Annotated in this window: 43 protein-coding genes (2 of these 43 cut by a window edge); 37 read left to right on the top strand and 6 right to left on the bottom strand. The window is 64.5% G+C overall.

Annotated features, from left to right (window positions below):
* From G1H10_RS13535 to G1H10_RS33965, 5 genes are all read left to right on the top strand, one after another.
* Window positions 1-439 carry the 3' portion of a hypothetical protein gene (locus G1H10_RS13535; RefSeq protein ID WP_163738333.1) on the top strand. The gene continues 65 nt to the left of window position 1, outside the view, so the window shows 439 of its 504 coding nt (coding positions 66-504); its start codon lies off the left edge, out of view; the stop codon is at window positions 437-439.
* A gap of 83 nt (window positions 440-522) precedes the next feature.
* A complete protein-coding gene (locus G1H10_RS13530; RefSeq protein ID WP_216853236.1) occupies window positions 523-1,467 on the top strand; it encodes a bifunctional DNA primase/polymerase in 945 nt (314 codons plus the stop codon).
* A 107-nt stretch (window positions 1,468-1,574) separates the two neighbouring features.
* The gene (locus G1H10_RS13525) at window positions 1,575-7,205 is read left to right on the top strand and encodes a helicase-like domain-containing protein (RefSeq protein WP_163738330.1); all 5,631 of its coding nucleotides are present in this window, start codon (window positions 1,575-1,577) and stop codon (window positions 7,203-7,205) included.
* A gap of 486 nt (window positions 7,206-7,691) precedes the next feature.
* Window positions 7,692-8,243 carry a hypothetical protein gene (locus tag G1H10_RS13520; RefSeq protein ID WP_163738327.1) on the top strand — a complete coding sequence of 184 codons (552 nt, stop codon included), beginning with the start codon at window positions 7,692-7,694 and terminating at the stop codon, window positions 8,241-8,243.
* Window positions 8,233-8,823, top strand: a complete 591-nt coding sequence (locus G1H10_RS33965; protein ID WP_163738324.1) for a phytanoyl-CoA dioxygenase family protein — start codon at window positions 8,233-8,235, stop codon at window positions 8,821-8,823. Before G1H10_RS13520 ends, G1H10_RS33965 begins: the two co-directional genes overlap by 11 nt.
* Before the next feature lie 389 nt (window positions 8,824-9,212).
* Here the strand turns inward: G1H10_RS33965 and G1H10_RS13510 are convergent, their stop codons facing one another.
* From G1H10_RS13510 to G1H10_RS13495, 4 genes are all read right to left on the bottom strand, one after another.
* On the bottom strand, window positions 9,213-9,497 hold the full coding sequence (locus G1H10_RS13510; protein WP_163738321.1) for a hypothetical protein: 285 nt from the start codon (window positions 9,495-9,497) through the stop codon (window positions 9,213-9,215).
* Between the two features lie 273 nt (window positions 9,498-9,770).
* The gene (locus G1H10_RS13505) at window positions 9,771-10,721 is read right to left on the bottom strand and encodes an ATP-grasp domain-containing protein (RefSeq protein ID WP_163738318.1); all 951 of its coding nucleotides are present in this window, start codon (window positions 10,719-10,721) and stop codon (window positions 9,771-9,773) included.
* Window positions 10,722-10,847: 126 nt separating this feature from the next.
* Window positions 10,848-11,192, bottom strand: coding sequence for a hypothetical protein (locus G1H10_RS35275; RefSeq protein ID WP_216853235.1), 345 nt, complete (start codon window positions 11,190-11,192; stop codon window positions 10,848-10,850).
* A 159-nt stretch (window positions 11,193-11,351) separates the two neighbouring features.
* The gene (locus G1H10_RS13495) at window positions 11,352-12,077 is read right to left on the bottom strand and encodes an 8-oxoguanine DNA glycosylase OGG fold protein (RefSeq protein ID WP_163738312.1); all 726 of its coding nucleotides are present in this window, start codon (window positions 12,075-12,077) and stop codon (window positions 11,352-11,354) included.
* A gap of 669 nt (window positions 12,078-12,746) precedes the next feature.
* On the opposite strand from G1H10_RS13495, the gene G1H10_RS13490 reads away from it, so the two are divergent.
* Complete coding sequence (locus G1H10_RS13490) at window positions 12,747-16,343, top strand: NACHT domain-containing protein (RefSeq protein ID WP_163738309.1); 3,597 nt, start codon at window positions 12,747-12,749, stop codon at window positions 16,341-16,343.
* 303 nt (window positions 16,344-16,646) lie between these two features.
* Here G1H10_RS13490 and mobF read toward each other — a convergent pair whose 3' ends face one another.
* Together mobF and G1H10_RS13480 are read right to left on the bottom strand one after the other, a co-directional pair.
* The gene (gene mobF, locus G1H10_RS13485) at window positions 16,647-20,300 is read right to left on the bottom strand and encodes a MobF family relaxase (RefSeq protein WP_216853234.1); all 3,654 of its coding nucleotides are present in this window, start codon (window positions 20,298-20,300) and stop codon (window positions 16,647-16,649) included.
* A gap of 430 nt (window positions 20,301-20,730) precedes the next feature.
* Window positions 20,731-20,883: a hypothetical protein gene (locus G1H10_RS13480; RefSeq protein ID WP_163738304.1), complete on the bottom strand. Its 153-nt coding sequence runs from the start codon at window positions 20,881-20,883 to the stop codon at window positions 20,731-20,733.
* 574 nt (window positions 20,884-21,457) lie between these two features.
* On the opposite strand from G1H10_RS13480, the gene G1H10_RS13475 reads away from it, so the two are divergent.
* The 31 genes from G1H10_RS13475 to G1H10_RS34535 form a co-directional block, all read left to right on the top strand.
* Window positions 21,458-22,201 carry a DUF2637 domain-containing protein gene (locus G1H10_RS13475; protein WP_163738301.1) on the top strand — a complete coding sequence of 248 codons (744 nt, stop codon included), beginning with the start codon at window positions 21,458-21,460 and terminating at the stop codon, window positions 22,199-22,201.
* A gap of 406 nt (window positions 22,202-22,607) precedes the next feature.
* Complete coding sequence (locus tag G1H10_RS13470) at window positions 22,608-23,213, top strand: SAF domain-containing protein (protein ID WP_163738298.1); 606 nt, start codon at window positions 22,608-22,610, stop codon at window positions 23,211-23,213.
* Between the two features lie 11 nt (window positions 23,214-23,224).
* Window positions 23,225-24,028, top strand: coding sequence for a hypothetical protein (locus G1H10_RS13465; RefSeq protein WP_163738296.1), 804 nt, complete (start codon window positions 23,225-23,227; stop codon window positions 24,026-24,028).
* Window positions 24,029-24,234: 206 nt separating this feature from the next.
* The gene (locus G1H10_RS13460) at window positions 24,235-25,536 is read left to right on the top strand and encodes a TadA family conjugal transfer-associated ATPase (RefSeq protein ID WP_163738292.1); all 1,302 of its coding nucleotides are present in this window, start codon (window positions 24,235-24,237) and stop codon (window positions 25,534-25,536) included.
* A complete protein-coding gene (locus G1H10_RS13455; protein WP_216853233.1) occupies window positions 25,533-26,432 on the top strand; it encodes a type II secretion system F family protein in 900 nt (299 codons plus the stop codon). Before G1H10_RS13460 ends, G1H10_RS13455 begins: the two co-directional genes overlap by 4 nt.
* The gene (locus G1H10_RS13450; protein ID WP_163738290.1) at window positions 26,426-27,307 is read left to right on the top strand and encodes a type II secretion system F family protein; all 882 of its coding nucleotides are present in this window, start codon (window positions 26,426-26,428) and stop codon (window positions 27,305-27,307) included. Before G1H10_RS13455 ends, G1H10_RS13450 begins: the two co-directional genes overlap by 7 nt.
* Before the next feature lie 336 nt (window positions 27,308-27,643).
* Window positions 27,644-28,015 (top strand): TadE/TadG family type IV pilus assembly protein, encoded by a 372-nt coding sequence (locus G1H10_RS13445; protein ID WP_281354228.1) that lies wholly within the window; start codon window positions 27,644-27,646, stop codon window positions 28,013-28,015.
* A complete protein-coding gene (locus G1H10_RS13440) occupies window positions 28,012-28,473 on the top strand; it encodes a TadE/TadG family type IV pilus assembly protein (RefSeq protein ID WP_163738285.1) in 462 nt (153 codons plus the stop codon). The genes G1H10_RS13445 and G1H10_RS13440 overlap by 4 nt, the downstream gene beginning before the upstream one ends.
* Window positions 28,473-28,880: a pilus assembly protein TadG-related protein gene (locus G1H10_RS13435; protein WP_216853232.1), complete on the top strand. Its 408-nt coding sequence runs from the start codon at window positions 28,473-28,475 to the stop codon at window positions 28,878-28,880. Before G1H10_RS13440 ends, G1H10_RS13435 begins: the two co-directional genes overlap by 1 nt.
* Before the next feature lie 19 nt (window positions 28,881-28,899).
* Window positions 28,900-29,526: a hypothetical protein gene (locus tag G1H10_RS13430; RefSeq protein WP_163738278.1), complete on the top strand. Its 627-nt coding sequence runs from the start codon at window positions 28,900-28,902 to the stop codon at window positions 29,524-29,526.
* Window positions 29,514-30,440: a hypothetical protein gene (locus G1H10_RS13425; RefSeq protein WP_163738275.1), complete on the top strand. Its 927-nt coding sequence runs from the start codon at window positions 29,514-29,516 to the stop codon at window positions 30,438-30,440. Before G1H10_RS13430 ends, G1H10_RS13425 begins: the two co-directional genes overlap by 13 nt.
* 95 nt (window positions 30,441-30,535) lie before the next feature.
* On the top strand, window positions 30,536-33,517 hold the full coding sequence (locus G1H10_RS13420; RefSeq protein WP_163738272.1) for an AfsR/SARP family transcriptional regulator: 2,982 nt from the start codon (window positions 30,536-30,538) through the stop codon (window positions 33,515-33,517).
* Between the two features lie 82 nt (window positions 33,518-33,599).
* Window positions 33,600-34,019 carry a hypothetical protein gene (locus G1H10_RS13415; RefSeq protein ID WP_216853231.1) on the top strand — a complete coding sequence of 140 codons (420 nt, stop codon included), beginning with the start codon at window positions 33,600-33,602 and terminating at the stop codon, window positions 34,017-34,019.
* Window positions 34,016-34,351: a DUF5615 family PIN-like protein gene (locus tag G1H10_RS13410; RefSeq protein WP_163738270.1), complete on the top strand. Its 336-nt coding sequence runs from the start codon at window positions 34,016-34,018 to the stop codon at window positions 34,349-34,351. Before G1H10_RS13415 ends, G1H10_RS13410 begins: the two co-directional genes overlap by 4 nt.
* A gap of 310 nt (window positions 34,352-34,661) precedes the next feature.
* Window positions 34,662-34,889, top strand: coding sequence for a helix-turn-helix domain-containing protein (locus G1H10_RS13405; protein ID WP_163738266.1), 228 nt, complete (start codon window positions 34,662-34,664; stop codon window positions 34,887-34,889).
* Between the two features lie 779 nt (window positions 34,890-35,668).
* Window positions 35,669-36,337: a hypothetical protein gene (locus G1H10_RS13400; RefSeq protein ID WP_163738263.1), complete on the top strand. Its 669-nt coding sequence runs from the start codon at window positions 35,669-35,671 to the stop codon at window positions 36,335-36,337.
* Window positions 36,334-36,693 carry a GntR family transcriptional regulator gene (locus tag G1H10_RS13395; RefSeq protein ID WP_163738261.1) on the top strand — a complete coding sequence of 120 codons (360 nt, stop codon included), beginning with the start codon at window positions 36,334-36,336 and terminating at the stop codon, window positions 36,691-36,693. The genes G1H10_RS13400 and G1H10_RS13395 overlap by 4 nt, the downstream gene beginning before the upstream one ends.
* 4 nt (window positions 36,694-36,697) lie before the next feature.
* Window positions 36,698-36,994, top strand: a complete 297-nt coding sequence (locus G1H10_RS13390; protein ID WP_163738258.1) for a helix-turn-helix domain-containing protein — start codon at window positions 36,698-36,700, stop codon at window positions 36,992-36,994.
* Window positions 36,995-37,074: 80 nt separating this feature from the next.
* The gene (locus tag G1H10_RS13385) at window positions 37,075-37,425 is read left to right on the top strand and encodes a hypothetical protein (protein ID WP_163738255.1); all 351 of its coding nucleotides are present in this window, start codon (window positions 37,075-37,077) and stop codon (window positions 37,423-37,425) included.
* Window positions 37,422-38,252, top strand: coding sequence for a hypothetical protein (locus G1H10_RS13380; RefSeq protein ID WP_163738253.1), 831 nt, complete (start codon window positions 37,422-37,424; stop codon window positions 38,250-38,252). The genes G1H10_RS13385 and G1H10_RS13380 overlap by 4 nt, the downstream gene beginning before the upstream one ends.
* A gap of 81 nt (window positions 38,253-38,333) precedes the next feature.
* A complete protein-coding gene (locus G1H10_RS13375; RefSeq protein ID WP_163738250.1) occupies window positions 38,334-39,023 on the top strand; it encodes a hypothetical protein in 690 nt (229 codons plus the stop codon).
* 37 nt (window positions 39,024-39,060) lie between these two features.
* Window positions 39,061-39,357 carry a hypothetical protein gene (locus G1H10_RS13370; protein WP_163738247.1) on the top strand — a complete coding sequence of 99 codons (297 nt, stop codon included), beginning with the start codon at window positions 39,061-39,063 and terminating at the stop codon, window positions 39,355-39,357.
* Complete coding sequence (locus G1H10_RS13365; protein ID WP_246219487.1) at window positions 39,320-40,105, top strand: DUF4926 domain-containing protein; 786 nt, start codon at window positions 39,320-39,322, stop codon at window positions 40,103-40,105. Before G1H10_RS13370 ends, G1H10_RS13365 begins: the two co-directional genes overlap by 38 nt.
* 81 nt (window positions 40,106-40,186) lie before the next feature.
* On the top strand, window positions 40,187-40,912 hold the full coding sequence (locus tag G1H10_RS13360) for an SOS response-associated peptidase (RefSeq protein ID WP_163738244.1): 726 nt from the start codon (window positions 40,187-40,189) through the stop codon (window positions 40,910-40,912).
* 107 nt (window positions 40,913-41,019) lie between these two features.
* Entirely contained in the window at window positions 41,020-41,250 is a 231-nt protein-coding gene (locus G1H10_RS13355; RefSeq protein WP_163738241.1) for a DUF2188 domain-containing protein, read from the top strand.
* Between the two features lie 429 nt (window positions 41,251-41,679).
* On the top strand, window positions 41,680-42,504 hold the full coding sequence (locus G1H10_RS35020; protein WP_163738238.1) for an ATP-dependent DNA ligase: 825 nt from the start codon (window positions 41,680-41,682) through the stop codon (window positions 42,502-42,504).
* Between the two features lie 75 nt (window positions 42,505-42,579).
* A complete protein-coding gene (locus G1H10_RS13345; protein ID WP_163738236.1) occupies window positions 42,580-42,846 on the top strand; it encodes a hypothetical protein in 267 nt (88 codons plus the stop codon).
* 540 nt (window positions 42,847-43,386) lie between these two features.
* On the top strand, window positions 43,387-48,543 hold the full coding sequence (locus G1H10_RS13340) for a DEAD/DEAH box helicase family protein (RefSeq protein ID WP_163738233.1): 5,157 nt from the start codon (window positions 43,387-43,389) through the stop codon (window positions 48,541-48,543).
* Complete coding sequence (locus G1H10_RS13335; RefSeq protein ID WP_163738230.1) at window positions 48,540-51,398, top strand: DUF8741 domain-containing protein; 2,859 nt, start codon at window positions 48,540-48,542, stop codon at window positions 51,396-51,398. The genes G1H10_RS13340 and G1H10_RS13335 overlap by 4 nt, the downstream gene beginning before the upstream one ends.
* A complete protein-coding gene (locus G1H10_RS13330) occupies window positions 51,395-55,477 on the top strand; it encodes an Eco57I restriction-modification methylase domain-containing protein (RefSeq protein WP_163738227.1) in 4,083 nt (1,360 codons plus the stop codon). Before G1H10_RS13335 ends, G1H10_RS13330 begins: the two co-directional genes overlap by 4 nt.
* A protein-coding gene (locus G1H10_RS34535; protein ID WP_216853230.1) for an McrB family protein crosses the window boundary here: on the top strand, window positions 55,474-57,671 show its 5' portion. It continues 82 nt past the right edge of the window; only the first 2,198 of its 2,280 coding nucleotides appear in the window; it begins with the start codon at window positions 55,474-55,476; its stop codon lies beyond the right edge, outside the window. The genes G1H10_RS13330 and G1H10_RS34535 overlap by 4 nt, the downstream gene beginning before the upstream one ends.

The raw sequence follows: 57,671 nt of genomic DNA, 5'->3' as shown, positions 1-57,671 counted from the left end.
GGGCGCTCCTGCTGCGCGCCCTGTGCGCTGGGCGTACCTGTACGCGGATGATGCCGAGCACATGCTGACGGATCTGGCTCAATGGGTCTGCTGGCTTGTTGCGCGGTATCAGCTTGATGGCCGAGAACTCCCCTCGTGCTGGTGGCGTCACGGCGCGCTCATAGAGGAGCTCACGGGGCTGTGGGGAGCATGGCGGGTCGCGTACGAGGGCCAGGCAGCGGCGGCGATGGCGGAGTGGCATCGGATCTTCGCTGAGACGCGGGAGCGTATCCGGGAGTGGGCCGCACGCACCGGGTGTTCGGCGCTGGAACACCGCGCCGGGACACCACAGCCATGGGTGGCCGATGAACATGACGAATGGTGGCAGGCCTTCACCACCGGCGTTCGCGAAGCTCAGATCGCTGAGCCTGCCCGGTCGGTCAGCGAGGGCGACACGTGAACACATACAACGCGGATGCATCCGCTGTGGCTGTGCGTCGGACGCGGCCGGACAACGGCACAACACAGCGGAATCCTTACCTTGTGGCGGCAACCGAGGCGGCGCAGCACGGCTGGTGCGTGTTCCCAGTCGCACCTGGCGGCAAGACACCGATGATCAAGGGATGGCAGGAACGCGCCAGCAATGACGTGGAGCAGATCCGCCGGTGGTGGCCGGATACCGGACGGCGGAACGTGGGAATCGCCACGGGACCGTCTGGCCTGGTTGTTCTCGATTTGGATCGACGCGGTGAAGGTGTGCCGCCACAACGGTTCGCCGGTGCCCGTGATGGCGGGGATGCGCTGGCGATGCTGGCCGCAGAGGCAGGCGCCGAGCCACCGACAGACACCTACACTGTGGCCACACCAAGCGGTCTCCACCTGTACTTTCGTGCTCCGTTCGGGGTGCAGCTGCGCAACACTGCCGGGTCGGTCGGGTGGCGGATCGACACACGCGCTCATGGCGGTTTCGTTGTCGGCGCCGGATCGACCCGACCCGATGGATCGTATCGGGTCGTGCGCGACACGACTGTCGCCGAGCTGCCGGCTTGGCTGCTGCACGCACTGACTCCGCCGCCTGCACCGGTGCCTGGACCGCCGATGCGGCTGCCGAGCGACCGGGCGGGCGCGTACGTGCAGGCCATCGTGACCAACGAAGCGAAGGAAGTCGCAGCCGCGCAGGTCGGAGATCGGCATTGGACATTGCTGCGAGCCGCTCGGACTCTTGGGCGCCTCGTCGGCGGCGGCGAACTCACGGCAGACGCCGCTTGGCAGGTGTTGCACGAAGCAGCGTCGCGGCACATCGGTGTGGCCGGTTGCACGGCTAGTGAGGTGCACACGACTATCCGCGACGGTCTGGCCTACGGCCAGCGGCTACCACGACGGATTAGCGACGACCGTCCGCGGACCGCACGATCTGCGGGCGCGTTGGGTCCGGCGAACCGAAGGCCGCGCGAAGCCCACACAATAGCGCGTCCGGGGTTGTCATGATCGGCAAGATTGTCGAGATCAACCGTCCGTGCAGCCGCATGATGAACGACCGAAAGAAGTGGCTGCTGCGCACGGCGACACGGGCCGGTTGTGTTGGGTGACGTGCGATGACGCAGCAGAGCCTATTCACCCTCGATGTTGTCGAAGAAGATGGAGGACGTGATGGAGACGCTAGAGGAAATTCGCGCCGAGGTAGCCATGACCTACCGGAGCCATCTGCCGGAGAGGCTGGCGGACCTCCCGGCTCAGGAGCAGGAGACGATGTTCGACCGGATCGCGGAATCGATCCTGGACGAGGCCGACCAGCTGGCCCCGCAGATGCGGGCCGCTGGGATTCGCGAGGAGACCGTACGCACCGGGCGGCATCCGGACTACCCGACGACGGTCGCGATCGGGCGCACCGCGAAGATGCAGGCGATCCGCACGGTGATGGACGAACAGCTCTACAGCCTGATCACCTGACTCGCCGTCAGACAACCCAAGGGTCCAGAACCTCATCCGCGCAGCCGTCGCTGTTCGACGACCTGCCTGATCTCACACCACGATCCACCACGGCGGAACCCGCCCCAGATAATCGACGACGACGCGGGCAGCGCCGCACGCGAAAGCAGGCGCCACAGGCGGAATCCGGCCAGCTGAGTCTCATGGATTTCGATCAGCCCACACCGATCGAGGCGGTCGACCCCGGCGGTGCACCACTTCCCGAGCGTCCAAAACCGAACGACTCGGACACCCAACCGCCCGCTAACGTCGACTTCGACCCGCCCGCCGAGGTGACCGTGCCGTCCGGGCCGGTAGCGCGGGCCGAGGCTAACTTGGCAGCGCTGGAGACGCTGCGCCGCATCGAGGCCGAGGACCGGCCGGCGACCAGCGCCGAGCAACAGATTCTGGCTGGGTGGTCGTCCTGGGGTGCGCTACCGGGGGTGTTCGAGAACGACGCCGCCTGGGCCAGCGTGCGGGACCGGTTGCGCGAGGTGTTGAGCGAGGAGGAACTGGCGGCGGCACGCCGGACCGTGCTGAATGCGCACTACACCGACCCCGCGGTCATTCGTCACGTGTGGCGAACGGTTAGCGAGCTGGGCTTCACCGGCGGCCGGGTGCTGGAGCCCGGCTGCGGCTCCGGGAACTTCATCGGCCACGCTCCCGCCTCGGCCGACATGGTCGGCGTGGAACTCGACCCGATCACCGCGCGCATCGCCGAGCGTCTGTACCCGTCGGCGACCATTCGCACGGAGGGGTTCGAGGACACCCGGCTCCCGGAGGGCTCGTTCATGGCCGCGGTGGGGAACGTGCCGTTCGGCGGTTTCTCGGTGTTCGACCCCGTCTACAACGCGGCCGGGCATAACATCCACGATCACTTCATCATCAAGTCTCTGCGGATGACCGTCCCCGGTGGCCTGGTGGCCGTGCTCACCTCGGCTGGAACCATGGACAAGCTCAAGCCGGCCGCCCGCCGGGACATGCATGCTCACGGCGATCTGGTCGGGGCGGTGCGGCTGCCCTCCGGGGCGATGTCGCGGGTTGCCGGGACTGACGTCGTCGTCGACCTGCTGGTGCTGCGCCGACGCCGCGACGACGAAGCTCCGACAGTGTTCTCCGACGCGTGGGAACACTCGGTGCAGGCCGCGGTCGATGGCGGCACTGTCCGCATCAACCAGTGGTTCGTCGATCACCCGGATCTGGTGCTGGGCACGCTACAGGTCGGGCGTGGGCTGTACCGAGCGGACGAGATGCGCGTCGCACCCGGCAGCCGCGACCTGGACACGGCACTGGGCGAGGCGATCGACACCCTGGTGGCCGACGCCCGAACCCGAGGCCTAACCTTCACCGCGAAACCGGGCGACGAACGCAGCACCGAGCAGACATCCAGCATCGAGTTGGTCGAGCGGGACCGCCCGCCCAAACCAGGCACGATCGCGGCCACACCGTCGGGTGGATTCGCCCGCTACACCGTAGACCGCGGCTGGATCGAGCACGAAGTTCCGACCACCCAGGCCGCCGAGCTCCGCGAACTGCTGGCGCTGCGCGACGAGACACTCGCGCTGATCGACGCACAGGCTACCTGGGCCGACCCGGGCGAAGTGATGGCCCGCCGGGCGCGTCTCAACCGCCTCTACGACAGTTATGTCGAACGGCACGGGCCGATCAACCGGTACAAGCTCGTCCAGCCGAAACGCGACGGGGCAGCACGCCAGAAACGGCGACCGCCGTTCGGTGGGATGCGCAAACACGATCCGGACTTCCAAGCGATCGCCGCGCTGGAGCTGTTCGACGAAGACACCGGCGAATGCCGCAAAGCTCCCGTCTTCACTGTCGACGTCATCCACCCGCGCGAACCTGCCCGCGGCGCCGACACCCCGGCGGACGCGGTCGCGATCAGCCTCGACGAGACCGGCCGTATCGATGTCGACCGGATTGCCGAGTTGCTCGGCCTGGAGCCCGTCCAGGCGTGGGACGCCGTCCAGGCCGAAGGCTTGGCGTTCATCGACCCCGCTTCGGGACAGGCGCAGCCAGCAGCCCGGTACCTGTCGGGAAACGTACGTGAGAAGCTGCGCATCGCCCGCGAGCACGCCGCCGACCCGGACGGTAAGCGGTGGCAGCCCAACATTGACGCACTTGAACGCGTCCAACCGCCGGACCTGGTGCCGGGCGAGATCAGCGTGAAACCCGGCGTCACCTGGATCCCAGCCTCCGACTACGAAGCGTTCGTGACCGAGGTGTTCGAGATCCCCGCGTCTCGTGTGGACATCAGCTATGAACCCGAGCTGGGCAAATGGCTCTTGGATGTGCCTCGTTGGTCACGCACGGCACCGAGTGTGACCACCACTTGGGGCACGAACCGGCGCGACGCCGTCGCGTTGCTGGACGCCAGCATGAACAACACCCCGGTCGAGATCCGATTCCCGTACGACGAAGGCGGCGGCCGTGACGTGCAGGCCACGCTGGCGGCGCAGGAGAAGAAGGATGCGATCGACCGACGCTTCGCCGAATGGGTCTTCGCCGACCCCGTACGGGCCACCCGTTTGTGTGAGGAGTACAACCGCAGATTCAACTCGATCGTTCCACCGGCATACGACGGTTCCGCCCTCACCCTCCCAGGCCTAGGTGAGGCATTCTGTCCGCGCAAGCACCAGCGCGACGCCGTCGCTCGCGTCATCGCTGAATCGAGCGTGCTGCTCGACCATGTCGTCGGAGCGGGCAAGACCGGCACGATGATCATGGCCGGGATGGAACTACGCCGCCTCGGGCTCGCCCGCCAGCCCTGGTACGTGGTCCCGAATCACCTCGTCGAGCAGTTCTCCCGCGAGTTCACCCAGTGGTACCCCACGGCCGACCTGCTTGTCGGTTCCTCCGGGATGACACCCGCCGAGCGTCGTGAGTTCGTCGCCGTCTCCGCTACCTCCGAGTGGGACGCGGTGATCGTGCCGCAGTCCGTGTTCAAACAGATTCCCGTCTCACCGGACACGGAGGCGACCTACCTGGAAGCGGAACTCGCCCGGATCGAAGAGGCCAAGCATGCGGCCTCGACCGCCAGCAGTAGCCGTGTGAGGGCCAAGGAGCTGGAAAAGGCCCTCGCGAAAGGCAAAACCCGACTAGCAAACCTGCGGGCCGGCGCCGGCCGCGATACTGGCATCAATTTCGAACGCACCGGCTGCGACTACCTGTTCATCGATGAGGCGCACCACTTCAAGAACAAACGAATCGCCTCGGGCGTACGCGAGTTCGACAACACCACCAACCCGTCTCAGCAGGCCGAAGACCTCGCAGTGAAACTCCAAGTCCTCCGGGCCCGTAACTCCGCCAAGGTCGCCACTTTCGCCACCGCCACACCAGTGGCCAACAGCCTGCGCGAGATGTATGTCATGCAGGCCTACCTCGCCCCCGATCAGCTCGAGGCCGCCGGTGTCGCGACATTCGACACCTGGGCAGCGAACTTCACCCGCGCCGTCGCCGCGCTGGAGACCGACGTAACCGGCTCCGGATTCCGGATGCACACCCGCATCGCAACGTTCGTCAACACCCCCGAACTGCTGGAGATGTTCCGCCAGTTCGCCGACGTGGTCGCCCGCGACGACCTCGACCTGCCCCTCCCAGCCCTGGTCGGTGGGTCCCGCCGCCCGGTCATCACCGCACCCTCGGACGAGGTCGCTGTCTACCAGAGCGACTTGGAGAAACGGGCCGACCGGGTGCGCTCGCGCGCGGTGCAGCCGGACGAGGACAACATGCTTAAAGTCGTCAACGACGGCCGCAAGGCAGCCCTGGACCCACGACTCGTTGACCTGCCCGCCGACCCTGACGGCGGCCGCGTCACCGCCGTCGCTACCGAGATCATGCGCATCCACTGCGACCACGCCAACGACGTGTTCACCGACCCGGCCGGCCAGCCGTATCCGCGCACCGGCGCATTGCAGATCGTGTTCTGCGACCGCTCCACGCCCACCGGCAACGGGTGGAACTTCTACACCGAACTACGAGACCAGCTCACCCACGCCGGGCTCGATCCGGCTGCCGTGCGATTCATCCACGAAGCCCGTAACGACGCCGAACGAGGCGAGCTGTTCGAGGCCTGCCGCGACGGGCGTGTCAGCGTGCTGATCGGCTCGACCGAGAAGATGGGCACCGGCGTCAACGTGCAGGCCCGTGCCATCGCCTTGCACCACGTCGACTGTCCATGGCGCCCCGCCGACCTCGAACAGCGCGAAGGACGCGTCATCCGGCAAGGCAACCAGAACTGCGAAGTGGAAATCCTCGGCTACGCCACCGAAGGGTCTCTCGACGTATACATGTGGCAAACCGTGGAACGCAAGCAGAAGTTCATCGCTCAACTCCGCGCGGGAGGGCAGGTCAGCCGCACCGTCGACGACATCGGTGACGCCGACGCCATCTCCTACGCTGAGTTCAAGGCTGCATCCTCGGGCAACCCGCTCATCCTCGAACGCGAAGAACTCGTTGCCACCATCTCTCGTCTGGCAGCCCTGGAACGAGCCCATCACGACGAGCAACGGCGGCTGCAGTTCGACGCTCGCCAAGCCCAACGAGCAATCGAATCCGCAACCACGGACATCGCCACCCTGCGAGCAGCGCTCACCATGCGCCAACCCACCGACGGCGACCAATTCGCGATGACCATCAGCGGCCGCCGCTACACAGCCCGTGCCGATGCTGGCCGGGCCTTGTTCCATCTCATTGCTAAGGCTCAACACGAGGCCGATCGATTCCGCGAGACCGACGCCGCCGTCGGAGAACTCGGCGGCTTCCACATTCGCGTCGAACCCAACGACGGATTGAAGAATGTGACCGTCAGCGTAGACGGCATCCCGAACGCGTCAACGAACGTCAGTGCCGACGAGATCGGCGGCGAGAACCCCGGCTACGGCCTCGTACGGCGACTTGAGGGCCACATCATCCGGATCGATGACGCCCTCGACGAGCGAACCGAAGCCTGGCGAAAACAGCGCACTCGCGCGGAACAGATCACTGCATTGCTCGGGACCCCGTTCTACCGTGCCTACGAACTCAATGAGGCCAAAGAACGCCTCGCCGACGTGGAGAAAGAACTCGCCGTACTCGACCACCCACCACCTGGGGCAGGCGAACCTGCCGCCCAGTCAGTCGTACAACCGGAGGGTGACATGTACCCGCTTAGTCGATCTAGCGACCTTCGTCCGATGGAAGCAACCGTCCGCGAATCGAGTGGCATTCCCCATTCGGCGGCAACTCATCCGCCCCAGATGTAGAGCATTGGCGCCGCTGGGGTGAAAGGGGAGTGCTAGTGCGCATAACCCCCGGAGCGCAGCGGTCGGTCCTTCGCTCGTCCAAGAGTCAGAATTCGGTGTCAGAGGCGATGAAGACGATGGTGATTACGACCTGCCGAGCGGGAGGCAATCGAGGCGCGAAAGCAAGGCCTGCAGGTCTGCGCGACGCCTGACGCCGTGACCTCCCCAGGCTGAGATCAACCCCCGGGTCGCGTCAGAGGTCCAGACGCGAGTATCGGAGGTTCAATCTGATCAGCGGTGCCGAAGGTGCGTCAGCCAGCACCATCTGGGATCTGCCCGACGGCACAGGGCTGAACTGTTGGCGATGGCATGTGTGCGAGACGTACTGTCGAGACTGCGCAAGCAAGTGTTTCAGAATGTGATGCGGTATCCTAGCGCGCGCCCTTGTCTTGTCGCCGACTCTGGGGTTGGGTTGAGCGCAGAAGATCCCACCGGGAGTGTGAACAGGTGCAGACCGACGTGAAGCCATACTGGTGGGGCCCAGCGCTCGGTGGGGCTCCAACGCTGGATCTCGCCGCCGAAGTGGTCCAACTCCGCGAAGATTCGCCTTCTGCGCGCGAGGACGGCTCTGTCATTGGTGCTGCACGGATGACCACCACACGCGTCGCTTCGGTGATCCCACACTCCGCCGCTGATCTTCAGCAGCAGACAGGATTGGCTCTGAACCTCCAAAGCATGTGGCTAAACACCTACACCGAGGGCGACTTTGCCGCACTACACGTCGATCGACCAGATGCCGTCCTTACGGGCTTGCTCGCGGTCGGCCACGTGACCGAGCCCTTGGTCGTGTGCCCTGAATTGATTGCACTGAACTCCGCAGATCTGCTGGAACTGGCGGCACTAGAGCCGTTTCCGAGGGGCGAATCATTGACCTTGTCGGCAGATAGATTCTTGTTTCTACGGGGCGCTGCTGTGCCACACCATCGTCCGCCAGTCAACGTAACCTCGCAAGTGCTGACTGTGACCTTCGCACCGAAGGTGGCTCGTGGTGGGCAGTGAACTCCTGCTCGACGGCATTGCCGTAATGCGACGAGTGATTCAACCTCCGTCCATGAACGTCACCGAACTCCTTCGGCGCAACGCTCTCGAGCGAGGTGGTTGGAAATCCACAAAGAAGTTGCACATCGAGGATCTCAGCCCATTCGAGGAAGAGTTGTGCAAGATCCTCTTCAGTCGAAGGCTACGCGAAGTGGCCGACGATGCCCTCGCAGGCGAAGCAACCTACCTGGGCGCGCGCTATCGCGCGCCACTACCCGGGTACGGCGAGCAAACGATGCATCCCGACGATGCAGACGTTACGCGCTCGGTGGTGCGACTTGTCACGGCAATCATCCCGCTTGTCGCATTCACACCCTTGTCCGGCACGACGCGCTTCCTGCCCCAATCTCATCTCCAACGCCCTCGGCATGTTCCAGAGGATCCGGCGGTCGTGTGCCCAGGTCAGTTGCTCGTGGAGGCTGAACCCGGGGACGCGATCATGTTCACTGGCGGCCTCTGGCACTCGGGCACGAGGAACCAGACAGCCACGCCAAGAGATGCGATCTCGATCTCATTTATCAGACAGGATCAGTGGCAGTGACGGTCGACGACGCAATTCCCCTCAGGATCGGTACGGTCGATTTGTTGCCGGGTAACACCGCTACGATCGACGTATGGCGAAGTCTGGCAAGGCAGTTCGATGTGGTTCACGTACGTGAACCACGGATGGTTGCGGCCCTGACAAAGCGTGGCATCACGCTAGTGGTGAAGAACGAAGGCACCTATTCTGCTGCGCCCTCGGCCGATCACTCAGGCTTCCTTCTGACGAGTGACGGGCATGCACACAAAGTGCAGCGTCAAGCTTTCTATGCCGCGTTTGGTTCGCGCCTCCTTGAGTCCGCACGTATGACGTCAACTCCCGACTCACCATGTCGCGGCACTCTGCGCACGCGGACCTACGACCTCTGGCGTTCGATATTCGACGTCGAGCTAGCGAACGAGTTTATCGTTGACTTGCATACCGCAATCCTTGACGGCCGATCCATCCAAAATAACGTTGCCGAGTTGATTGCGCAGAGTCAACCCTGTCGCGATCTGTTCGAGCGCTGTACGGCAGATACTGGCGATAGCCCGTCGGCGCAAAGACAGGTCATGTTCTTGGTTGCAGCGATCACGATCGCGGTCCTTGAAACGTTGGCGGGCGCGGCTGTCTGGATTTCTGCCTGTGCAGAACACGCGAGCGGCAAAGGTGGTATAGAAACTTGTCTCGCCCACTCGACGCCCCTCCTTGGGCTGTTTCGGTTTGACACGCGGACGGATCCTCGGGTGCCGGTCCAACTCTGCTTCGTGGCGGCGGCATCGGTCGCGCTTCCCGGTGCGGCTCATACCACCTTCGGAGTCGGTCCACACCGTTGCCCTGCTCGAAGGCTGAGTCTCTCTTGGCTAGAGACGGTTGTTCCGTCACTGAGTTCCGTGCCCCGAACTATCGATGAAAATACCCTTCCACACGTTCGCATGCCGTCGCGTCGAGAGGTTGACGAGGCTTGATCACCCAGAAAGGAAATCGGTGAGCGCGTGCGTGACACTGCCAGCATGGATGTCGTCGATCCACCACCACGCACCGCAGGTGTTCAACTCCAGGAAACTCCACGCGCCGTCATCCGATTCGATCAGATCTGCCGAGCAGTAGTTCAACTTGAACCGCCGCATGAGTTCGATAAGTTGATCTTTGACGGTCGGCTCGATTAGAGATTTCGAGTACTGCCGGAGACTATCGGGAGCAAGGCGAACATCGACATGTCCGTGTCGTTTGTCGATCGGAATCGCGGCTGAGAACACCTGGTCACAGACTACGACAACTCGATGCTCGCGTAGCGGCCGTACTTCATGTTGAAGAATAACGGGTACGGCAGCGAGGGCATGCTCGCCAATGTTGCCGAGGTCGGTGCGCTTAGTGACGAATGAAACCGTGCGTTCGGTGTTCCAAACTTGATGTGGCGAGGTCAGATTCTTGGCAACCACGGGCAGACCACGAAGCCAGCGTTGGGCGGGCGACAGTAGGTTCCCTACCACCGTGGTGGGGACTGGTAGTCCAACCTCAACGGCTGCTAGCAATTGTCTTAGCTTGTTCGAACCCTCGGCAACGCTGCGCGCGTCGTTCAACCAGACAACTGGGGCCATCTCAAGAACGGCCTCCCAGCCGTTGCTAAACGAAGTCAACACGGCCTGCTCGCCTGATGCGCCTTTGCATGCGGAGATCTGCTTGGGTTCAACGAGCGCGGGTTGGTGATACCAGCCGTGGGTGAATTCATCTATGGCGAACTGACCACCGTCGGTCGAGAGCGTCACCTTGGCTCTCCCATTGGACAGCTGTGCTGAGAAGGCCCCCTCCCCAGGCGCCATGTTCACCCGGCAGAAGCGAATTTTCCGAGCATTCAGTTCGTCGATCACTCGATCGATCTCGGTGGCCCGTCGATGCGTTGCCAGTAGAACAGTCACGTGATCCACTTCCGCTGACTGGACAGTGCCCACCCACTTGACCAAGGAGTCGAGAATCGTCGTCGCGAAACGATCGGGCGCGAGGCGGCTTAGGTGGCCGCCTCGCGCCTTTCAGACGGATACGACTCACTGCTCCTGGTGATGCTTCTGTGGGGACATCTTCGGAGTATTGCGGTGCGACCATGTCTGGGTAGTCGCGTCGTACTCGCCCAACGGCTCAGAAAGTTCGACGGGTTCGAGCAGTTGATCCAGCACAGAAGGATTGGATGCGGCGTTGTCCATGCGCACTCCTTGCCTAGTTGGTTGTCCAAGTTTGTCGGAGAGAGGCGGGAAGCACAAGGGATCGTCCTCATTGGATTCTGTTCCAGACACCTCTGTCCCCTCGGGTGGCGCTGATGGGAAGGCGAAACGAAAGTGCCTGCATGCAACTGCGGCGGCAGCGATATCATGCGAGTAAGCCTGGTACACCATGATGGTGCGCTGGTCATACGACGCGGTGATCTGCCGGCTCGGCGTCGACGGACTCAGTTCGCGGGCCAGGTGGCCAGTGCACGGATGAACGATTCCCGGCTTTAGTTGGAAGCGCAGACGACCGCGCCGTCGCCGATTTCTGGGGCGATGTGTCATTGCTCAGGGGCGGTGCTCTGTCCTTGGGCCTGTGTGTGCAAATGCCCATCGTTCGACTTCGTCGCCGGCGACGGAAAGTTCGGCTGCCCAGGTCTCGAGCACGGTAAGGGCCGCGATGTAGGCATCGACGCGGTACCCGAAGTCCGGTTTTAGCAGCGCGTGCTGCCCTCCGGTGCAGGTGTGGAGCGTGCGTTGAACGCGAGAGTCGACGATCAGGCACGGGTGGCGGGGGTCTCCGCCGCCGGCGAAGTAGAGGAACTTCGTGAAGAACGCTGGTCCGAAACCCTTCACAGTCGCTCGGCGCCGCCGAAGGAGGCGGAAGGCCTCAGCCGGATCGGTGCGGGCCGTGGCAGCCGCGGAGTGCAGGAGCCGACCCATGCCGGCGGGGTCCACTCTGATTGAGTCAATGCGTCGGCGGTTGCCACGGTTGGAGTTCCCCGTTCCCCACAGAAGCGTATGCCAGAGAAGACGTAGCGCCGCTTCGCCGGTGTCGTCGGTGACGGCCTCCTCTCCTAGGCCAAACAGATATCTACGGGATATCGGCCCGCGGTCTAGCGAGTCATCGGCACTCTTTACGGGGCCACCCGGCAGGCCGATGATTCGCGCGTTCCACCACGCCACGTTGAGGTCGAAGCTCTGGTCCAACACCGCGTCCTGGCGTGACCATGACCGCAGCCAGCTGATCAGCTCGGGCGGTGCTGGACCGACCCCAGAAAGCACGCTCGGCATGGAAGGAAGATAGCAGTAAGCTTGGAGCTATACGATACGACTTCGTGAAGCTGGCTCCCCTGTCAGTACTGGGCCGACCAACATGCACATCGGGCACCCGCCCTGGTGCGTCGGTCCTGTGGAGCGGTGTTAGCCGCCCACAGATTCGCGTCCTATTCTCGAGTACTTCCGGGTGAGTCGCTTGCGGTGACACGCCTAGATCGGCGCCGGTCTCGCGCCACGTCCCTGTGCCCGATTCCACTCCTTCCCCATTTTCCATGCTCATGGCACTGTCTGTCGCTGCCCTGATGTCAGCAAGTGCTCTCGGGGGGACTCTTCCTCTGTGCGCAGTGAACGACGTACAGAACAGCGGTCCGGGCTTGGTCGAGCCACTTGCAGCCGACGCCTAGCCCGGATCCCTCGTGAGATGGCGAGTCTCTGTACGGATAGGTGACATCTGATTTTGGCTTGCCCGTAAAGGCGGTCTGGAAGGATGTCAACCTATGCGCGTTGATCAGCCTCGGCAGCAATCCAGCCGGGCCGGATGCGGCGCCCTCAACGCCAGCTTGTACACCAGCACCGCTGTCCGATGACGTTGTGACGCGAAACCCGGAGCGGGGCAAGCCGTTTCAGGTCGACAAGATCCTCGTGGCCACAGACAACGGGACGACTCTCTTCTAGACTTTGTTCGTGATCGGCAACTCAACAGCGAGAACTGGCCCTATTGCTGGGGCTTCGGGCGATGCGGGAGTTGAGTACCGCCGCGGGGTTGCCGCGTATGTAGTTGCATGTGGGTTCGCTGGCGAGGCTCTGTCGGGGACTGGTGTTCCTCCCGCCTACGCAAAGGTGGCAGCCGTCTCGCTGGAGACGGACGATCCAGTTGATGACATCAGGATCGATTTCGAGTCGGGGTGGCGCGCCCTCGTACAGGCGAAGCTGAGTCTTGATGCTGGAAGGCCTCTCGAGAAGGCGGTGACCCAATGGGTAGAAGCGGCCAAGGTCGGCCTCGATCCGGGCAAGGATCGACTTGTGATTGTTGCCGGCACCCTGAGCGGGAGAATGAGAGCGCTCCAGCGAGCGCTTGATCGCGGACGGACAGATCTACCGGGCTCCCCGACGCGCGTCGAGGCGGAGGCCTTGAAGAAGGTGCGAGGGTTGCTCGGCGACTTGGATGATGCGCAACGTGAGCTCGTCCTGAGATGCGCGGCGATCTGGGAACTGCAGGTTGAGAGGATCGAGGAGCCGGGGTCACAGCTCGCGATGAGCCACCTGCGTCAGGTCGTCCCCGATCGTGGCTACGACACAGCCAAAGATGCTTGGACTGCCCTGCTGCGGATCTCGGGTCGCACCGCTCGGCTCCGCGGCGGGTACACGCTCTCCGGCTGGCTGGATGCTTTGTGCGGCGAGGGCATTGAGGTCGGCTGCGTTGGGAGCTTGCCGGCGGCTGTACTTGAGTCGCGGCGGCAGGTTTTGGAACGGTACAGGGATCGCTCGGAGCGCGAGGGCTCAGAGATCGACCTACGTGCGTTAGGTGCCGAGTTGCCTAGCCTTCCGCTGAAGGATGCAGATGCGGTCGTACACGTCGGTACTCACCCTGACGATGACCGTAGCGACAGCGAGCTGATCTGGGCCCTCCTCCGGCGCGGCCGTATCGTCCTAACAGGCCCGCCTGGCGGTGGGAAGTCGACGGCGCTGAAGCGCCTCGCTGCCCAACTCGTCTTTGATTCGACGCTGCCCCTTCCTGTGCGGGCATCGCTACGCGATATCAATAACTCACGTTCCTCCACGAGCTTTCGGGACCGCCTCATCGAGGTTGCAGTGCGCGAGGCTAGGCCAACTGACCGGGATGAGCTGACCAGGGAGATCAATGAACGCCTCGACCACGGCGACCGCGTAGCCCTTCTTCTCGACTCGCTCGACGAGACCTATGACGCCCGAGCAGACGTGGTAAGTGAGATAGCTAGCTTCGTTGCGGACCTGCCGGAAGGGGTTTGTGTGGTGGTCGCCACCCGGGATGTCGCCTACGGCCATGCGGCAACTCTCGGATGGCCGAGCCTACGGCTAGGCCCTCCGTCGAACACGGATAGCACGGTGACCGCAGTCCTGAGGGCCTCCGCGATCCAACTCGCTGTCCCGGAAAACGCGAGCTGGGTATCAGAACGCGAGATATGGGTGCGTTCGGCGCTAAACCAGGACAGCCTTCTCCGCGAAACACCACTCATGCCTATCGTGCTGGCCCTACTTGCCGCTCGGCGTTCGACTCCAGAACTTCCGACGCGACGCGCCAAGATTCTCAAGGCCGTCATAGAAGATGTCATTGCCCGCCGTGAGATACGACGCGGTGATGATCGCACCTTCGGATCCTTGTCGGGCACAGCGTTGAAAGAGGCGAGCATGCACGCATTCACGAGTGAGGCCGCTGCAATACTGAACAGTCAGGGGCACGCGACCGTCGAGGCTGTGGTCGAGGCGGTCGCGACCGACCTGCGCGAACCATGGGGCCTCGCACCTGCTCACGCAATGACTGCGGCCCGGGACGCGATACGGTTCTTCGACGAGAGCGGCATCTTCGTGATGTGTGCCGAGGAGTCCGTCGTCCCCCGGATCGCGTTGTTCGCCGAGATCGGCGACGCCATTCGGATTGTCTCGCACAAGGACGAAATCGCGGCATGGGTCGAGACGCGGGTGGTCGCGCGGCAACATGAGCCACTCCTGCTGGCGTGCACGCTTGAGGCTAGGGTCGTAGAGGCCGCTGTCCACGCACTAAAAGCGCACCCCGAGGACGCCGAGCTTGCGAAGGTGCTCGTTCAGGCCGTCAAGGAAGGAGTCAAGCTCGACAGCGCCGCGTACCAGCAAATCGCCGAGACCTTGATCTCACACGTGTCCACCGGAACGGAAGAAGGCTGGCAGAGTTGGCAGGACCTACTCGACTTGCCGATCCCTGTCGAACTCCGTGCATCTGCTGAGGCGGCCGCCGCGAAGCACAGTGTCGAACACACTCGCGTTGCGCATGCATCGCTCGAGCTTCGGTACCACGCGGAGTCGGCCGGCGCGGAGCACACGGCGCTACTAAAGGACGTGCTCGCCCTGAAATCACTACCGAAACGACCATCGTCGAGCGGCAATGAGATTTCTGACTGGTACGTAGATGGCAGCCTGATCAAAACACAAGCGAAGGCCGCTGAAGCGCTGCTGGATCAGGTAACTGGTGCTGCGACGTCGGTGGTCGATCGAGCAATAGGTGCTCCACTGAAGCTTCAACGCGAACTTCTGCAGTTGCTCGCCGATCGGGGGTTCGACGATGAGGTTAGAGCCATTCGGGACACGAGCGCATCGAAGCGAACCGGATTTGACCTTCCACAATGGTTTGAAGACTGGGACGATTCCTTGTTCGGGCACTTCCTGCAACTCGTATCCGACAACACTAAGAAGAGCGAGCTCACAACGAAGCAAGCGGTCGCGCTGGACGATCTTGCCGATTTCATGGAGACGATCGAGATGAATGACGGTGCAGTGATGCACCTCCATAGGGAGCCCGATGACGTGCTTCGTGAGCTCATCGGACTAACTGCTTCCTTGTACGGATTCGAGAACGAGCTACTAGCAGCCCAGGCCAATCTTGCACGCGCACGCATGGAGCGTTGGGAAAGCATCGATCCGTACTTTGCGCTCTTCGACAATGCCCATAAGCGCGTCGATCCGGACTGGACCGCAGTCCCGGACCACGAGAAGGCTGTGCGAATACTGATGCACATGTTCACGCTGGGCCGCGGCCAGGCGCGTTTCGCGTCCAGATCCCTATGGGGAGCGGCAACGGTAGCTGAACACGCACTACCTATGCTGCGTGACCTTCTGCCCGACCTGATCTCGAGCACGGACCATGAACGACTCGGCGCTGCCACTCTGGCATCTTTTGCGAACGGCCCCGAACCCCAGTGCTGGATCGACAGCGAAGACCCCGTGCTGCGGGCTGTAGCTGCGCACATGACTGAGCCGATGGACGGTGACGAGTTAAGTCAAGACTACCGAAAGCTCCTCGATGATCCCGACGGTTACGTCCAAGAGGCTGCGATGAGGCGCATCGTCCGCGCCAGGCCGCCGGATATGATTGTGATTCTGAAGGAAATCGCGTGTCGAGCTGCGCCTGGATGGATGTGCCTAAGCTGCCGAACTATGAACCCTCCGCCCGGCTCCATAGCATGCTCTAAGGATGACTGCTTTAGTGTCGGGGCCAGGCCGGCAAAACTCGCAACGGAATTTCTGCAGAAAGCTCGTTACGCAGACTGAGCTCGACGATGAGCCCCCTCGCTTTCGCCGGGCTCGATGAGATGATCGCCTAGGCTTGGTCTTTGTCAGGCAAACACCGACGGTCACCGGTCGTGTGTGCGGGCAGTTGCGCTAAACTGCTGCCCAAGGGCTTGCCATCGCCCGGACTGAGAGGGACATCAACGCAGGCCAGTTTCGGTCAGGCGTGAGGAAATATCCAACCCTCGTAGGGCGGTGTTCTCGAGCTGTTGGGCAGATGTGGGCGAGGCCCTGCAGGTGTTGTTGGTGGCTTCCGGTGCCGGGATGTGCGTACCGCGGGCATCGTCACAATGAAGTCGTGTTGTTGGGCCGCGCTCGGTGTCGCTGCCTCCGCGAAGCTCTTAGCGAGTCGGGTGTGTCGCTGATGTGACGAGCAGCTTCGATCGCGTGTCGGGCGCGGCGGCGGTCTGCGCGGTATGACCAGCTTTGGTTGTGCTCGTCGCCGAGTGCGTCGTCGCCTCGGAGGCCGTGGCGGGCGCGGTAGACGGCGACGGTGGTGAGGTGTTGTAGCCATTGCTCGCGCAGCCGCCTATCGGAGGGTGTTGGGCCAAGTTCGGTTAGCCATGGTGGCTGCTGGGCGAGCACTTCGCGGGTGAGCGTGGCGGCGCGATTTTCGAGCAGTGTTTCGCGGTCGCGTAGTGCGCGCTCCATGTCGGGATCGCTGACGTGCGTGGCGGTTGGGATGAGCTCGGCTATGAGGCGGTGCCGCGTTCGGTCTGGCCGGGTGGCTGCCGCGTGATCGGTGACCTGTGCGATCCTGCGGCTGAGCACATCGAGTGGATCATCGGCCGCTCGGAGGTCGTCGGTAGTGGCGAGACGAGGGACCAGATGGTTGGCCTCGAGTCCGGCGGCTTCAGCGTGGCGAACGGCAGCGACGAACGCGGGGTAGGACGGCGAGTGTGTCGGATCGGCGGCCGTACGCGAGAACAGAGGGGCTGCGAGTAATCCGGTCCAGTAGCTGGTGGCGGCTTCGCGAGCAAGAGTCTCGTACTCGGCTGCGAGTTTCGCGATGCTGACGGCTTGGTCTTGTTCGGCGGCGATGGTTTCGTGGGCGGAGAGTTCGGCGCCGCTGCGCTGCATGACGCGGATGAGGATGTCGCGGGCGAGGTGTGTCTCGTCGTCGCAGATCTCTTCGTCGAGTTGGTCGGTGACGACGTGAGCGGTGTTGGTGAGGCGGCCGCGGGTCATGGCGACGTAGAGGGTCTCGCGGGTCATGTCGGTTTCGGTGACGACGGCGTGGCATGTATCAACTGTCGATCCTTGCGCCCTGTACACGGTGGAGGCGTAGGCAAGTTCGACATGCTCGGCCACGTAGGCGGCGGGCAGCTTGATTATGGCGCCGCCGTGTGCGCGCTTGACGGTGAGTGCCCCGTCGCAGTGTTGGCGTGTGACGGTCCATTGGTCGCCGTTCTTCACCCACGAGTGAGGTCCGCTGGCGAGGCTGCGGTCGTTGTGGCGGGTGACGACGCGGTCGCCTCGCCCTGCATGCGTGCCGTCGTGCAGAATCGCCCCAGATCGTGTGACGGCGCCGTTGGCGATGCGGTCGGCGCGGGCGCGTAGGTTGAGCTCGCGCACGGTGGCGGCATCGGCGGCGACGAGCAGAGACCGCTGTCCGGCGTTTTCGTCGGCGAGCCAGGCTTGGTAGACGGATTTGAGGATCTGTTCGGTGTCGCCGTCGCGAATGCGGTCGTGCGCGAGGTAGGTCTTGATGACGTCGGTGTCACCGGTGCGGAGTTGGATGCTGGCGGCGCGTTCCCAGTCGTGGGCGAAGCGCCGTGCACCGGTCAGCTCGGGGACACGGTCGCCGCGGGCGCGCACGAGCATGCCGAATGCGCCTCCTGCCTCCACGGACGACAGCTGTGCCCAGTCGCCGACCAGCAGCAGCTTGGCTCCGGCATGTTCGGCTTGGGCTCGTAGCGCGTCGAGGGTGAGGGTGCCGGCGAGCGTGGCTTCGTCGACGATCACCAGTTGTCCGGGTTGGAATGACCACTGGCGCTGGTCATGGGCGATGGCGGCGAGCGCGGTATCGAGCCGATCGGCCGCGTGTGCGGGGAGGGCGGCGCGGCGAGCGAGTAAGTCTTGGTATCGCTCGCGGCGACGATGTGCCGCGAGGCCGGTGGATTCGTGTAGCCATTTCGCGGTGTTCTCCGTGGTCACGGCCAGGCTGTGCCGTAGGACTTCGGCCGCTGCGGCGGAGGGCGCTAGCCCGATCACGCTGCCGGGTCCGTGCTGTGCCTCCCATGCTGCGCGCAATGATGCAAGGGCGGTGGTCTTGCCGCTTCCCGCCGGCCCGACCAGTACGTCGACGACGCGCTGGCTGGTCGTGATCTGGGCGACGGCAGCGGCCTGGTCGTCAGACAACACCGTCGCGCCTGGCGGTGTTGAACCGGTCGCGTGGGTGACCACGTCGAGATCGACGACGGGAGCCGTCAGGGAGTCGGCAGCGGCGAGTAGTCGGTCTTCGGCGGCGAGGATCTCGGTGGTGGTGAATACGTCGTCGTGGTCGCGCGTGAACGCCGAGCTGCCGTCAGCTCGGCGGAATACCGTCGGCGTGGTGGTGAGCTCGGGTGGGGTGATGCATACCGAGAGCTCGGCCACCCGCTGCGTGATGGCGTCGATCAGCGCGTGTCGTTCGTCGGCGCTCGCTATGCGATGGGGCATCGATGCCCGAGCAGCGGCCGCGCGGACGTTCCAGGTGCGCCAGGTTGATCGTTGCTCGCTGAGTTCGGCGAGCGCTGCATGCGCGAACTCCTCGACCAGGCGTTGCGCGTCCTCCGGCGGCGCGGGCGACGTGCGGCTGTGGGCGACCACGGAGGTTGCCCACTGCGCGGAGTCGCGCTTGAGTACACGGCTGGCGCGGGTGCGCCAGCCGGCGATCATCTGCTGTAGGGAGCGCAGCGTCTTGTCCGGCCGTGTGGTGTAGGTGGCCTGCTGGCGCAGCCGGACGATGGTGGCGTCGTCCGGGTCGTGATCGTGCGCCTCCCGGTATGCCTGGATCAGGTCGTCTTTGACGGCTTCGATGCTTGCCGCACGCTGGGAGAACTCGGTGATCAGCTCGTCCGGCACTCCGATGATCTCCCAGGTCTGGTTCTTCGGCTTGACCGGTGTGCCGCGGCGTTCCCACCCGAGGCCAAGGTCGGCGGTGAGCCGGTCTGCAATCAGCGTGTCATACAACTCGCTCATTGCCACGGCCGCAGGGAACAGCGAGCCGCGCGAGTCTAGGGTGCGCCACTTGCCGTCGGGTCCTTGCACCCGATTGGCGATCACCACGTGCGTGTGCAGCTGCGGGTCCCCCGCGCGGGAGTCATAGTGATCGAAAGCGGTGGCGACAACCCCGCGGGTCTGAACCTGGGCGACGCCGTCGGTGCCGATTCGGGTCCGTGCGACGTCGCGTTCCATCACGCGCAGCACCTGATCGACGGCGTCATGGTGCGCGCGAGCGATCTGAACGCGCGTCTGGTGATCGGTGAGCGCCCACAGCACGCTCACCGATTTCGGCGGAGAGAACACGCAGTCGAACCCGGCCACCGGCCGACGGGTCGGGCGGCGGCGTTCCTCGTCCTCGATCTGGCAGGTGCGCGCGGCGCGCTCATCGGCTGTGAGCGTGGCGGGAAGGGCGCGGATACGCGCGTCGGCGCGTTCACGCCACGATCTCGGATGCGCATAGCGCTGACCCAGCGCTACCGCCGTGACCGGATCGGTGCCGTCCTTGAACAGCCGTTCCATCTGCTGCTCATTGACCATGGATCCGGCGGGAACGCCGTCTCCGTTGGCGAGTCCAACCAGCCCAGTGCCCATCCAGCGGCCGGGTGGATGGCCGGACTCGGCGTAGTAGCGCGTCATCGGGGAGATCACCCCGGGCATGCCTTCGCCGTCGGCCACGCCGCGCAGGAGGTAGGTGTAGCCGTCGCCGGCGTGTAGCTTCTTAATCGACATCATTGGACGGCTCACCTGCCGCCCGCCGAGCGCGCTGCTCGGAATGCGCGTGCGCGACATGCCGACGAGCAGAACGTGGCATCGGTGCGTCGCCCGGCCAGGCTGGCGCCGCAAGCTGCGCATGCACCCCTACGGGCCACGCGCGTGCGCATCCGCCATGCCCGCGCGCGGCATGCCGGCGAGCAGAACCGCGCATCCGCACGGTGCCCGCTCAGTGTGCGCGTACAGCACTCGCACGTGCGCGCGGCGGGCTCGTCGGATTGCGCTCGACATGCGCACGCGCGGCAGGCAGGTGAGCAGTACCGCTGCGTGATCACCGTAGCGACGAACCAGCGCCCGCATGACTCGAGCCGGCAGCGCTTCTGCCGGCCGGCGATTGCGACCGCGCCCGGCAAGCTGAAGTCGTGGTGGCTGTAGCCGATGTTTGGATGCGTCATCGCGGCCGGGTGGTGACGTAGCCGCACTGGCGACACACGAGGATGGCCCGGTCGACGACGCGTCGGCCGGTGTCGCCTACCAACTCGTCGTGCGGGTGTACGCCCTGGCACAGTCCGCACCGGAGGACTTGGGTGAACGTGACGGTCATGAGTTGCTCCCTGTCCGTGCTGCCAGCGACGTCGTCGCGCTTTGCGTCGTATAGGGATAGGGAGCCCTCTGGGGCCGCACATGCGAACGGCTGTGCGAACGGAACTGAGCTGAGGATGCCAGACGTGTATGGGATTGAGGTGCCGAGCGCCCGGGCAGGACGTGATATCAAGATCGGCTGCCGGCGATATCGTGGCAGGGCGGGGCCGAGAGGGCACATGCGACGACTGTGGCTGATTCGGGGCGGTCAGGCGGCGCGATACGGAATGGTTGACGGGCCGCGTCGGGCGGACAATCGACCGGACGCGGGGCTTCGCTCGGGACGACCGCACATACGTCGCACGCCACGTGGCTCGACGCTGTGGACATGGTTGCGCCGTCGGCCAGCATGATTCGATGCGGCGTCGGCGTCTTGGGCCGTGTTCCACGCGATGTGCGCGGTCGAGGGGCTCCCTAAAGGTGTGGAGACTTCTAGCTCTGTCGAGCCAGGGCAGACCCCCGCGGACGTTCGCGACGGTGCGGTTCAGCCGCGTGAAGGATTGCCGGGTGCGACGCCGGAAGGACGACGAGTCCTGATGGTGCTGACGGCAGCGGTGGCTGTGCTCGGGCTTTCGGCGTTCACGTTGTCCTTCGATGCGCTGCGCTACTTGGCGGTGGCAGCCGGGGTGAATGGGCGGCTTGCGTGGCTGTGGCCGTTGATCGTGGATGGGTTCATCTGCGTGGCCACGGTCGCGGCCGTCCTGCTGCGACCGCGGGGTTGGCGTATCGCCTGGTATCCGTGGGCCACGTTGACGGCGGCCGCGTTCGTGAGTGTGTCGGGCAACGCGTTGCATGCGCGCACGCACGCTGACCTCACCGTGGTGAGTCTGTCGACGGCGGCTCTGGTCAGCGCGGTCCCGGCGATCGCGCTGCTGCTGGCTTCGCACATGTTGGTCGTCCTGCTGGCGCCGCCGTCCCAGCGATCAGTGAGCGCGTCGGCGCATCGTGTCGCGCCAGTGTCGACACTGCAGTCGTCACGTTCAGGGGTGGACTCCCGGCCAGGCGGCGGAGCCGGATCGCAACGGCCGACGGCGGAGGAGCTGCGCGCGTGGATCGAAGCCGTGACCACGTCCGGCTCGGCGGTGACGGGCGCGATGGTGGCCGAGCACTTCGGCGTGTCCTCGGCGACGGGGCGGCGGTGGTTGCAGGCCGTGCGACGTACCGAGGGCGCGACCCTGAGCCCGGCCTCAGCAGTCAGCGGCGTGCGCGAATATGTCCCCGACGGCTCCGTCGTGAACGCGGCTTCCAACGGTGCCCACCGAGCCGAGGCGCCGCCGTAGCCGGCCTGACACGCGCGATCGAGCACGGCACGGAACGGGGAGAATCCGCGGGTTCGCGACGGTCGGACGATCTTTGATTTCGGTGTGGCCCCTTGTGCTGTCAAAGAAGACGGGCCACCATACTTTATGTGGGTTGACTATCTGAAATGAAGCAATGTTCGGAAATGTCATCTCGACGGTGACACACGTTTCTGCCGGATGTTGCGTTGGATGGCCTGTGGCGGAGGGTGTCGATGAGCAAGGGGAGACGGAAGCGACAGACGGACTCGTATACAGCGGCGGGCCGCGGTAGCAACAGGCCAGGGCCGCGCGTATGAGCACGACTATTGATGAGAAGTCCGCGAATAGGCGAGCGAAGCTACGCGTCGGTAGGCCGTCTACGCAGCGCGTTTTGCATGAGCCACGGGTGCGTTACACGCGACGCAAAGGTGTGATCGGGCTGGCGTTGGGGCTACTTGCACTGGGCGGCGGTGGTGCGTATCAGTTGGCGCAGTCGCTGGGCGACACGGTGGACGTGATTGCACTCGCCGCCGACGTGCCACGTGGCGAAGCGATCCAGGCATCGGACCTCACCATCGCCTCGGTCAACCCGGACGCAGCTCTGACACCGATCCCGGCTGGCGAGGCCGCCGAGGTCGCCGGTCAGCGGGCGGCCGCGGATCTCAGTGCGGGCAGCATTCTCACCCCTGCTGCGGTAACCGCTGCGGTCGTTCCCGCGGTCGGCGATTCTGTGGTCGGCGTCGCGGTGACGCCGCAGCAGCTTCCGACCGAGCCTCTGATTCCGGGTGACCGGGTCCGGGTGGTGAGCACCCCGAATCCGGGTGATGACCCACCCGAGGCAGCACCGGAGGCGATCGAGGCGACCGTGCTCAGCGTCGAGCCGATCGACACCGGCTTCGTGATGGTGAACGTGATCGTCGATGCCGCGACCGGGGCGGAGTTGGCCGCGCGGGTGGCGACGGGCCGGGTCGGGATCGTGTTGGACTCGCGCGAGCACGGGCCAGGCCAATGACGATGCTCGTCTTGACTTCTACCCGCGGCGCGCCTGGCGTCACCACGTCCGCGCTGGCGTTGACGTTAATGTGGCCCAGGTCCGCGATTTTGGTCGAGGCGGATGTGTCCGGGTCGAGCAGCATCAAGGCCGGACATTTCCGCGGACAGCTGGGCGCGCGGCCCAACATCGGTCAGCTGGTCGTGGCCCATCGCGGCGGCAACCTGGACATCGACACGCTGCTCGAGGCGGGAATCGTATTCCCGCTGAATCCGGACCGCCGCTTCGTTCCAGGTATGGCCACCGCGGCCCAGCGCGAGGATCTCACGACCGGGTTCTGGATGGGCTTGGCCCAGGCGCTGACGGCGATGACGCGCCGCGACGGTGTCGACGTGATCATCGACGCAGGTCGGCTCGGCATGACCAACGCGCCGACCCCGCTTCTCGACGCGGCCGACCTGATCGCCGTGGTATCGCGGACCCGTCTGGACGACGCCGTTTCGGTCACTGCGAACGCGGCCCTATTGCGGGGAGCCACGGACGTCGCCGTCGACCACGTCGGACTCGTCCTGGTGGGTGAGGGCCGCCCGGTGCGGGGGCAATTCTTCACTGAACGGACCGGATTGCCGGTGTGGGCGTCGTTGGCGTTCGACCCCGCCACTGCCGAGCAGCTCTGCGGCGGGCAGGAGGTACGAAGCGCCAGGAAGCTGGAACTGTCACCGCTCATGCGCAGCGTCCGAAGCGCCATCACTGAACTTGAAGTCGTGGCGGCCCGACGCCGCGAGCTACTCGGTCGCGCGCCGTCGACCGCGGGGCGGGGGGTGCGGCGGAAGTGACTGGCGATTTCGCAGACTTGCCCATCTTTGCCGACGACGAACCGGCCATGCGCACCACGAACGGAAACGGGCGCGGCCCCAACCGCGATCGCGCCTCGGCGGCTTCTCTCACCGCTGGCCTCGGTCCCACACAGGGAACGAACAGGCCGGACACAGGATGGGCAGCGCCGGAGAGGACACGAGCGAACGGCATCGACTGGCAGCTGGTGCGGCGATTCCAGGATGAGGTATCCGAGCGCCTCGCCCGGGTCGACGGCGTGGGCAGTGAGGAGCGTCGACGCCGTGTCGGACGCGAGATCATCTCCGAGGTCCTGCGCGAGCACTTGGACGACGCGTATCAGGACAAACGAGCATTGGGTCAACCGGGCGTCACGCCGGAGAGCGAGCCCGCGTACGCCGACGCCGTATTCAACGCCGTGTTCGGGCTGGGGCGACTGCAACCCCTGATCGATGACACGACGCTGGAGAACATCGAAGTGTACGGCGCAGAGAAGGTGGAGGTGGTGGACCACCGAGGGCGTCGGCGCACGCTCCCGCCGATCGCCGACACCGAGGACGAACTGGTGGCGATGCTGGCCCGGCTGGCCGCCCGCGGCGGCGCGGGGGAGCGCACATTCACCGAGGCCACCCCGACGCTGCACCTCACCCTCGCCGGCGGGCACCGGTTGGCGGCGACGGGATGGGTCACCGGCCAGACTGTGTGCACCATCCGGAGGCATCGCCTGATCGATCTCGGCCTTGACGATTTGCTGGAGTATGACACGTTTCCCCGCGAAGTGGCCGAGTTCTTAGCGGCGGCAGTGCGGGCGAAACGCTCGATCGTGGTGACCGGGAACATGGACACCGGCAAGACCACCCTGGTGCGGGCGCTGGCGAACGAGATCCCGCCTGGCGAGAAGCTCATCACGATCGAGACTGAGTACGAGCTGCATTTGGACAAGCTCCCCGATCGGCATCATCGCGTGATCGCGTTCCAATACCGGCCCGGCTCCGGAGAGCTCGGCCCGGACGGCCGACAGTTGGGCGAGTACACGCTCGAGCGCGCCGGGTACGACGCGCTGCGGCACAACGGCGACCGGGTCATCGTCGGCGAGGTCCGCGGCCCGGAGATCCTGCAGATGTTCGAGGCGATGCAGGCCGGCTCCGGCACGCTATCGACGATTCACGCGAACTCGGCCCGAGCCGCGATTGAGCGGATGGTGACCTGCGCGATTAAGGTTGGCGGGCATATCCAGGAGTGGGCCTACCGGCAGATCGCCGAGCATATCGACTTGATCGTGCACCTGGACAAGCGCGACATCACCGCGGACGACGGCCGGCGGCGCCGTCAGCGGCAAGTGTGCGAAGTCGTCGCCATCACCCCGGGAGAAGACCGACATCCCGCGGTCACGGACGTGTTCCGCCGCGCCCCGTCCGGCGAGGTGATCGTCGGCCATATGCCGGACTGGGTTGCTGACTTGGCGGAGCACGGCTACAGCCCGCCGGTACCGAGGGGAGGGGCACTGTGAACCCCCTGCTGGCCGCGCTGTGCGCGATGTGTCTACTCGGTGGACTCATGACTCTTGCCGTCGGGCTTGCCCGCGTCCCGGTCGACAGGGCCAAGCCGGCGTTGACGTGGAGACACCGTGCGCGCCGTCTGGCCGGTGCGACGGCTGGGCAGCGTCGCTGTCGTGCCGTGTACGCGGGTGCCGTGCTGGTCGGAGCGATGGCGTGGCTGGCGACTGGGTGGGTGCTCGCTGTCCTCGCCGTTCCGGCTGCGGCCATCGGGCTGCCGTTCCTGCTGCAGACCAGCACCGTCGCGGCGGACAACGCCCGCGTGGAGGCGATGGGGCAGTGGACCGGAGAACTCGCCGCTGTCATCCGCGCCGGTGGCGGGGTCGAGCAGACCATAACCGACAGCTTGGACAACACCCCGGTGCCCATCAGGGACGAGGTTGGACGCCTGGTCAGTCGACTCCACGCCGGCTGGGACACCACCGCGGCGCTGCGCGCCTTCGCCGACGATCTTGACGACCACACCGGCGACAAGATCGCCGCCGCGCTGATCCTCGGCACCCGGCGCCGCGGCCCGCGCCTGGCTAGTTTCCTGACCGACCTCGCCGGCTCCGTGGCCCAGGATGTCGCCGCCCGCCGCGCCATCGACGCCGAGCGGGCCAAGCTGCGCTCCACCGCACGCACCGTCACGGCCATCACGGCCGTCGGGATCGCAGCGTTGCTGCTCACCCCGTACGCCGACTTCTACCGCACTGCTACCGGGCAGCTCGTGCTCACCGGATTGCTCGGCCTGTATGCCGGCTGCCTGGTCTGGCTCAGGCATGTCACGACTCCTCCACGGCAGCCACGCATGCTCACCCCCGCCGTGACGCCCTCCGCAGGGGTCACGAAAGCGGGTCTGACATGGTGACCTTGATCGTGGCCTGCGGCATGGTCGCCGGCGCCGGGCTAGCGCTGCTGATCCGCGAGTACGTACCTCGCCAGCCTCACCCCGGCGATGCCATCGCCCGCCTCACCGGCGCAGCACCTACTTACACCGTCGCGGCTACCGACGGTAGCGTCGCCGACCGCCTCGGCCGACGCATGGCCGCCGTCGCGGGAACGTGGACTGCGTTGCGGATCCCACACAACGATCTTGAACTGTTGCGCATCCCGGTCACCCGGTTCATCGGCGAGAAGATCATCTTCGCGTTCATTGGGCTTGCAACGCCCGCCGCTGCCGCAGCCAGCATGAGCGTGTTCGGCACCGCCCCGCCGGTAGCTATCCCATCGGTGGCCGGGCTCGTCCTGGCAGTCGTGGCCTCGTACGTGCCGAACTACAACGTCGCCGAACAGGCACGCACCGCACGCGCCGAGTTCGACCGGACGATGACCTCCTACGTCGACCTTGTCGCCATGGACCTTGCCGCAGGTGTCGGTCTGCATCAAGCCATGCACGACGCAGCCCACGTCGCCGACTCCTGGGTATTCCACCGGCTGCGCCACGAGCTCGCCCGAGCCGAACTGAATGACCGGCAACCCTGGGACGCGCTACGCGCCGTCGGCGAGGACCTACGCCTACCCAGTCTCACCAAGACCGCGACCGTCGTCGCCCTCGCCGGAAACAAGGGCGCCAGCATCGTCGACGTGCTGCGCGACCGCGCCACCGGCATGCGGGACGAGCAGCTCAACCTCGACAAGGCCCGAGCCGGCGCGCGCACCGAACGCGCCACTGTACCGGTCTCCATGACGACGATCGTGTTCTTGACCATCCTGATCGTCCCCATGATCACCCAAACCGTCTAGCACACGCAGGAGGCCACCAACCCCCGACACCGACAACCAGGGCAAGAAACACGACCCTTCTAGAAGTCCTGATGGAGGAACGAATGCCATGAACACACTCGGCATATACGCAGGCGCATGGCTAAACGCCTTACTCACGCACGCGCGCCAGACGGGCAGTACCCGCGCCGTCCGACGTGAACGCGGCTCGCTCTCCACCGAACAAGCCATTCTCACCGCAGCACTCGTCGTACTCGCCGCACTCGTCGTTGGGTGGATTACTTCGGCGGTCATGTCTAACGAAAGCGACATCACACCCTGACGACGCTTGGGCCAGGGTTAGCACCGGGAGCCGATATGCGCAGATATGGCCAACGCGAGCGGGGATCGCTCACGGTGGAAATGGTACTGCTCATGCCTGTTGTCCTGCTGATGATCTGGTTGATCGTGCAGGGCGGGCTGTGGTGGCACGCTCGCAACGTTGCGCTCGGAGGTGCACAAGAAGGCGCCCGCGCGGCCTCAGCGCAAACTCGCGCCGACGGGGCCGCCCGCGCCACCGAGTTCATCACCCGTGCTGGCGGATTGGACATCGACACCGTCGCCCAGACCAGCGACGGCGACACCGTCACCATCACCGTGACCGGCCGCTCTCCGTCGCTGATCCCCGGTATGGACCTGAGCGTCACCGAATCGTCGACCGCGCCGCTGAAGGGCTGGACCACGCCGTGACGTCCGCCGCAGCGCAACCGCAGCCAGGCCGCCGCCGAGGACGGCCTGGCCACGATCGTGGCTCGGCGACCGTCGAGTTCGCCGTCGGCGCCCCGGCGCTCCTGCTCATCGTGGCGGTGCTGGCCCTGGCAGGACGCGTCACCGGCGACGCCAACGCTGTCGAGCAGGCCGCGGCCGATGCTGCGCGAGCCGCGTCACTGGCGCGCAGCCCGGCTGCCGCCGTCAGTGCCGCGTATGAGACAGCAACCATGGCGCTGGCCGATCGAGGAACGACCTGCAGATCCACCACGATCGATGTCGACACCGCCGGCTTCCACGCTCCAGCTGGCGAGCACGCCACCGTCAGTGTGACGATCACCTGCCCCATTCAGGTCATGGACCTACCCATCCCGGGCATGACCGCACGCACAGCGACCAAGACGGCCATCAGTCCCATCGACACCTACCGGACACGATGATGACGACGAGACCACGAAACACGCCCGAGCGGGGATCGATCACCGCAATGCTCGCCGTCCTCGCCGTCGCCCTCATCGCCGTCATCGGCCTGGTGTACGACGGCGGCTCGAAGATCGCGGCGATGCAGCGCGCCGACAACGCTGCGGCCGAGGCCGCACGAGCTGCCGGTCAGTACATCACCGGCGCTGACCTAATCGGCGGAACAGGACTCGACCGCACCGCAGCCATCGCGGCCGCCCACACCTACCTCGCCGAGGCCGGCGTCAACGGCAACGTATCGATCAGCGGCGACCTGATCACCGTCACGACCACCACCACCGAGGCCACGGTGTTCTTGTCGATCATCGGGATCACCAGCGTCGCCGGAGAAGGTCAAGCTACCGTGCGGATCACCGAAGGCCTCTAGACCAAGGACGGACGGCGATATGACACCACGAATGCACCTTCCTTTCGCCCTCGCCGGCATCGCCGCCGTCGTGCTTGCAGCCTGCACAAGCGACGACGACGGCGACCCAATCGCCGAACCCACCGAGACAACCGGCGAGCCGACCACGCCACCGCTGACCTCCCCGCCCACCCCGAGTCCAGAGGAACGAGCAGCCGAGGACATCAAGTCGGTTTTCAACGAGCTCATCGCTGCGTGGGACGACGCCCGGATGAACACGTCCGACTACGCGTCGGAGAACCCGACCTGGGCGACCGAGCTGGTCTTGGATTGGCCGGCCGACATGGGCGCGCAAGATGACCTCGCGAGCTGGCTAGGTGCCTGGGGTCGCAGCGACATAGAGCAAGTCGGTGAGACGGTCATCGCCACGCACGAGATCAGCGACGTTGAGCTCTCTGACGACGGTGAGCCAGTCAGCGCCACGTCGCGGGCGTGCCTGGACATGACAGAGCTGAAGGCGGTCGACTATGACGGCAATCCGTACGAGCCGCCCAGCGAGCCGGCCCAGTACCAGAGCTGGGACATGACCTGGAACTACCTCCCGCCGGAGCCAGGCTGGACACTTCTCGAGATCGATCTCACACTGAATGAGCCATGCTCACCATGACTGGTCGGCTACAGATCCTCATCGTGAGCGGTGGCCTCGTTCTCGCGGCGCCCGGCATCGCATGGGCGTCCGGACAACCTCCGGACGTAGGCGACTGCCCGGAGGGAACCAGCTGGAACGGCTGGGCGTGCGTCCCGGACAACGAGGACCCGGACGGCCCGGCCTGCAACATCGATGGTTACGTCTTCCTCGAGGAGTTGGACAACCGATGGCTCAGGGCCGCCACCGACGACGAAGCGGACTGGTTCCGACCAGGCGGACCGCCCCTGTTCCAAGGAATCTGGGAGGACTATCCCAACGGTTGGATCTACCACTGGATACGCCTCAACGGCATCTCCGAGCCCAACTGTGGCTACGACGAAGGCGGATGGATGTGGCTAGCGGAAAGTCCGATCGGTCCGCCGCCCGTCGACCCGGAACAGCTGGCACAGGAGATCCTCGACGACTTCGGCCTGGAGCCAGCCGAGGTCGGTATCGCACCGACACCGATAGATGAAGACCCAGACTCTATGGGTTTGGTGGGTGCGCCGGTCTGGATGTGGGTCGAGAACCCGTCGCCGCAAACGTGGGGCCCGATTACGGGCGAGGCGTCCGAGGGTGGAGTCACCGTGACCGTGACGGCCGAGGCCGACGAGGCCGTGTGGGACATGGGGGATGGACGTTCCCACACCTGTGTCGAGCCGGGGACGGCGTACAGCGCGGAGATGGGGGTGCGGGAGTCGCCGTCCTGTGGCCATATGTACCAGCGCACCAGCCGGGGAGAGCCGGATCGGGCATACACGGTCAGCGTGACCACACACTGGACGGCCACCTGGGAAGCCTCCACCGGCGAAACCGGGACTCTCGACGTCGACCCACTCACCACAAGTGCTCGCATCCGCATCGGCGAACGCCAACTGATCGAACAAGGGTAGACGCGCGACGAGGAAGAACGGAGTTACCAGGCGGAACGGTCGGTACAGGGAAAGGGCAACAGGTGAACCTTCGTAGGCCGAATCGAGGCAGGCGAGTGGCCGAGGTCGCGCGTGGCCTTCTTGCGTTCTTCGTGTTGCTCTGTCTGCTCGCAGGCGTTCCCTACGGGCTGTGGCTCATCGACGGGTGGCCCTGGTCGTCGAACTTGGTCAGCCTCGATGAGATCACATCCGTTCCGACGACTCCTGACGACGGCAGCCTGTTCGTGGCCACCCTGACGGTGCTGGGATGGATCGGCTGGTTGACCTTCGCCATCGCCGTCGTCGTCGAGATTCCCGCCGTTGTACGGGGAGTGCGAGCACCACGCATACCCACGCTGGGGCCACAACAACGAGCAGCGGCAATGTTGATCTCCGCCGTGATCGGAATCAGCGTCGGGTCGGCCACCATGGCGGGCTCGGCACCAGCCGCCGCTTCCGCATCCACCGTGGACGACTGGCGACCCGTACCGACGGCACCAGCTGACACCGACGACGATGACGCACCGGCCCCCGATGGACCCCCAAGTCCACACGCCTACGACGAACCACGCCAGCCGGACCACACGACCTACGTGGTCGAATCCGGGGACACGCTGTGGGACATCGCCGACGACCATCTCCACGATCCGACCCGGTACCCAGAGATCGCCGAAGCCTCAGCCGACACCATCCAGCCCGACGGGCGACGACTCACCGACCCCGACCTGATCTACCCCGGCTGGGAACTCACCATCCCACCTGACACACATGTCGCGGAAGAAGTGCTGCCCGACTCCGGTCGACGCGGCACCGACGCCACGAAACCATCGCGAGCCGACGAACCGGTCGTTGACGCCGCCCAGGACACGTCTGAACGCAATATCCCCGAAGGACGAGATGTCGCAAACGCGAATAGCGGCGCCGAGCCTGGGCACGACCGACAGACCGATACGGCCCGGTTCGGCCACCATGGCGACGCCCAAGACGCCACCACAGGCTCGACGACGGACGGCTACTCCGTCGAGCATCGTCTCGCGGCGGATCCGGCCGCAGCATCGCCGACGGACAGCGATATTGACGACGGCGGCCCTAGCAGCCTGGTCAGGACGACTGCTGGGATCGGCTCGTTCCTTGCCGCCGGCGTGATCACGCTGCTCACCGCCCGACGGGTGCTGCAGCAGCGCCGACGCAAGTACGGCCAACGCGTGCCCGGCCCCCAACCGGACGCCGCCGCGGCCGAAGCCGAACTGCGCCACGTCGGCGATCCTGCGAGCGTGGCCCTGGTGGACCGTGCCCTGCGGACATTAGCTCGCGGCATGGCCACGGATCGCCAGGCGCTGCCCGCGTTGCGTGCGGTTCGGGTGTGCCGTGATCAGATCGAGCTGTATCTGGCCGAACCCGCCGAACTTCCAGCGCCGTTTTCCGGCAGCAGCGACGGCACCGTATGGGCCTTGACCAGCGCCGCCGAGGAGGCGCTCGACAAGACTGGCGAGTGGCCAGCGCCGTTTCCCAGTCTGGTCACTGTTGGCCATGACTTTGACGGTGCGCACGTCATGCTCGACCTGGAACACGTCGGCACGCTGCGTGTCTGCGGCGACGACGCGTGTGCGCGTGCGTTCATGACCGCTCTCGCGGCCGAATACGCCCTGAGTAGGTGGGCGGACGACGTCCAAGTCACCCTCATCGGAGCGCACCCCGATCTGGAGGCCATGCACACCGGTCGGGTTCGCCACGTCACCGACATTGATCACCTCCTGCGCTCGCTCGCGATGCGCGCCGCCGCCGACCGGGACCTGTCGACACAGTCCGCGGTCGATGACGTCTCCGGCGCGCGGGTGGCACAGAAAGCTGAAGCGATATGGACACCGGAAATCCTCCTCATCGCGACACCGCTGACCACTGCTCAACGTGACCGACTCACAGCGCTGGTGGATCAACGTCCCCGGCTGGCTATCGCGGCCGTCACGACCGACATGGAAATGCCGGCGGACTGGACACTACGGATCAACGGTGCGGACGATGCTCTGCTCGAACCTCTCGGTGTCGCTCTGCGTCCACAGCAACTCAACGACATCATGTACACGCACATCGTCGGACTCCTCTCGTCGGCCGACGCCGACCCTGTCGGCGCCGTCACTCCCGAACTTGCTCTGCGTGACGTCCCGAGCGCCGGCACCGCACCGACCACGCTGCCGTACGCCGACGCCGACGACCACCGCGGAAACGGTCACACCGGCGGACACGACACGATGCCATCCGCGGTGGAGACTGCCCACGAACAGCCGCCGACGGAAACGCGGCCGGCTGAACCGGGTCTGCAGACGCAGCATCCCCGCGTGCTGCTGCTCGGCGAACCAGACGTCGTCGGCGCGACTGGGCCGCTGGATCCGACCAAGCGAGGACAAGCCGTCCAGGTCGCCGCCTACCTGTCGCTGCGTCCGGCGCGCAGCATCCACGCTATGGATGAGGCGATCTGGCCGGCCAGCCGAACGCCGAAGACCCGGGCTGTAGCCGTGTCCACGCTGCGGCGCTGGCTGGGAACCCACCCCTCGGGAGCGGCGTACCTGCCTCACGCCACCGACAGGTACGAACTCCATGCCGACATTCGATCTGACTGGCACGACTGGTGCGAGCTACTTGCAGACGGACCTGAAGGGGCCAGCATTGAGGCGCTGCAACGGGCTCTTGGGCTGGTGCGCGCCCGTCCGTTCAGTGGTGTGCGCAGCCGATCCTATGCGTGGGCGGACATGTACGCGCAGGAGATGATCGCCGCCATCGTCGACGCCGCCCATGAGCTTGCCGAACGCGCACTCAAGGCGGGGGATTTCCGGGCCGCGCAGACGGCAGCCGTACGCGGGCTCGACATCGAGCCGGGTTCTGAGCTGTTGTGGAGGGACCGACTCAAGGCCGAGGTACGTCTCGGCACGCGCGCTAGCGCACTGGCGTTGATCGCTCGGCTACGCGATCTGGCCGACGAGCTCGGCGGGGACCTCGAAGAAGACACCGTGGCGCTGATCGAACAGATTGAGAATCCCGTCAGTGCGAAGTACGCGGGGTGAGTCATCGCTTCCGATTCAGCCGCAGCGCGCGTACGCTTCATATGCGCTACACTCGGGAGTGGAATGAGACGGAGGTGGAGTCGTGGCCAGAAGCACGTCGTTCCGCATTGATGATGCCGCCAGACAACGCCTGGCAGTCCGCGCCGCCCGTGACGGGGTGAGCGCCACGGCGTTGTTGGAGCGGCTCATCGTCGAGGGCGTGGATCAACTCGACTATCCCGGCATCATCTTCAGGGGCCCGGCGCACGACCGACGCGCCGCGTTGGCCGCCGGCCCGGATGTGTGGGAGATCATCGCACGCCTGCGCGAACTGGACGGCAGCCAAGAGCAGCGCATCGCCACCCTGGCCGCGGAGTCGGACCTGCACCCACGGTTGATCCGTATCGCCATCGACTATGCGGCCGAGAACGCCGACGAGATCCGCGAGCGGGTCGAACGCAACCGCGCGATGGCCGAACACAGTCAGCGCGCTGCGCACCAGCGTGAGGCACTGCTTGCGTGAACGCGTTTCTCATCGACGAGATGTTCCCGCCGGCCGCGGCCGAACTGTTGCGCGAGAGTCACGGTCACGATGCCGTGCACGTCTTCGACGTCGGGCTACAAGCAGCCGATGATGCCCAGGTCGCCGCGCTGGCCCGCGCGGAAGGGCGTGCCGTCGTCACCGAGAACGTCGTCGACTTCTCTATTGAACGTGACGTCGTGTTGGTGTTCGTATTGAAGCGGAACCTCCCGGCCGGCGGCGCGCAGGCCGCCGGCCTCGCGAAGATCCTCGACCGCTGGGCACAAGCTAACTCGGACCCCTACCTCGGTCCCCATTGGCCCGCAACGGACTGAGCCGTCGGCATAGGCATACGTCGAAACGCGACTCGTGTCAGGCGTCAATGGACCGGTGTGGATCAGCGGACGTCCGATGCCCGATACGGTACCTATGGGTCGCCTCCTGGTTAGGTCAGTGAGGCGACCAAGGGGCCGTCACAGAGTTGGCGCTCTGCGACGGCCCCGCCCCTGCGGGGGTGCTGGACCCACGCGAGTCATCAGCAGTATGCGGTTATCACAGCTGCGAGCCGTCCTTAGCGGCGCCCGCTAAGGACGCCAAGGGGAACGTCATCGTGTGCACGGATACGCTCGGCGAGTGGGTGAACCAGTGGCCGAGGTCGACCGGATCAAGTCGATTGCAGACCCGGTGCAGCGGGCTCTCGAAGTCGCCAGGATGGAGGACGAGCTCGCTGAAGTTCACGCCGAGCTGCGCAGCGTCCGTCGCGCCGCCGTGCTCGAGCTGCGGCAGGCAGGCTGGTCTCATCGCCAGATCGGTGAAGCGCTCGGCATCCACCCCAACCGTGCACAGCAGATCGCCGAAGGTCGTTCACGGTGAAAGCGAAACCCCGACGGCGGTTTCGAAAGGAAGTCTTCTAACGACGGTCGGCGACGAAGTCGACGTGTACCTGGCGGACCGTCGGGTACCGCTCAGCGAAGCAACGGTGGGTTCACCGTCCCGCTGCCGGGTGGGCAGCAACATGCGTTTGCGCGGGGATTTGCCGACGTCGCCGGTGGGCGTGACGCACACCCAGCGTGGACCTGGAAGCCGACCGCGTGCGCGTTCACAAGTTCTGAACAGCTGAGGGTGGAACCAAGCGTAGCTGCTGCTGCTCCCTGTGGTCTCGGGCTGCGGCGTACAACCCGCCGGCAGTCGGCGGCACGACATGGGCCGGGCCGCCACCATGTGCCAAGCCCGCGTCGCCCCGGAGTAGAGCGTCACACGTGGGCGCCATGACGGGCGTCGCCAAATACTTGATACCTGGCGTGCGTTGGAGCCAGTCCTCAGTTTGCCGTGGAAAATCGTGCTGCCTCTAGATCAACTTGGCAACCTTAGCGGCCGCCGCTAAGCTCGACCTTGTCGCCCACACAACCGGTTCAACACCGCCGTGGCGCTCGTCTTTGCGGTGCGAACAACTGAATAGGCCGACAGACCGTCGCGTAGCGCCTACTCCGTGGCGGCTCTTGAAACCCTCACTGACCTAACCAGGAGGAGACCACGATGAGTCATATACCTGTTCCGAGGCATGCCGCGCTCGACAGACTGGGCGCTCTCTCCTTGCACCACGCCGCGGACGCCAAACCCCAACGTGTTCTGCCGTGCGGAGGAGAGGCCTGATGTACATGGCGACCATCCGCACGCTCCCGGTGCGCGACCTGAAAATCGAGAGCTCTGACGGTGAGCTCGTCACCTACAGCGTGCTCGATGAGAACGAGGATCCCGACGCCGCCCTGGCCCGGCTCGGCCTCGAACCGTTCGGCCCGCGTTACCGCCTCGACAAAGGCCCTGACCGCGGCTTCGCCGTCAGCGTCCAACCCAGACTGGACGAGATCTTCGGACCGAACCCGCTGATCGCCCTCGACATGTTCCACCGCAAGGTCTCCGTGCGGGTAGACGACTGTGTGACACGCATCGACCAAACCGATGCCGCCCAGGCCGCCGAAGCACTCGCACGAGCCGCCGCGGAGAAGGCATGGAAGTTCGCCGACGAACCGACGCGTGTGACCTGGATCCGTGCCGACCACGAAACGCCCAAGCTCGTCCGTTGGTGCGGCGAGACGGGACCGCACGCGCTGCATCTCGTGCGCCTGTTCCAAGCACCTGTGTTCTCTCCCGAGCCGGGAGGCGCGACGCATCTAGGTCTGATGATCTCCGGACCCACGACTGCCGGTCGGCGTCGCGAATCGGCTGTACTGAACCAGACAGTCATCATTCCCTGGTCGACCGTACGTGCCCTCGGGTGCGTCATGATCGACGCCGATCGCGGTTGTGCGAGTGGCTCATGACTGGGGAGCACGACCAGCAGAGTTGGCGGGATGCGCTCACAGAGTGGGAGCGCATAGACACCCCCGGCTACTTGTACTTGCAGGCGGCGGACTTCATCGCTGAGCGCATTGAATCAGGGATACTTCCCCGTGGTGCGCGCCTGCCGGGCGAGAAGGACTTTGCCTTGATGCTAGACGTCTCGATCGGCACAATTCGGCGGGCCACGGATGAACTTCGCGAGCGCGGGCTAGTGATCACGCTGCCGGCCAAGGGCAACTTCATCGCCACGCCCCGAGACCGTGCTCGTGGCGGCCAGCACCGCTCAGCAGAAGCGGTGTGTACGCACGATCCCTCCATAAACACCATAGGCCGGTGAACCCATGACCAACAGCACAAGAGTTGGGCCTTTCGATCCGAACCGTGGCGAGCCTGACTTCGTCTACCGCAAGCTCGCCGAGCATCTCGCGACGAGGATCCAGACCGGCGAGCTGGGCCCGGGTGTCTTCCTCAGCGAGGCTGACCTCGCCTTGGAGTATCAGGTGTCCATTCCCACCGTCGGTTCGCGGTTGCTGAGCTCACCACGTTCCACCTGGTGGAGGATATGTGCGTCGTCAACGGCCCTGGAGTGGCTACAGCCACGGCAGCCGCTGGCGACACGGACGGCTCAACCCCTCTGACCGGTGCGCAGATCTACGCTGACCTACAGCCAACCGACCGGTGGGAGGTCGTCTATGCCAACGACGGCACGGTGCAGATCGTGGGCACACACGGCGACGTAGTGGCGAGCACATGCCCTCTGGACGGGGAGGCCCTGATCGACGCAGCCATCCGCCTTGGTGCCCGGCCTGTCGGGCCGGAGTGCCACAACGATCGGGGAATCTACACCCGTGCGCAGCCGGCGTGGGACCCCGTCGTGATCGCCGGTCTCGGCGTGGCAGCCAACCCGCTCACCCGCGCGGTCTCATTGATCATCATCGACCGTGTCGTGGAGTTGGATACCGAAGCCGCCCGTGACCTGGCCGACGCGGTCAACGAACAAGCCGACATCGCAGACGACATGCCGACACAGCCGCGCCGCCACGACCAGGATGAGGAGACGAAGCCATGACCACTACAACCCGTGCCCTGGACATCGTGCCCGGAGCCCACGTCGTCATGCACGACGGAGACCCCGACAAGGTCGCCGAGGTCGTGGAGCGCCTGGATGAGTGCCCGAACGAGGGCTGCACAGCACGCGCAGTGCGCATCCGCCACCTCGACACCGGCCAGATCGAGACCCGCCACACCAGCGACGTCACCGTGCACGGCACGCGCGTCGACGCCTCGCTCGGCGACGACCTGGCCGTGTGGGTCCACTTCGGCACCCGCCCGGTGATCACTGTGGTCACCGGGCGAGAAGATCCACCGGTTGCCCACACCTACAACGACTGCCAAGCCCGCCAACTCGCCGAGGACCTGACTCTCGCCGCCGACGAACTAGACCTGTACGGCGCCAACACGCACCCTGTTCAGCGCCCGCACGTCACGCCGGGGGCGCTGGTCACCCTGGAGCGCTGCAGCGATAACCAAGTCGCCCGTGTCGTGGAAACGGTGGACACCTGCCCCAGCCAAGGCTGTACCGCAGCCGCGGTCCGCGTCCAACGCGTACGCGGCTTCGACGACTGGAAGGGCAATCTCGCGATCTGGCACATTGACGAGGCCGTGCTGCTGCGACAACGCGCGAGCACCGACTACTACGTCGTCGACACCGTGTTCACCGCGACACCGGTGATAGAGATGCGTCTCACCACCCAGCGGCCCCGCACTTTCGTCTTCGACGGCTGCCGCGCTCGCCGGCTCGCCAACGCTCTCACCTGCGCTGGCGACCTCGCCCGGAACCACCACAACCCGCCCAGCGACGACCAGACCCGCCGGGAACAGCACCAGTCCTACTAAATCCCCAAGCTCAGCGTGATGAGAGCCACTGTGGATGCTGCCGTGGAAGCCGAGGGAGCACCACTCGTCTAAGGAGCGCACATGTACACGGCTGATGTGGACCTCGATGCCAGCCCGCGTCGCATGGAGATCTCAGACGAGCACCACAACGTCGTCCGCACCGTCGAGCTGGCCACCGACGAACACATCAACGACGCGCTTGCCCGGGAGCAGCTATATCCGCTCGGGGTCGAGCAGGAAAACGAACGTCATGTGCGGATCACCGTCCTGCCGCGCTTGGACCGCAGCGCAGACGGCCCATTCAGTATCGCGATCGACATGTTCGCTCAGAAGATCATTGCCTCGTTCGGCGACACCGCAGCCACGTTCGACATCGATCAGGCCAACTCCGTCGGTGTGATGCTCGTCGACACTGCAAGGCATGCGGAATTGGTCTTCGCCGGTAACGATGCCCGCTACGTGGCCTGGCTGAACTTCGAACGCAGCCCCGCCCTGGTCGTCAAAGCCATCACCCCGGATGAGCAACTGCCCTGGACCATCGATGAGTGGCAGATCGACTGGGTCGGTGACCTCAGCCGCGCCGACGATGCACTTCACGAGCATGGATGGCACCGACACAGCGAATGGCACCCAACCGTCAAGGGCAAGGTCGCCATCGTCACGCCCACCGAACCGCGCCGACGACACGCAGAGCGCGAAGCGGAACGACGGCGAGGACACGACGTCCCACCTGCGGGGACACGCAGGATCGAGGCACAGGACGACTCGTGATGACGCGCCGGGTTCCGGTGAGGTTGGTGGGTGTCCTATGCCCGGGGTGGACGGCGCTGCCCGCACCGGCCGCGCCGATGTGGCCGGCCGCGCGCAGGGGGACCTCGTCGGCGAGCGCATTGGTGAGGACGCCTTCGACATCAGCACAGCGCGCGACGCATGGCTGGTCGTGGACGCGCTGACGGATCTGGTCGAATGGATCAACGTCGACGCCCGGGTCGACGTGCGGGAAGTGGTCGATCACATTCATCAGCGCATCGCACGTACCCGGTTGCGCCGTAGCACTGGACGAGATCTTGGACGCGTCGGACCCGTACGGGTTCGACGGCTCTGACGCCGCCGACGCCTTGACCGGCCGTGACCTTGATGCATATCTGGCAGACGAGCGCCTCATGCTCGGTCTGCACAAGTTGGACCTGCGCTTCCCTCCCGGCCTGCAGTCGCGCCTGGACGTTCTTCTTGATCAGCAGGACGATAGCGGCCTGAACGCAGCCGAGCGTGGCGAGGCGGCGGGACTGGTCCATCTGGCCGAGTTGCTCAGCGTGCTGCGACTACGCGCACGACGGCTCAGCACCAGCGAAAACACGCCGACGTACACCGAGCACGATTTCGTCATCCTGCGCCATGACCTTCCGGACCATAGACTCGTCCAAGGCGAGATCGGCTCTGTCGTCGGCGTGTACGGATACGGCGCCGGATACGAAGTCGAGCTCACCGGTGCCGGTGAAGCGCGTGTAGTCGTGACCGTCACGGAGAAGGACATCAGGCCCGCTCCTGAACTCAACGTGCCCGACTTGATCCTGAGCAAGCTCAAGTGGTTGAACCAGCGACTGGCACAGGGCCAAGACCTAGCACAACTCCGCTACGTCCGCATCAAAGACGATCCAGTCTTTCGGGGCAAGCACGCTGTCACCGTGATCATACAGCTGCCGGAAAAACCGTCAACAGAAGCGTCGCCCTTTGCAACCAGTGCACGCTACGAGAGGATGATCTCTGAACACCTCAAGCAGCTCGACGTTTCGGACGTGTCGTGCCTACTCCTCACCGCCGACGAGATCACCCCGTTCGGTATCGAGATCTAGCGGCGCGGCCTTGCACCCGATCGAGCGTTACAGGCACCCAGCCCAGCCCAACCATCGCCGTTTCGTGAGACTCTGTCTGACGTGTGCGGGCGCTATGTGGTGGCGATGTCGGTGGATGACATGCTCGAAGAGTTCGACGCCGTAGCAGGGGACACGCGGGATCTGGCACCGTCGTACAACGTGGCCCCAACCGACCGTGTGCCGATTGTGGTCGAGCCCAGTGGTGGGGCGAGCACTCGGGAGTTGCATGCGGCGCGGTGGGGGTTGATTCCGCCGTGGTCGACGGACTTGTCTGGTGCGGCGAAGATGATCAATGCCAGGGTTGAGACTGTCGCCGAGAAGCCTGCGTATCGGGCGGCGATCGCGCGTCGCCGCTGTATCGTACCTGCGAGCGGGTACTACGAGTGGCAGCGTCTGCCCGACGGGCGCAAGCAGCCGTTCTACATCCACCCACCTCAGCGGCCGTTGGTGATGGCCGGTGTGTTCGAGTGGCGGCGCGACCCCCGCCTGCCGGCCGAGGATGTTGACCGTTGGGTGTTATCAACGAGCATACTGACGACGCGGCTCGCTGCTGATCTGGCGCATATCCACGACCGGATGCCGGTGCTGTCGCCCGAGCATGCGTCGGCGTGGCTCGACCGGACCGACGAGGACACGGCGGCGCTGACCGACCTCGTCGTGGGAACCACCGCGAGCGTGGCGGAGGCACTCGCCCCGCGACCAGTCGGAGCCGCAGTGGGCAACGTGCGCATCAACCATCCCGGACTGATCGAACCCTTTGCCGGCGTCGTAACCGGTGTGCGCTGAGCCCGCTCGTGTCGCGCGGTGCGGGGCCCGAGTGGTCGGGTGTATCTCGTGCTGATGTTCGGGGTATCCGAGTGGATGTAGCGGTGATGCCTGTGGGAGGAGGACGTATGCCCGGGCAGGATATCCACACGGTTCCGCATGGTGACGGTTGGGCCAACATCGTCGAGGGTGGGAAGCGCCCGATCAGTACCGCGGCGAGGAAGGCTGAGGCGCGGGAACAAGGTCGCGAGGAGGCCAAGAAGCGCGGCGTCGAGCATTTCATCCACAAGCGGGACGGCACGATCGGGGAGCGCAACACCTATCCGCGTAGCCGAGATCCTAGGCACATCGAGGGCTAGTGGGCTGCGAAATACGATGGCTAACAGCCACTATGCCGTGATCGTGTGTGTGCCGATCCCGGAAGCGAGCATGTCGACATCGTCCTTCGCGGGCAGAGCCCGTCGATGCGCCTGGTGGCCTGCGGAGATGGAGAGTTCTGTTGGCGCGCTTTGCGGCACTGGGCTGCGCGACGACCGCGGCGGCGCTGGGAGAGCACAGAAGTGCTCGCACGCTACCCGTCCGTGGTGACACCGTATATGAACGAGTGACCACTGATGGGCCGGTCGGTGAGGGGTGAGTGTGCGGATGGAGCCGATGTTGGCGACGCTCACCGATGAGTTACCAGCCGGCCCGGGATGGGCGTTCGAGCCGAAATGGGACGGCTATCGTGCGCTGGCCATTGTGGACGGTGACGGGGCGGTTCGCTGGTCAGCCGTCGTGGTAAGCCCATGCAGGATTCGTTCCCGGAGATCGCCACGGCGGTAGGGAAGGCGTTTGCGCCGTTGACGGTGCTGGATGGTGAGATCGTTAGGTGGTCGGAGGGCGGGCGGCTTGATTTCGGCGCGTTGCAGCGTCGCCACCGCGCACGTGGGGCCGAGGCGCGGCGGCGTGCCGGGCAGGAACCGTGTCATTACATCGTCTTTGACCTGTTGCAGCAGGGCGGTGACGATTTGCGACCGCGTCGTCTGGACGAGCGCGGCGGTCGCCTGGAACAACTCGTCATCGCCGGCACGACGGATGCTTCTCGTGTCGTGCTCGGCATGCAGTCTGGCGATGTGGAGGATGCCCGGGTGTGGATGGACGCCTTGGCCGGCGTCGGTGTCGAAGGTGTCGTTGCGAAGCGCTTGGACGGACGGTACGAGCCGGGTCGGCGTTCGTGGTTGAAGGTCAAGCAGTACGCCACCACGGAGTTCGTGATTGGCGGAGTCACCGGGCGCCGTGCAGCGTCCGGAGCATCTGATACTTGGCCGGTGCTCTTCTGCGACTGGCGAGTTGGTGATCGCCGGGCGCACGGTACCGCTCAGCGTGCACGCCGCGGCGCAGGTGGCCTCAGTGATCACGCCGGCAGGCGAGGATCATCCGTGGCCTGCGCAACTTCCACCCGGGTGGAATACGCCGGATCCCACCCCGTGCTTCAGAGTCGAACCGAGCGTGGTGGTGGAAGCGCGGGTGGACACCGCGACGCACGGCATACGCTGGCGTCACGGTGCGCGGTACCTGCGCCTGCGCGCCGATTTGACCCCGGACGACGTCCCGTGCGACCTCGATCTTGAGTGTGGCGGCTAGCAGCTCGGCTGTTCACGCCCGCCGCTGGCGATCATTCGTACCTGTGTTCTAGTTTGGTGGACGTGACGGGGAAGCCTCCACATGTGCTGCTGGAGCAGGCCATCTTGAACGAGCATTGGCCAGCGCATCCCCGCTCGTTCCGGAACCATGAGCCGGGCATCAAGGTTCGCGTCCGGCTGATCTGGGAGAAGGACGGCGAGGAGTACGTGAGAGGTCTCGCCCGTCGGTGGGACGCCGATCACGTGTATGTCGAGATCGACGACCGGCGACGCCACGCTCTCGGTGTGTGGGTCAAACCGGCAGACGTGTACCGCAACAGTAGTGCATAGAGCGGCCGATTGCCTGCCTAGCCTGCTCAGCGTCGATATCGTCGCCGATGCCGGCGTAGAGATCATCACCGGTGTACGTCCCCGGAAATGCGGGGTCGGTTGACTCCACCGTGTATCGACACTGGCATCGACGCCCACCAAGCTATCCGGCATGATCCCGGCGTAGGCAACCGAGAGCCGCAACATGCCAACCGTCAGGACAATCTTGCGGTGATCTGTGTCCATGGCCTTTGCACCCGCCATAGCCATGTGCACAGTGGGGCGGTGCGCTATCGCTGTTACGTCGACTGACAGGAGCTGGCTCGCAACGTGATTGCCGGCCCGTTCAGCGAGTACTTCGGCTCCTTGGATCAAGGGCAGTTAGGCTGATTGGTCGCCCATCGAGCCGATGAGCGCGACGTTCGGTTGAGGACGGGTGCTCTGCCGGCTCACGACGGCGGGCGTGAGCGTGCGGCAACGTGTTGATACCGAATTCGCGCGCATGATGTGCTTCTGTCCGGGGTGCCGTGCAGCATGGGTGCTGCGAAGGGAGGGAGGGCTGTGGACGCGTTTCGGGTACACGACCGGTTGATCAAGGACTACGCCGCGTTCAGCGAGGGGTTCGTTGAAATCCACGATGAGCGGATCCGTGCCAAGGTCGTGGAGGAGACAGCGCGCGGTGCTCAATGGCCGCCTCCCCATCTTGCGCTCAACCCTGCCTTTCAGCCGGGTGGAAGCGTCGACGAGTTGGTCGCGCATGGGATTCTTCACGAGGAGTGCGGGCGGGTTTTCCGGGTCAAGGAAGATGTTGCGGATACGGGAGCTCGGCCCATCACCCTGCACCAGCATCAGCGCGACGCGGTCGACGTCGCGCGGACCGGCGCTTCGTACGTCCTTACTACCGGGACGGGTTCAGGCAAGTCGCTCGCCTATATCGTCCCGATCGTCGACGCCGTTCTGCGTGAGGGATCCGGGCGAGGCGTCAGGGCCATCGTCGTCTACCCGATGAACGCCCTGGCAAACTCGCAACGCGAAGAACTGGCCAAGTTTCTGAGCCATGGGTACCCAGCTGGTCCTCCGGTCACGTTTGCCCGTTACACCGGCCAGGAGAGCGACGAGGAGCGGCGCCGGATCCTGGCTGATCCCCCGGACATTCTGCTGACCAACTATGTGATGCTTGAGTTGGTATTGACGCGGCCGGAGGAGCGTAAACACCTGATACGTGCTGCGAGTGGGTTGCGGTTCCTCGTTCTGGACGAGCTGCATACGTACCGTGGTCGGCAGGGTGCCGACGTGGCGATGCTCGTCCGTCGGGTCCGAGAAGCCTGCCACGCGCATGACACTCTCCAATGCATCGGCACGTCCGCGACCATGGCGAGTGGCGATACGATCGCCGATCAGCGTCAGGAGGTCGCCAGGGTAGCGACGCAGATATTCGGCACCGAGGTGGCGCCAAGGAACGTCATAACGGAAACTCTCGTCCGTGCTACGTCGGTTCGTGATCCAGATCCGGCTGATTTGAAGGCAGCTGTTAGGGCCCGCGGGGATGTGGAAGCAGATGACCCGTCGCTTCGTGCACCGTTCGAGTCGTTCCGCGCTGACCCACTTGCGGCGTGGATCGAAGCTGAGTTTGGCTTGATTCCGGAACCGGGTACCGGCATCCTCGTCCGGCGCAGCCCTCGCACTATCGTGGAGTCCGCGGAAACGCTTGCCCGTGTCACTGGTGAGCCGCTGGAGTCATGTGCGACTGCCATCAGGGCGACTCTGCTTGCCGGCTCACGCATCCGCGACGGCGAAACTAACAGACCCCTGTTTGCGTTCCGGTTGCACCAGTTCCTATCTAAGGGCGGCACGATCTTCGCGACTGCGGAGCGTGAGGACGTCAGAGAGATCACCACGCAGTACCAAGTCGTCTTGTCGGGTGAACCGGAGCGGCGACTGTTTCCGCTCGCGTTCTGCCGAGAGTGCGGTCAGGATTACTTGCTCGTCCGACAGGAGGAGACGGACGAGGGGGACACGGTTTTCCGGGCGCGGCATGCGTTGCGTCCCAGCGACGGCGCGGACGGCTATCTGTTCGTCTCCGCTGACCGGGAATGGCCCGCGAACCCGATCGCCGAGGGCCGGCTTCCCGGATCGTGGTTGACCCAGACGTCTTCGGGTCTTGAGGTGGTGAGGTACCGCCGTTCGTACGTTCCGCGCCGATGCTGGGTTGACGTGGACGGCACATCGTCACCGACCGATCCCGGGGACGGATCGACTCTTGCGGCGTGGATTCCCGGCACGTTTCGCTTCTGCTTGCGTTGTGGGGTTAGTTACGAGGCACCGAGGACGAACGAGTTCGCCAAGCTGGTCACGCTCGACCGAGAAGGTCGCAGCAGCGCGATGAGTGTTATCTCGGCGAGCATCTTGAGCACCCTGCGATCCATTAGTGATGACGATCTGCCCAGTGAGGCACGGAAACTCCTGACGTTTGTGGACAACCGTCAGGACGCCAGCTTGCAGGCAGGGCATTTCAACGATTTCGCCTTGATCGTGCAACTGCGCGCTGCCATCTACCGAGCCGCTCAAGAAGCACAGCGCGTAGGCAGCGACGGTTTGCACGCATTGGAGCTCGGCGAGGCTGTGACCCGGGCGTTGTCTCTCGATCCAGCTGAGTATGCACTGGCACCCGATGCAATCGTCGGGCGCCACCGCGTGCTGCGGGCTCTGAGGAACGTCGTCGAGTACCGAGCAATGCGCGACATGCAGGCGTCTTGGCGCATCACGCTCCCGAACCTGGAACGCACTGGTCTTCTGATCGTCGACTACCCAGACGTTGCGGAACTCGCCCAGATAGATGAGGTGTGGCAGGACACCCATCCCCGGCTGCGCTCAGCGGCACCGGGTTTGAGAGCTGAGCTTGCCCATGTGTTGTTGGACGAGATGCGACGTGTGCTTGCGATCGACTCGCATGCCTTGACTGATGAGTTCGTTCAGCGCCTGCGCCGTGAGAGCCGCGACAATCTGACCGGCCTATGGTCCGTCCCAGACAACGAGCCTGACCCTCCACTTGGGCTGGCTGTCGTAGGAGCGGGGTCGGGGTCGTATCGCAACAAACTGCATATGTCCGGACGTAGCGCCTATGGTCGCTGGCTACGTCAGGCCGAAAGATTCGGCGACGAGCTGAGTACGGAAGAAGCGACAGACATCATCGACGCGCTCGTGAGCCTACTAGCCGCTCAAGGCGTCGTGACCCAGGTCAATGCGGACGGCGACGTAGGTTATCGGCTGAACTCCTCGACGATGGTGCTGAGACCTGGAACCGGTGATCACGGAGTTCCCGATCCCGTACGCCGGCGATTCGAACCGGACCAGTCACCTCGGGTAGTGCCGTTCTTCCGTGACTTGTACCGGCAAGCAGGCACGGACCTGGCCGGATTGCGCGCGGCGGAGCACACAGCTCAAGTACGCGCCGAAGACCGGGAGGATCGGGAGCGGCGCTTTGGTGAGGCACGCACCCTGCCGCTGCTGTTCTGTTCACCCACGATGGAACTCGGTGTCGATATCCGTTCGCTCAATGCTGTAGCGATGCGGAACGTGCCCCCGACGCCGGCCAACTATGCGCAGCGCAGCGGTCGCGCCGGGCGCTCAGGGCAACCGGCCGTGGTGGTGACCTACTGCGCGAGCGGCAACAGCCATGACTCGTACTACTTCCAGCGGCCTCAGCTCATGGTCTCAGGACGTGTGCAACCGCCACGACTAGACCTCGCAAACGAAGACTTGATGCGTTCGCACGTGCACGCCGTATGGCTGGCCGAAACGGGCCAAGAGCTGGGCAGGTCACTGGCGGATGTCTTAGATCTCGGTGAGCCCGCCTATCCAGTGCGCGCGGAGCTCGCCGAAGGACTGCAAGACCAGGGTGCGCGCAAGCGAGCTGCCTCGACGGTTCGGGCACTGCTCGCGCCACTGCAAGAACAACTCGAACGTGCTCCATGGTGGACTGCGAGCTGGATCGACGACGTGATCGAAGGCGCATACAGCGCCTTTGATACGGCTTGCCAAAGGTGGCGCGATCTATACAGCGTAGTGGAGGCGGAGAGGCGCGAAGCCGATGCCATGGCGGGCAATGCCGCAGCCCGAAAAGCTGACCGGTTGGACGCAACTCAACGGTGGCGCGAAGCGATCCAGCGAATGAATCTCCTGCTCAACGAGACAAACGAGACTGGACAATCGGACTTTTACACCTACCGCTACCTGGCCAGCGAGGGATTCTTGCCGGGATACTCCTTCCCACGGCTGCCGCTATCCGCCTACATACCGGGCATGCAGGGACGGGAGAACACCTGGCTGCAGCGTCCGCGCTTTCTCGCCATTTCCGAGTTCGGCCCCGGTGCGTTGATCTACCACGAGGGTGCCCGCTATCAGGTGACTCGGGTGAACCTGCCCCGCCAAAGTCAGGGCACGGGCGGATCAGATGTCGTGCTGACGGAAGCGCGCGTATGCGAGGCTTGCGGCTACCACCATCTTCGCGGAGCCGGCACTGACGTATGTGAGCAATGTGCAGCCCCGCTCCGGGTGACTCTCAAGGGCATGTTGCACCTCCAGACTGTCGTGACCCGTCGGCGGCAGCGGATCAGTGCAGACGAGGAAGAGCGAAACCGGGTGGGCTTCGACCTGTTGACTACCTACCGGTTCGTACCTCGCGGAGGAAGGACTGGCCGCCTGACCGCCGAGGCGATCTCCTCGGACGGCACTCCTCTAGCGGAGCTGGCCTACGGCGACTCGGCGGAGATCCGCGTGATCAACCTGGGACGCAAGCGACGCCAGCACCAAGAATTACATGGCTTCCCCCTGGACCTCGTCCAAGGGCGCTGGCTAACGGAGAAGGACGTCGAAGAAGACGGGACCGATGACGACGAGCAGTTCGAGACCACGGCTGACAGCGTCCCCCGGAAGGCGCGGGTCGTCCCGTACGTGCAGGACCGCCGCAACATCTTGGTCGTTCGGTGGACTGGCTCCGTGACGGACGAGCAGGCCCGCACCCTCCAGTACGCCTTGGAACGCGGCATCGAAGCGACGTTCCAGCTTGAGGACTCCGAACTGCTCAGTGAGCAGCTACCCGACAGCGATGGACGAGGCAGGATCCTGTACGTCGAGGCGGCCGAAGGCGGAGCCGGTGTTTTGCGTCGATTGCAGGCCGAGCCCGACGCCTTGGCGGCCGCGGCCAGGGAAGCACTTCGCATCATCCACGTGGACCCGGACAACGGCGAGGACTTCGAGGACGCATGTGTCCGGGGCTGTTATCGGTGCCTCTTGTCATACGGCAATCAGCTCTACCACGAGCAGATCGACCGAAGAGAGGTCATCGACACGTTGAGGTCGCTCGTCGGCGGTTCCACGAATCCTCACGCGGACAGTCCTGGTGAGAGTTCCAAGCCTTGGGAGGATCTCCCCTTGTCTGACATCGAGGGTCGCTTGCGAGAAGTGCTCGAAATAGTCCGCGAGTCCGGGGCACGGCGTCCGGACCGTATCGACTCGGAGGTCGACGGAGTACAGGTCGACCTCGTCTACGAGACCGCGGCCGTCCCGTCGGTCGTCGTGATAGATACCGAACACGAAACACGCGACATCAGTGCTTTGGCGTTTGGCGGGTGGAATGTGATCCGTATCGGCTGGTTTGACGATCCAGCAGAGGTCATATCCGAGAATCGTTCTGTGTTCTATGAGGGGGTTGCGTGACGGTCCAGAAGGAGTTCCCGGTTGGCTCGCTTGTGCGGGCGCGGGGGCGCGAATGGGTGGTGCTTCCGGACAGCGACGACGCCGTGCTCGTGGTGCGTCCGTTAGGTGGCGGTGATGCGGATGTGGCGGGTGTGCTGCGTGGAATCGAGCAGATTGAGAGCGCGTCGTTTCCGCCTCCTCGCCCCGACGACCTCGGCGACGACCGCAGTGCTCGGTTACTTCGTGACGCCTTGCGGATCGGATTCCGTTCCAGCGGGGGGCCGTTTCGGAGCCTGGCTGGGCTGGCTGTGGAACCGCGACCGTACCAGCTTGTTCCTCTCCTGCTAGCGCTGCGACAAGAGACGGTGCGCTTGCTGATCGCCGATGACGTAGGTGTCGGCAAGACCGTTGAGGCAGGCCTCGTTGCGGCTGAACTCCTTGCTCAAGGGTCGGCTCGCGGCCTGACGGTCGTATGCCCGCCGAGCCTTGCAGAGCAGTGGCGAGAAGAGCTCTCGACGAAGTTTGGCATGCAGCCAGAGCTGGTCTTGCGTGGGACCGTATCGCGTCTTGAACGTGGCCTGGAATACGGGCAGTCGATCTTCGAGCGCTACCCGGTAACAGTGGTGTCGACCGACTTCATCAAGGCCGACCGGAGACGAGATGATTTCCTCCGGGCAGCCCCGGACCTGGTCATTGTCGATGAAGCCCACGCGTCGGTCACCGACGACGCGGGCAGGGGAACCAGAGGCCGCACCCAGCGATACCGGCTGTTGCTGGAGCTTGCCGACGACCCCGCACGTCACCTGATACTCGTGACTGCCACGCCGCACAGCGGAAACGAGGGTTCGTTTCGCAACCTCGTAGGGCTCCTCGACCCCGAACTGAAGACGGCTGACCTGCGCCAGGAGCGCGCACGGGCGCTGCTGGCGACTCACATGGTGCAGCGTCGTCGTGCTGACATCCGTCACTACGTGAACGCTGACACGAAGTTCCCGTCGGATCGCACGACGAGGGAACGCGCCTACAAGCTGTCGCCGCAGTACCGTGCGCTTTTCGATGATGTCCTCGCGTACGTGCGAGGGCGGGTGCAGGACCGCACGGGGACCCAGCTGGAACAGCGAGTGCGCTGGTGGTCCGCGCTCTCTCTGCTGCGCACCCTCGCCTCATCACCAGCTGCGGCGGCCGCGACCCTTGAGGTGCGCGCATCGGCCGCTGGAGCTGAGAGCATCGATGCCGCGGACGCTTTGGGCGCGGCCGATGTTTTGGACAGCGCCGACGACGATGCCCTTGACGGGGCGGACGCTGTGCCAGGCGCCATAGCGGCCGATGATGAAACAGCTGAAAGCCGGGAGAGCCGAATACTGCGAGCGTTCCGGAAGAGAGCTTTGGCGATGCCCGTGGACGAGGACGTCAAGCTCTCCACCCTGGTCACGACGCTCAACGGCCTGTTGAAGGACGGCTTCCACCCGGTCGTGTTCTGCCGCTTCATCCAAACCGCCGAGTACGTCACCGAGCACCTGCGCCAGAAGTTACGAGGCGTCACTATCGAAGTTGTCACCGGAACACTCGCCCCCGATGATCGGGCGGCCCGCGTGACCCAGCTATCCGAAGCTGCTCATGGTGCGCCGAAGGTTCTGGTCGCGACCGACTGCCTGTCCGAGGGCATCAATCTACAACGTGACTTCCAGGCTGTTGTCCACTACGACCTGGCCTGGAACCCCACTCGACATGAGCAAAGAGAAGGCCGTGTGGATCGCTTCGGTCAGCCGGCAGAGACTGTGCGAGCCGTGACTATCTATGGCGAGGACACGGGCATCGACGGGATTGTGCTCGATGTGCTGCTGCGCAAGCACGAAGCCATCCGGCGAGACCTCGGCGTGAGTGTCCCTGTGCCCAGTCAAAGCGATCAGGTGCTCAGCGCGCTGGTTGAAGGCGTTCTGCTTCGCGGCCGGGAGTCTGAACAGCTCGCCCTCGATATCGAAGGTCGTGGTGAAGCGGACCAGCTGGAGGAGGAGTGGCGCAGCACCGCTGAGCAGGAAAAGCAAAGCCGTACCCGGTTTGCACAGCGCTCCATTCACGAGGCCGAGGTGATGCGCGAGGTTCAGGCGGCACGACAGGCACTGGGTAGTCCCGACGATGTCGACGCATTCGTCCGAGCGGCGTTGCACGAGCTGGGCGCGGACCTGTGGACGGCCGAGTATGGCTTTCGGGTTGAGTTGGCGGGATTGCCGGTGGGGCTACGCGACGCACTTGGACGGACGGAATCGCAGATCGACTTCTACCGGGACCTGCCGGCACCACGCGCAGCGTCCGTCTTGTTCCGGACAGACCCCCGCGTCACCGCACTCGCACGTTACACGCTCGACGCCGCCCTGGACGACGCACTCCCACCCGAGAACAGACCCGCAAGGCGGTGCGGGGTAATTACCAGTGCAGAGATCGAGCAGCCGACCGTGGCGCTCCTGACACGATTCCGCATCCATGTCACGCTGCCAGGAAGGAACGTTACCGAGACTCACGTTGCGGAGGAAGCACGAGTGCTCGCGTTCACCGGGCCCCCGACCGCGCCGAACTGGCTCGGCCAGGACGCCGTCGAGCAGCTCCTCGATTCACGACCGACAGCAAACATCCCCGAAGACGTGGCACGGAACATGATCGGTCATGTGCTCGATGCTCTACCGGACATGACTCCGCTGCTTAACGAGCAGGCCCAGGCTATCGCCGAGGAACTGCGCGAAGCTCACATCCGAGTCCGTACCGCCGCTAGGGGAGAACGTGCCGGGGCGCTCGGTGTCCGAGGGCTTGAGGTTCGGCCGCAACTTCCCGTGGACATTCTTGGTGTGTATGTGTACCGGCCGGCGGGAGGACAACGATGAGCCAGGTAAACGGCCTTCAGGCGATCCGTTCCGTCGGCGGAATCGTCCCGCCGTCGATGCTGGAACGGATCCGATCGAACGCGGTTGACCAGGCCAGCCTTGCGCCGACGTCGTACCACCTGGCGAGCGGTGAGAACCTGCGCGACGCGGCGAGCCGGGCCTGGCAGTATCTCCGCGGGGCATACACAGGCTGGCGGCAGGCGCAGAAGCGTCAGCCAGCGGGCATGGACGATACTCGTGCGCAAACTACACGTGAGCGGTGGCTGCAAGTGCTCTTGCGGGAGTTCGGGTACGGCCAAGTTCCCACCGTCGCCGGTGGCTTCACCATCGGCGACCAGGAATATCCTGTCTCGCATCGGTGGGACCACGTGCCCATCCACCTCCTCGGGCCAGGTGTCGACCTCGACAAGCGCAGCCCAGGCGTCGCGGGTGCAGCCCGGCAGCCACAAGCCATGGTCCAGGAATTCCTCAACCGCACCGACGGGCACCTGTGGGCGATCCTGTCGAACGGCCGCAAGCTTCGGCTCCTGCGTGACTCGACGGCACTGTCCGGTGCCGCCTACCTTGAGATCGACCTTGAGGCCATATTCGACGGTGAGCTCTTCTCCGAGTTCTTGCTCTTCTGGCAGCTCGCCCACGTATCCAGACTGGAGAAGCGCAACGGACCGGAGGCGGCGCCGGCGGACTGCTGGCTGGAATCTTGGCGCAACGACGCTGTGGCGGCCGGAGCCCGCGCCTTGGATCAGCTGCGCGTCGGTGTGGAAGCAGCAATCGCCGCACTAGGCACTGGATTTATCCGGCACCCGAGAAACAGCTGGCTCGTCGATGCGCTGCGAACGGAAGGACAGCTGTCTAACGCCGACTATCAGCGAGCCCTGCTGCGACTCGTCTATCGGCTGCTATTCGTCTTCGTTGCCGAAGACCGCGATGCGCTGCTCGATCCCGCAGCGTCCGTCTCCGCACATGAGCGGTATGCCAAATACTTCAGCACGGCAAGGCTACGCCGCCTAGCGCGGGTACGTGCCGGAGGACCTCATAGCGACCTATGGGACGCCCAGGTGCTGGTGCTTTATGCCCTGGGCGGTGACGGCGCAACTACCGGACTTGGTGAACCGGCCATTGGTCTTCCTGCACTCGGAGGCTTATTCGACCCTGACCGCCGACTCACACCTGTCCAAGGCGCACCCGACCCAGACCTGCTGTTGGGTGCATCACTGCGCAATGAAGACTTCCTCGCAGCGATACGAGCGCTCAGCTGGATCGAAGGACCGGGTGGCCGAGTCCAACCAGTCGACTACCGCAATCTCGACTCCGAAGAACTCGGCAGCGTCTACGAATCGCTGCTGGAACTGGTGCCGCGAGTCGACCTCGGCCAACAGATCTTCACCCTGGAGCGCGTCTCAGGAAACGAACGAAAGACCACAGGCTCCTACTACACGCCACCCGCACTCGTGAACTCGCTCCTGGACACCGCCCTCGACCCGTTGCTCGACCGAGCAGTCAAAGAAGCGGTAGACCACAGCGACGCCGAACGCCGACTGCTCAAGCTCACCGTCTGCGACCCCGCTTGTGGATCCGGGCACTTCCTTGTCGCCGCGGCACGCCGGATCGCCAAGCGACTCGCCGGGGTGCGAGCCACTGACGACGAGCCGACAGCGGCCGACGAGTACCACGCACTACGCGAAGTCGTCGGACAATGTATCTACGGCGTCGACATGAACGACCTGGCCGCAGAGCTCGCCAAGGTATCCCTATGGATGGCCGCCCTTGAGCCAGGTAAACCCCTTGGCTTCCTCGATGCCCACATCAAGGTCGGCAACTCGCTGCTCGGTGCCACGCCGAAACTTCTCGCCGACGGCGTCCCGGACGCGGCGTTCAGTGCGATCCTGACGGGCGATGACAAGAAGATCGCTAAAACCATGAAAGCCACCAACGCGAAACAGCGACGTGATCGGGAGCACGGATGGCTTCGACTCGATGACGACGACCTAGGCGTGACAACGTCGACACTTGCCAAGTCCCTGGGCACCGCGAACGGCGGCCTGGCTGAGTCCGCCAACGAGACGCGCGGCTTGGCGGCGTCGTACTTCGCCGCCGATGAATCGGACCAGGTGCGGCACGCCAGGCAACTCGCAGACGCGTGGTGCGCCGCCTTCGTATGGCACAAGACTGAGGGCGCGCCTCCACCGCCCACCGAGGACTGGCTACACGAGGCTGCCGCTGCTGACGGTCCGCGTCAGGATGTCACGGCAAATGAAATCGCGCGCCTGGCCGAGCAGTATCGCTTCCTCCACTGGCACATTGAATTCCCTGACATCTTTGACGTGGAGGGAGAACTAGGCCCGGACGGATGGTCCGGGGGATTCTCGTGCGTACTCGGCAACCCACCCTGGGAGCACACGGAACTCAAAGAGCAGGAATTCTTCGCCGCACGAGATCCCGAGATTGCGAGCGCGACGGGTGCGAAGCGTAAGCAGCTAATCAACGACCTCGTACAGGGCGACCCAGCATTATGGGAAGAATTCGTTGCGGCCAAGCGTCGCGAGGACGGCGTCCGCGCCTTCACACGTACGAGCGGGCGATACGAACTCACGGGACGGGGGCGGATCAACACGTATGCAATTTTCGCCGAAGCAGACCGATCATTGATCGATCCCGCCGGCCGACTCGGGGTCATTCTTCCCACAGGAATAGCAACTGACGCCACTACACAGTACTTCTTCCGAGACCTGGTGGAAACAGCATCGCTCGCGAGCCTTTTCGACTTCGAAAATGCAAAGCCAGTCTTTGCAGGCGTGCACCGGTCGTTCAAGTTCTGTCTACTCACCCTCGCCGGGCGAGACGAGCACGAAGCAGCGGCGGATTTCGCGTTCTTCGTGCATGACGCCACTGAGCTTGACGAACCAGGCAAACGATTCGCGTTGACACCCGACGAGATCAAACTCCTCAACCCCAACACCGGCACCTGCCCAGTCTTTCGCAGCCGCAGCGATGCCGAGATCACCCTAGGCATCTACCGCCGCGTGCCGATCTTGGTCCGTGAGGGCGATCCAGACGGTAATCCATGGGGCGTTTCGTTTATGCAGGGCTTGTTCAACATGACTTCGGACTCCGACAAGTTCCACACCCGCGAGGAACTCGAAGCCGACGGATGGAAACGGCACGGCAACATCTTCACCAAGGACAACGCCCGCATGCTCCCGCTGTACGAGGCGAAGATGCTCCATCACTATGACCATCGCTGGGCGACATATGAGCGCGATGGCTCCACACGCGAGGTAACTCTCGACGAGAAGGACGATTCAACCTTCGTGGCGCTTCCTCGCTACTGGGTCGCCGAGAAGCAGGTAGGAGAACGGCTCAATGGCCGCTGGGATCGAGACTGGCTACTCGGCTGGCGTAACGTCTGCCGGAGCACGGATGAACGAACGACCATCGGCTTCGCATTCTCTCGGGCGGCGGTGGGGCACTCAACGCCGCTAATTCTCGGAACCCCTCCGATCTTTCTCGATGCTTTGGCATCATTTGCGTTGGACTATGTCGCACGCCAAAAGTTGGGAGGGACGAATTTCACGTTCAACTACTTCCAACAATTGGCGGTTCCTGCGCGAAAATCTCTGCATGTGAAGTGTGAGTGGTTCTCTCGTTACAGCGTTGCACAGTGGATCTCTGCCCGGGCGGCTGAGTTAGCATGGACGGCTTGGGACATGGAAGGGTTCGCGCGGGACATTGGGGACGGTGGTCCACCGTTTAGATGGATTCCGGAGCGACGGCGCTTGATTCGTGCTGAGTTGGACGCTGCGATGTTCCATTTATATGGGCTGGATCGCGATGAAGTTGATTACGTGATGGATACGTTTCCGATCGTCCGGCGCAAGGATGAGGCGGCGCATGGTGAGTACCGGACTAAGCGGTTGATCCTTGAGGTCTATGACGCGATGGCTGAGGCGATACGGACCGGCGTTCCTTACCAGTCGATTGTCGATCCGGAACCGGGGCAAGGCCCGCGCCATCCGGAGTCGTCCAGGCCAGACTGGGCGACACCATTACCCCTGCCGGAGGAGGCGGACGAGCAGTGACCGAGTCGACCGACCGTGTTCTGATCCCGAAGCCGTCGGATAAGCGGGTCCGGACTGTGGCTAGACGCATGATTGAGTCCGGGCTGGGAACAGGTGCATCCTTTTTCGCGCCGCAGGTTGGGGCGTGGTCTGCGGAGGTCGTCAACGATCTTCGTGAACGTTACAACGATCGGCCTGATGTGAGCGGTGACGCGTTCATCGTGAAGCTTGAACGCCAGCTCAAGGGCGCGCCGGACTCGACGATCTTGCTGGCGGCCGAGCTGTTGACGGTGCATGCGTTGCCTTTGGCCAACCTAACTCAAGAGTCGAAACGTCGACGGATCGAAACGGTGTTGGGATGGATGCAGCACAGCCCGACATTGCCGTCCGAAGTAGTCGAAGCTTTCGCCGAGGGCAGTTGGCACGGCGGCCAAGGCGCTCATCAGCATATCTGGCGGTGGCTGGCACACCTGGTCGAGTTTCTCCAACATTGGTGGGAACTGGAAGAGTTGCAGCGGCAAAAAGCATTGAATGATCCGTGGGAATGGCGTAATGCGGTCCGTGCGACAGAAGTGCTGCCATCCTTGCGGGAGTGCCTGCTCTACTTTGGCTTTCCGCACCATTTCCTCCCGATCATCAACGTGGACGACAAACAGCGAATACTCAAGTCGTTCTCTGATGAGGCGGCGCGGTCAGGCGACCAGGACCGTGACCTGTTCGAACTCACGTTACGGTTACAGGAACGGCACGGCGGATACTTCGACTACTACGCCAGCCCTTATGTCGAGCAGTGGCGTCCTGACAGGGACCGGTCCACTCGGCGTGCATGGTTGGTCCGGCCACGACGGCCGCAGGGTGGGGAGGATGCGCTCGTTGAGCGTTGGCGGCGGGAAGGGTTCGTGTCCTTGGCGGCGACGCACCTTGGCGTCGTCGAGCCTGGAAGCGACCGGCACCAGGTGGCCGCTGCGGTCGAAGAGGGGTATCAACACACGGACTACGCACAGCGGTTGCAACTCACGACGGAGTACCACATCTTCTTGACCCGGATGGCGTCGGACGACGTAGTCGTGACCATTGTCGATGGCCAGGTGTGGATCGGTCAGGTGACGGGCGATGCGACGTATTCCGACTCTGACGAAGGTCGGTTGAGACGCCCGACGGAATGGGCTGATCAATCCTTCGACGTTGACCAACTGCCCGCCCCTCTGGCCGCCGACATCGATCAGCAGGGCGCAGTGGTCGACTTGACCGGAGCGCTCGACGCGCTGCTTAGCCTGGTCGAAGCAGAAGATCAGGCGGAACCGCATGACGAAGCACCAGCGCTGCAGTTCGAAGTGGACGTCCCATCGCTGCGCTCTGCGAATGCTGAACTCGCCATGCGCCTCCACATCGAACAGGAATGGCTGCAGGAATCGCTGGACGTCCTGCAGGACCGGCAACAGGTGATCTTCTACGGTCCTCCAGGTACCGGAAAGACATACTTGGCCCGGGCGCTCGCCCGACACGTCACCGATCCGGACGCGGTGCGGCTCGTACAGTTTCATCCGTCGTATACATACGAGGACTTCTTCGAGGGATACCGGCCCGTATCTGGTGCGGACGGAACAGTCGGGTTTCAGCTTCAGCCTGGGCCGCTCCGGCAGATCGCCTCCGAGGCTCGCGACGATCCGGGGCGTCCGTACGTGCTCATTGTGGACGAGATCAACCGAGCCAATCTCGCCAAGGTGTTCGGTGAGCTGTACTACCTGTTGGAGTACCGACGCGATTCAGTACGCCTGCAATACTCGCCCGGCGAGTCATTCACCTTGCCACCCAACGTGTTTGTCGTCGGCACGATGAACACCGCGGACCGTTCCATTGCACTGGTGGATGCTGCGATCCGTCGCCGCTTCGCGTTCATTGAGCTTCATCCTGACGAGCCTCCAGTCCGCGACTTGTTGAGGAACTGGTTGCATGCGAACCACAAGGATCTTGACCGTGCGTTTCTGTTGGATGCGTTGAATGACGCCATCGGCGCGGAGGATCGTGACTTCAAGATCGGACCGTCGTACCTTATGACGGCAGATACTGAACGCGAAGGCGGCCTGGCGCGGATCTGGGAGTACTCCATCCTGCCGCTACTCCAGGAGCACTATTACGGCCGCCTGGGCCGCGATCAGGTTCGCGCGCGATACGGGTTGGCGTCGATTCAAGCCCGGATTGCCGCGCAAATCGA

Source organism: Phytoactinopolyspora halotolerans (assembly GCF_010550675.1).
Classification (GTDB): domain Bacteria; phylum Actinomycetota; class Actinomycetes; order Jiangellales; family Jiangellaceae; genus Phytoactinopolyspora; species Phytoactinopolyspora halotolerans.
This window is presented reverse-complemented; position numbering and strand designations above follow the sequence as displayed.

Excerpts from the sequence above, each read along its gene's own strand:
- G1H10_RS13400 (WP_163738263.1), top strand. The coding sequence starts at position 35,669 with ATGTACATGGCGACCATCCGCACGCTCCCGGTGCGCGACCTGAAAATC.
- G1H10_RS13380 (WP_163738253.1), top strand. The coding sequence starts at position 37,422 with ATGACCACTACAACCCGTGCCCTGGACATCGTGCCCGGAGCCCACGTC.
- mobF (WP_216853234.1), bottom strand. The coding sequence starts at position 20,300 with ATGATGTCGATTAAGAAGCTACACGCCGGCGACGGCTACACCTACCTC.
- G1H10_RS13355 (WP_163738241.1), top strand. The coding sequence starts at position 41,020 with ATGCCCGGGCAGGATATCCACACGGTTCCGCATGGTGACGGTTGGGCC.
- G1H10_RS13495 (WP_163738312.1), bottom strand. The coding sequence starts at position 12,077 with ATGCCGAGCGTGCTTTCTGGGGTCGGTCCAGCACCGCCCGAGCTGATC.
- G1H10_RS13395 (WP_163738261.1), top strand. The coding sequence starts at position 36,334 with ATGACTGGGGAGCACGACCAGCAGAGTTGGCGGGATGCGCTCACAGAG.
- G1H10_RS13370 (WP_163738247.1), top strand. The coding sequence starts at position 39,061 with ATGCCCGGGGTGGACGGCGCTGCCCGCACCGGCCGCGCCGATGTGGCC.
- G1H10_RS13390 (WP_163738258.1), top strand. The coding sequence starts at position 36,698 with ATGACCAACAGCACAAGAGTTGGGCCTTTCGATCCGAACCGTGGCGAG.
- G1H10_RS13430 (WP_163738278.1), top strand. The coding sequence starts at position 28,900 with ATGACACCACGAATGCACCTTCCTTTCGCCCTCGCCGGCATCGCCGCC.
- G1H10_RS13450 (WP_163738290.1), top strand. The coding sequence starts at position 26,426 with ATGGTGACCTTGATCGTGGCCTGCGGCATGGTCGCCGGCGCCGGGCTA.
- G1H10_RS13445 (WP_281354228.1), top strand. The coding sequence starts at position 27,644 with ATGCGCAGATATGGCCAACGCGAGCGGGGATCGCTCACGGTGGAAATG.
- G1H10_RS13525 (WP_163738330.1), top strand. The coding sequence starts at position 1,575 with ATGACGCAGCAGAGCCTATTCACCCTCGATGTTGTCGAAGAAGATGGA.
- G1H10_RS13425 (WP_163738275.1), top strand. The coding sequence starts at position 29,514 with ATGCTCACCATGACTGGTCGGCTACAGATCCTCATCGTGAGCGGTGGC.
- G1H10_RS13435 (WP_216853232.1), top strand. The coding sequence starts at position 28,473 with ATGACGACGAGACCACGAAACACGCCCGAGCGGGGATCGATCACCGCA.
- G1H10_RS13375 (WP_163738250.1), top strand. The coding sequence starts at position 38,334 with ATGTACACGGCTGATGTGGACCTCGATGCCAGCCCGCGTCGCATGGAG.
- G1H10_RS13480 (WP_163738304.1), bottom strand. The coding sequence starts at position 20,883 with ATGACCGTCACGTTCACCCAAGTCCTCCGGTGCGGACTGTGCCAGGGC.
- G1H10_RS13330 (WP_163738227.1), top strand. The coding sequence starts at position 51,395 with ATGAGCCAGGTAAACGGCCTTCAGGCGATCCGTTCCGTCGGCGGAATC.
- G1H10_RS13475 (WP_163738301.1), top strand. The coding sequence starts at position 21,458 with ATGGTGCTGACGGCAGCGGTGGCTGTGCTCGGGCTTTCGGCGTTCACG.
- G1H10_RS35020 (WP_163738238.1), top strand. The coding sequence starts at position 41,680 with ATGCAGGATTCGTTCCCGGAGATCGCCACGGCGGTAGGGAAGGCGTTT.
- G1H10_RS35275 (WP_216853235.1), bottom strand. The coding sequence starts at position 11,192 with ATGGTGTACCAGGCTTACTCGCATGATATCGCTGCCGCCGCAGTTGCA.